This is a genomic window from Rikenella microfusus DSM 15922, assembly GCF_000427365.1.
Classification (GTDB): Bacteria; Bacteroidota; Bacteroidia; order Bacteroidales; family Rikenellaceae; genus Rikenella; species Rikenella microfusus.
In genome coordinates this window covers 1,914,596-1,972,266 of sequence record NZ_KE386488.1, presented here as the reverse complement: position 1 = coordinate 1,972,266, position 57,671 = coordinate 1,914,596, and the positions used below count along the sequence as shown (strand labels likewise).

At 53.6% G+C, this 57,671-nt stretch carries 49 protein-coding genes and 2 tRNA genes (2 of these 51 running past the window's edge); 12 read left to right on the top strand and 39 right to left on the bottom strand.

The window, feature by feature from the left end; translation table 11 throughout:
* The 6 genes from RIKMI_RS13670 to RIKMI_RS0109225 all read left to right on the top strand — a co-directional run.
* Positions 1–39, top strand: the final stretch of a protein-coding gene (locus tag RIKMI_RS13670) for a translocation/assembly module TamB domain-containing protein (RefSeq protein WP_051214467.1). It extends 4,800 nt beyond the left edge of the window; 39 of the gene's 4,839 nt are visible here — the last part of the coding sequence; its start codon lies off the left edge, out of view; its stop codon occupies positions 37–39.
* A 235-nt stretch (positions 40–274) separates the two neighbouring features.
* Positions 275–2,608, top strand: a complete 2,334-nt coding sequence (tamL, locus tag RIKMI_RS0109250; RefSeq protein WP_027291378.1) for a translocation and assembly module lipoprotein TamL — start codon at positions 275–277, stop codon at positions 2,606–2,608.
* 101 nt (positions 2,609–2,709) lie between these two features.
* On the top strand, positions 2,710–3,417 hold the full coding sequence (locus RIKMI_RS0109245; RefSeq protein WP_027291377.1) for an SIR2 family NAD-dependent protein deacylase: 708 nt from the start codon (positions 2,710–2,712) through the stop codon (positions 3,415–3,417).
* Positions 3,418–3,942: 525 nt separating this feature from the next.
* Positions 3,943–6,159 (top strand): leucine-rich repeat protein, encoded by a 2,217-nt coding sequence (locus tag RIKMI_RS14365; RefSeq protein WP_051214466.1) that lies wholly within the window; start codon positions 3,943–3,945, stop codon positions 6,157–6,159.
* Between the two features lies 1 nt (position 6,160).
* Positions 6,161–7,090, top strand: a complete 930-nt coding sequence (locus RIKMI_RS0109230) for a hypothetical protein (RefSeq protein ID WP_027291376.1) — start codon at positions 6,161–6,163, stop codon at positions 7,088–7,090.
* A gap of 4 nt (positions 7,091–7,094) precedes the next feature.
* Positions 7,095–8,798 (top strand): BACON domain-containing protein, encoded by a 1,704-nt coding sequence (locus RIKMI_RS0109225; protein ID WP_084135248.1) that lies wholly within the window; start codon positions 7,095–7,097, stop codon positions 8,796–8,798.
* 59 nt (positions 8,799–8,857) lie between these two features.
* Here RIKMI_RS0109225 and RIKMI_RS0109220 read toward each other — a convergent pair whose 3' ends face one another.
* The 8 genes from RIKMI_RS0109220 to RIKMI_RS14885 form a co-directional block, all read right to left on the bottom strand.
* Positions 8,858–9,523 (bottom strand): P-loop NTPase family protein, encoded by a 666-nt coding sequence (locus tag RIKMI_RS0109220; protein ID WP_027291374.1) that lies wholly within the window; start codon positions 9,521–9,523, stop codon positions 8,858–8,860.
* Positions 9,513–11,120, bottom strand: a complete 1,608-nt coding sequence (locus tag RIKMI_RS0109215; RefSeq protein ID WP_027291373.1) for a DUF6291 domain-containing protein — start codon at positions 11,118–11,120, stop codon at positions 9,513–9,515. Before RIKMI_RS0109215 ends, RIKMI_RS0109220 begins: the two co-directional genes overlap by 11 nt.
* A gap of 89 nt (positions 11,121–11,209) precedes the next feature.
* Entirely contained in the window at positions 11,210–11,569 is a 360-nt protein-coding gene (locus RIKMI_RS0109210; RefSeq protein ID WP_037291788.1) for a helix-turn-helix domain-containing protein, read from the bottom strand.
* A gap of 117 nt (positions 11,570–11,686) precedes the next feature.
* Positions 11,687–12,559 (bottom strand): hypothetical protein, encoded by an 873-nt coding sequence (locus RIKMI_RS0109205; RefSeq protein ID WP_147288486.1) that lies wholly within the window; start codon positions 12,557–12,559, stop codon positions 11,687–11,689.
* A gap of 125 nt (positions 12,560–12,684) precedes the next feature.
* A tRNA-Asn gene (locus RIKMI_RS0109200) sits at positions 12,685–12,758 on the bottom strand.
* 162 nt (positions 12,759–12,920) lie between these two features.
* Positions 12,921–13,943 (bottom strand): tRNA dihydrouridine synthase DusB, encoded by a 1,023-nt coding sequence (gene dusB, locus RIKMI_RS0109195; RefSeq protein WP_027291370.1) that lies wholly within the window; start codon positions 13,941–13,943, stop codon positions 12,921–12,923.
* Positions 13,944–14,072: 129 nt separating this feature from the next.
* Entirely contained in the window at positions 14,073–14,990 is a 918-nt protein-coding gene (locus RIKMI_RS0109190) for a hypothetical protein (protein WP_027291369.1), read from the bottom strand.
* Positions 14,991–15,116: 126 nt separating this feature from the next.
* Positions 15,117–15,359 (bottom strand): hypothetical protein, encoded by a 243-nt coding sequence (locus RIKMI_RS14885; RefSeq protein WP_027291368.1) that lies wholly within the window; start codon positions 15,357–15,359, stop codon positions 15,117–15,119.
* A 6-nt stretch (positions 15,360–15,365) separates the two neighbouring features.
* Here RIKMI_RS14885 and RIKMI_RS0109180 point away from each other — a divergent pair, with 6 nt between their 5' ends.
* Positions 15,366–16,598 carry an ROK family transcriptional regulator gene (locus RIKMI_RS0109180; protein WP_027291367.1) on the top strand — a complete coding sequence of 411 codons (1,233 nt, stop codon included), beginning with the start codon at positions 15,366–15,368 and terminating at the stop codon, positions 16,596–16,598.
* A gap of 100 nt (positions 16,599–16,698) precedes the next feature.
* Here the strand turns inward: RIKMI_RS0109180 and bla are convergent, their stop codons facing one another.
* Complete coding sequence (gene bla / locus RIKMI_RS0109175) at positions 16,699–17,439, bottom strand: subclass B1 metallo-beta-lactamase (RefSeq protein ID WP_027291366.1); 741 nt, start codon at positions 17,437–17,439, stop codon at positions 16,699–16,701.
* An 880-nt stretch (positions 17,440–18,319) separates the two neighbouring features.
* Between bla and RIKMI_RS0109170 the strand changes: the two genes are divergently transcribed.
* Both RIKMI_RS0109170 and RIKMI_RS13655 read left to right on the top strand, forming a co-directional pair.
* Complete coding sequence (locus RIKMI_RS0109170) at positions 18,320–19,930, top strand: AsmA family protein (protein WP_027291365.1); 1,611 nt, start codon at positions 18,320–18,322, stop codon at positions 19,928–19,930.
* Between the two features lie 309 nt (positions 19,931–20,239).
* On the top strand, positions 20,240–21,073 hold the full coding sequence (locus RIKMI_RS13655) for a helix-turn-helix domain-containing protein (protein ID WP_169715514.1): 834 nt from the start codon (positions 20,240–20,242) through the stop codon (positions 21,071–21,073).
* Positions 21,074–21,153: 80 nt separating this feature from the next.
* Here the strand turns inward: RIKMI_RS13655 and rho are convergent, their stop codons facing one another.
* The 3 genes from rho to RIKMI_RS0109150 all read right to left on the bottom strand — a co-directional run bounded on the left by rho (position 21,154) and on the right by RIKMI_RS0109150 (position 25,710).
* Entirely contained in the window at positions 21,154–22,824 is a 1,671-nt protein-coding gene (rho, locus tag RIKMI_RS0109160; protein ID WP_027291364.1) for a transcription termination factor Rho, read from the bottom strand.
* Positions 22,825–23,190: 366 nt separating this feature from the next.
* The gene (gene kdsB, locus RIKMI_RS0109155) at positions 23,191–23,949 is read right to left on the bottom strand and encodes a 3-deoxy-manno-octulosonate cytidylyltransferase (RefSeq protein WP_027291363.1); all 759 of its coding nucleotides are present in this window, start codon (positions 23,947–23,949) and stop codon (positions 23,191–23,193) included.
* A gap of 594 nt (positions 23,950–24,543) precedes the next feature.
* Positions 24,544–25,710: a sigma-54-dependent transcriptional regulator gene (locus RIKMI_RS0109150; protein ID WP_027291362.1), complete on the bottom strand. Its 1,167-nt coding sequence runs from the start codon at positions 25,708–25,710 to the stop codon at positions 24,544–24,546.
* Positions 25,711–25,833: 123 nt separating this feature from the next.
* On the opposite strand from RIKMI_RS0109150, the gene RIKMI_RS13650 reads away from it, so the two are divergent.
* On the top strand, positions 25,834–26,502 hold the full coding sequence (locus RIKMI_RS13650; protein WP_051214463.1) for a DUF4290 domain-containing protein: 669 nt from the start codon (positions 25,834–25,836) through the stop codon (positions 26,500–26,502).
* Between the two features lie 646 nt (positions 26,503–27,148).
* Entirely contained in the window at positions 27,149–28,102 is a 954-nt protein-coding gene (gene metF, locus RIKMI_RS0109140; RefSeq protein WP_027291361.1) for a methylenetetrahydrofolate reductase [NAD(P)H], read from the top strand.
* A 66-nt stretch (positions 28,103–28,168) separates the two neighbouring features.
* Here metF and RIKMI_RS0109135 read toward each other — a convergent pair.
* From RIKMI_RS0109135 to mnmH, 23 genes are all read right to left on the bottom strand, one after another.
* Positions 28,169–28,240: transfer RNA gene (locus tag RIKMI_RS0109135), tRNA-Glu, on the bottom strand.
* Positions 28,241–28,323: 83 nt separating this feature from the next.
* Positions 28,324–29,511 (bottom strand): glycosyltransferase family 4 protein, encoded by a 1,188-nt coding sequence (locus tag RIKMI_RS0109130; RefSeq protein ID WP_169715513.1) that lies wholly within the window; start codon positions 29,509–29,511, stop codon positions 28,324–28,326.
* Between the two features lie 2 nt (positions 29,512–29,513).
* Positions 29,514–30,647, bottom strand: a complete 1,134-nt coding sequence (gene wecB, locus RIKMI_RS0109125; RefSeq protein ID WP_027291359.1) for a non-hydrolyzing UDP-N-acetylglucosamine 2-epimerase — start codon at positions 30,645–30,647, stop codon at positions 29,514–29,516.
* A 7-nt stretch (positions 30,648–30,654) separates the two neighbouring features.
* On the bottom strand, positions 30,655–31,509 hold the full coding sequence (locus tag RIKMI_RS0109120) for an SDR family oxidoreductase (protein WP_027291358.1): 855 nt from the start codon (positions 31,507–31,509) through the stop codon (positions 30,655–30,657).
* Between the two features lie 11 nt (positions 31,510–31,520).
* A complete protein-coding gene (locus RIKMI_RS0109115) occupies positions 31,521–31,964 on the bottom strand; it encodes a WxcM-like domain-containing protein (protein ID WP_037291780.1) in 444 nt (147 codons plus the stop codon).
* Complete coding sequence (locus RIKMI_RS0109110) at positions 31,951–32,964, bottom strand: polysaccharide biosynthesis protein (RefSeq protein WP_027291356.1); 1,014 nt, start codon at positions 32,962–32,964, stop codon at positions 31,951–31,953. The genes RIKMI_RS0109115 and RIKMI_RS0109110 overlap by 14 nt, the downstream gene beginning before the upstream one ends.
* Before the next feature lie 5 nt (positions 32,965–32,969).
* Positions 32,970–34,040: a glycosyltransferase gene (locus RIKMI_RS0109105; protein ID WP_027291355.1), complete on the bottom strand. Its 1,071-nt coding sequence runs from the start codon at positions 34,038–34,040 to the stop codon at positions 32,970–32,972.
* Positions 34,037–34,792, bottom strand: coding sequence for a glycosyltransferase family 32 protein (locus tag RIKMI_RS13645; RefSeq protein ID WP_084135247.1), 756 nt, complete (start codon positions 34,790–34,792; stop codon positions 34,037–34,039). The genes RIKMI_RS0109105 and RIKMI_RS13645 overlap by 4 nt, the downstream gene beginning before the upstream one ends.
* Positions 34,793–34,798: 6 nt before the next feature.
* Positions 34,799–35,866, bottom strand: a complete 1,068-nt coding sequence (locus RIKMI_RS0109095) for an EpsG family protein (RefSeq protein WP_027291354.1) — start codon at positions 35,864–35,866, stop codon at positions 34,799–34,801.
* The gene (locus RIKMI_RS13640) at positions 35,866–36,723 is read right to left on the bottom strand and encodes a glycosyltransferase (RefSeq protein ID WP_051214461.1); all 858 of its coding nucleotides are present in this window, start codon (positions 36,721–36,723) and stop codon (positions 35,866–35,868) included. The genes RIKMI_RS0109095 and RIKMI_RS13640 overlap by 1 nt, the downstream gene beginning before the upstream one ends.
* On the bottom strand, positions 36,720–37,589 hold the full coding sequence (locus RIKMI_RS13635; RefSeq protein ID WP_051214460.1) for a glycosyltransferase family 2 protein: 870 nt from the start codon (positions 37,587–37,589) through the stop codon (positions 36,720–36,722). The genes RIKMI_RS13640 and RIKMI_RS13635 overlap by 4 nt, the downstream gene beginning before the upstream one ends.
* 219 nt (positions 37,590–37,808) lie before the next feature.
* On the bottom strand, positions 37,809–38,453 hold the full coding sequence (locus RIKMI_RS13630) for a glycosyltransferase (RefSeq protein WP_051214459.1): 645 nt from the start codon (positions 38,451–38,453) through the stop codon (positions 37,809–37,811).
* 43 nt (positions 38,454–38,496) lie between these two features.
* Positions 38,497–39,354: a DUF4422 domain-containing protein gene (locus RIKMI_RS0109075; protein WP_027291353.1), complete on the bottom strand. Its 858-nt coding sequence runs from the start codon at positions 39,352–39,354 to the stop codon at positions 38,497–38,499.
* 7 nt (positions 39,355–39,361) lie between these two features.
* Complete coding sequence (gene glf, locus RIKMI_RS0109070; protein WP_027291352.1) at positions 39,362–40,459, bottom strand: UDP-galactopyranose mutase; 1,098 nt, start codon at positions 40,457–40,459, stop codon at positions 39,362–39,364.
* 73 nt (positions 40,460–40,532) lie between these two features.
* Positions 40,533–41,579 carry a hypothetical protein gene (locus RIKMI_RS0109065; RefSeq protein WP_027291351.1) on the bottom strand — a complete coding sequence of 349 codons (1,047 nt, stop codon included), beginning with the start codon at positions 41,577–41,579 and terminating at the stop codon, positions 40,533–40,535.
* Positions 41,576–42,322, bottom strand: coding sequence for a radical SAM protein (locus tag RIKMI_RS13625; protein WP_051214458.1), 747 nt, complete (start codon positions 42,320–42,322; stop codon positions 41,576–41,578). Before RIKMI_RS13625 ends, RIKMI_RS0109065 begins: the two co-directional genes overlap by 4 nt.
* On the bottom strand, positions 42,312–44,354 hold the full coding sequence (locus tag RIKMI_RS13620) for a pyruvate formate lyase family protein (protein WP_051214457.1): 2,043 nt from the start codon (positions 44,352–44,354) through the stop codon (positions 42,312–42,314). The genes RIKMI_RS13625 and RIKMI_RS13620 overlap by 11 nt, the downstream gene beginning before the upstream one ends.
* Positions 44,351–45,796 carry a flippase gene (locus tag RIKMI_RS0109050; protein ID WP_027291350.1) on the bottom strand — a complete coding sequence of 482 codons (1,446 nt, stop codon included), beginning with the start codon at positions 45,794–45,796 and terminating at the stop codon, positions 44,351–44,353. The genes RIKMI_RS13620 and RIKMI_RS0109050 overlap by 4 nt, the downstream gene beginning before the upstream one ends.
* A 342-nt stretch (positions 45,797–46,138) precedes the next feature.
* A complete protein-coding gene (selD, locus tag RIKMI_RS0109045; RefSeq protein WP_051214455.1) occupies positions 46,139–47,224 on the bottom strand; it encodes a selenide, water dikinase SelD in 1,086 nt (361 codons plus the stop codon).
* Positions 47,211–47,420: a putative Se/S carrier protein gene (locus tag RIKMI_RS13615; RefSeq protein ID WP_037291778.1), complete on the bottom strand. Its 210-nt coding sequence runs from the start codon at positions 47,418–47,420 to the stop codon at positions 47,211–47,213. Before RIKMI_RS13615 ends, selD begins: the two co-directional genes overlap by 14 nt.
* A complete protein-coding gene (locus RIKMI_RS0109035; RefSeq protein WP_211224112.1) occupies positions 47,417–48,553 on the bottom strand; it encodes an aminotransferase class V-fold PLP-dependent enzyme in 1,137 nt (378 codons plus the stop codon). Before RIKMI_RS0109035 ends, RIKMI_RS13615 begins: the two co-directional genes overlap by 4 nt.
* A gap of 51 nt (positions 48,554–48,604) precedes the next feature.
* Positions 48,605–49,222 (bottom strand): sulfurtransferase-like selenium metabolism protein YedF, encoded by a 618-nt coding sequence (gene yedF, locus RIKMI_RS0109030; protein ID WP_027291347.1) that lies wholly within the window; start codon positions 49,220–49,222, stop codon positions 48,605–48,607.
* Positions 49,219–50,304 (bottom strand): tRNA 2-selenouridine(34) synthase MnmH, encoded by a 1,086-nt coding sequence (gene mnmH / locus RIKMI_RS13610; RefSeq protein WP_084135246.1) that lies wholly within the window; start codon positions 50,302–50,304, stop codon positions 49,219–49,221. The genes yedF and mnmH overlap by 4 nt, the downstream gene beginning before the upstream one ends.
* Positions 50,305–50,574: 270 nt before the next feature.
* On the opposite strand from mnmH, the gene RIKMI_RS0109020 reads away from it, so the two are divergent.
* Complete coding sequence (locus RIKMI_RS0109020; protein ID WP_027291346.1) at positions 50,575–51,873, top strand: cysteate synthase; 1,299 nt, start codon at positions 50,575–50,577, stop codon at positions 51,871–51,873.
* 271 nt (positions 51,874–52,144) lie between these two features.
* Here RIKMI_RS0109020 and RIKMI_RS13605 read toward each other — a convergent pair whose 3' ends face one another.
* From RIKMI_RS13605 to RIKMI_RS0108995, 4 genes are all read right to left on the bottom strand, one after another.
* On the bottom strand, positions 52,145–53,452 hold the full coding sequence (locus tag RIKMI_RS13605) for a competence/damage-inducible protein A (RefSeq protein ID WP_051214453.1): 1,308 nt from the start codon (positions 53,450–53,452) through the stop codon (positions 52,145–52,147).
* A gap of 110 nt (positions 53,453–53,562) precedes the next feature.
* On the bottom strand, positions 53,563–54,591 hold the full coding sequence (locus RIKMI_RS0109010; RefSeq protein WP_027291345.1) for a quinone-dependent dihydroorotate dehydrogenase: 1,029 nt from the start codon (positions 54,589–54,591) through the stop codon (positions 53,563–53,565).
* Positions 54,592–55,560: 969 nt separating this feature from the next.
* Positions 55,561–57,219: a PCMD domain-containing protein gene (locus tag RIKMI_RS0109000; protein WP_027291344.1), complete on the bottom strand. Its 1,659-nt coding sequence runs from the start codon at positions 57,217–57,219 to the stop codon at positions 55,561–55,563.
* Positions 57,220–57,239: 20 nt separating this feature from the next.
* A protein-coding gene (locus tag RIKMI_RS0108995) for a hypothetical protein (protein ID WP_027291343.1) crosses the window boundary here: on the bottom strand, positions 57,240–57,671 show its 3' portion. Its footprint extends 312 nt past the window's final position; only the last 432 of its 744 coding nucleotides appear in the window; its start codon lies beyond the right edge, outside the window; it ends in the stop codon at positions 57,240–57,242.

The following is a 57,671-nucleotide window of genomic DNA, read 5'->3' as shown; positions in this document are numbered from 1 at the left end:
GCGGTCAAGACCGAAGAGCCGGCTCGGCAAACAGAATAACCATAAAGACCGCAGAAAACTCGGAACTGGTCTATGCCGAGAGCGTTTTTCGTCCCGGAGCCAGCGGAAGCCGGGGTAATTACAGCCCGGTGGGAGTGCCCAGCGGCACCATCCCTCCGCCCGGGGTGGCTCCGGGATGACCGCTGACGCGGGAACTCGGCTATTCTGTGGCTTAAAGTTTCCGCTTTCCACCGCTCTGAACCACCACAGACAGAAATGAAGTCTGGAACCAGACATGAAAAGATATTTCCGACATACCTTATATTACACTCTGCTGCTGGCGGGCGGCGCGGCGATACTCGCCTCCTGTTCGACCACCCGGCGGTTGGCGCAGGGCGAAGTGCTCTACACGGGAGTCAAAAAAATGACCTTCACGCCCGAATCCGACACGCTGGAGATTCCGGGCGACGTCATTTCCGCCGCCCAGGAACCCCTCAGCGTCGCTCCGAACAATCCGCTGTGGTCGCCCTACTGGCGTACCGGCATCCCCGTCGGGCTGTGGGCGTGGAATCACCTCTACACCCCGAAGGAAAAAGGATTCAAATACTGGTTTTTCAAGAAGCTGGCCAAACAGCCGGTGCTGATTTCGAAAGTGAGGCCCGACCTGCGCATCAAAGTCGCCGACCAGATTTTCGAGAACTACGGTTATTTCAACGTGCAGGGCGGTTACGAACTACTGCCGCGCAAACACAAGCCCGACCGGAAAGCCAAAGTGAGTTACCGTTTCATCGTTCCCGCGCCGCACACCTACGACACCGTCGAATACCTGACCGCCCCCGGCGCGGCAGGACGGATCGTGGACAGCCTCCGGGCCGGGACCCTGCTCCGGAAAGGGGCGGTCTATAATCTCGATACGCTGGTCGCCGAGCGGAACCGTATCGCCACGGCCCTGCGCAGCCGAGGATATTACTATTTCCGCCCGGAATACATCGCCTACGATGCCGACACCACCCAGGCGCCGTACAAAGTGGCGCTGCGGATGCGGCTGGCCGAAGGCATACCGCCCGCCGCCATGCGTCCGTACCGCGTGGGAAGCGTGAGCGTCAGCCTGCGAAATCCGGTACCCGGCCCGGCCGATACGATGACCCTCGGCGCGGTGCGCGTGCGTTACCAGCGCCCGCTGAAGATACGCCCGCGTATCCTGAAAGGCGCGATCGGACTGGCGCCCGGCCAGCTTTTCAATGTCGATGCGCAGAATACCACCCAGACGAACCTCAACAAATTGGGCATATTCAGCTCGGTCAGCCTGTCGGTACCGCCGCTGGATTCGTTGGGGCCGGGACGCGATTCGCTGGACGTGCGTATCGCGGCTACCTTCGACAAGCCGATGCAGGCCGATTTCGAAGCCGACCTGACCTCCAAGTCGAACAGTTACCTGGGTCCGGGCCTTTCGTTCGGTCTGCGGCACAACAATATTTTCAAGGGCGGCGAAGTGCTGGCCCTGAACCTGACCGGCTCCTACGAATGGCAGACGGGCAATAAGAACCAGTACGAAACCCGGCCCACGGCCGTGAACTCCTATGAATTCGGGCTGAATGCCTCGCTGAGTGTCCCGCGCATCGTGGCGCCCGGATTCCGGTACAGAGGGCTGACCTATCCGGCCCGGACGACCTATAAGATCGGGGCCGACCTGATGAACCGCCCGAAGTATTTCCGGATGCTGTCGCTGAACCTTTCGGCCGGGTACGATTTCCGCACCTCGCCGTACAGTTCGCACAACCTAACCGTATTCAGGCTGACCTACAACAAGCTGCTGCACACCTCGCACGAGTTCGACTCGACGATGCAGCAGAACCCGGCGGTGGCGCTCAGTTTCAGCGACCAGTTCATCCCCTCGCTCAGCTATACCTACACGTTCGACAAGACCTACGGGCGGAGGCAGAAAAACCGGTTCATTTTCCAGAGCACGGTCACGGACGCAGGGAATATCCTGGCGGGCGTTTATGAAATATTCGGCTCGCACGGAACCAAAAGGCTGTTCGGCAGTCCGTTCTCGCAGTTCGTCAAAGGGACGGTCGAAGCCAAATGGTACCATAAGATCGGTCGTAACAACGTGCTGGCCTCGCGCCTGATGGTGGGCGCGGGCTATGCCTACGGCAACTCGAAAGTGATGCCGTATAGCGAACAGTTCTATATCGGCGGGGCCAACAGTATCCGCGCGTTCACGGTACGGTCGCTGGGCCCCGGCAGCTACCGGCCTTCGGAAGACCAGGTAAACGGCTACTGGGACCAGACCGGGGATTTCAAACTGGAGGCCAACGTGGAATTCCGGTTCAAGATGCTGGGGAACCTGGGAGGGGCGGTCTTCCTCGACGCGGGGAATATCTGGCTGCTGAAGAACGACCCGCAGCGGCCGGGAGGAGCGCTGCGGGCCAAGAATTTCTGGAACGAGATCGCGCTCGGCACCGGGGTGGGACTACGGTACGACATCAGCGTGCTGGTGCTGCGCCTCGACATGGGGATAGGCATCCATACGCCCTACTCCAATCCGGACAAGAAAGGTTATTACAATATCCAGAATTTTAAGGACGGGTTGGGTATCCACCTGGCCATCGGTTACCCGTTCTAAAAAGGGCGGTTTTCTCCGTCCCCCCCCAGGCAGGCGCAGGCCGGATACGGCAAATACCGCGTAAAAAGACATATCCTTACCCATCATAACATTCGAAAACCATGAAATCTCAGAAAAAGGTCGTCGTATTCACCGGGGCGGGCATGAGCGCCGACAGCGGCGTATCGACCTTCCGCGATGCCGACGGGCTGTGGGAAAACCATCGGATCGAAGATGTCTGCACCCCGCAGGCGTGGGCACGCAACCCGCAGGCGGTGCTGGACTTCTACAACGCGCGGCGGGCGCAACTGGACGAAGTGGAACCCAATGCCGGCCACCGGGCGGTGGCCGGGCTGGAGAAATATTTCGACCGTGTGGTGGTCGTGACCCAGAATGTGGACGACCTGCACGAACGGGCCGGCAGCACACGGATCATCCACCTGCACGGCGAACTGCGCAAGGCCCGCAGCGAACGCGACCCGACAGTGATCGTCCCGGCTCCGGGGCCGACTTATTTGGGCGACAAAGGACCGGACGGGGCGCAGCTCCGCCCCCATATCGTCTTCTTCGGCGAGGCGGTACCGGAGTACGAGCGGGCGCTGGAGGCGGTGCGCGACGCCGACCTGTTTCTGGTGATCGGCACTTCGCTGGCGGTCTATCCGGCCGCCGGACTGATCTACCAACTGCGGCCGGAAGTACCGGTATGGCTCGTCGATCCGAAGCCGGCACGGGTGACTATTCCCAACCCGCTGACGGTGATCGCCGCCGGCGCCGCCTCCGGGGTACCCCCGCTGGTAGAACGGATCGTCGCCGCCGAAACAGGGGAATAACCGTTTTCCCGCATACCGCGTACAGGCATCCATAAGTTCCGATACCCGAAGAAGGGCTGCTCCGCTCCGGGCCGGGCGGTCCGTATCGGTATGAAAGAAATCCCGTCTGCATTCGGGCGGGGGATCCCCAACCTATAAGAAAAACATTCCGAATCAACCTTGATTTTCGGCTTTGTTTGGCCGACCTTTGTCCGGACGGCCAGCCTGAAAACGAGCAACAGCCTCAAAAGGAGGAATCCGCCGTCCGTGTTTCGAACGAAATCGCTATCTTTGCGACGACATATTCGAAAACACGGAAAGTGTTTAGCTTTATTCTCAGAGATAAAATCTGGTAAATTTTATAAGGGCGAGAATAAGCGGACTCCTCTCACGTCTATACTGTTCCGGTATGGCGTGGGCTGTTGCTTATTTTAGCCCTAAGGTTTACCAGAGCCTATCTCTTGAAATAAGCTATCAGTCCCACGCTTTCTTATTTTCCACACACCGTCTTCTTTGGAACTGGGAAGAGACCAACATACGTCTGCTATGTCCGTTTCTTTACTCCACAAACTGCCGGGCATTCTATTGCTCGGCATCCTTCTGGTCGGATGCACCGAAGATCCCGGTGCAAAGCCGGATGACCCTTCAGCGCCCCAACTAACTCTCTCCGTGCCGGAGTTGAATTACGCTGACGACGGAGGAATCCGAACCGTGGTTATCCGCTCCAATACCGGCTGGACCGTCAGCGGCGCGAATGACTGGTGCACGACGGATAAGGCCGAAGGCAGTTATGACGGTGAAGTGACGGTCACGACGCAAGCCAATACCGATTACGACGACCGGAGCGTCAACCTTACCGTCAAAGCTGGGAGTGTCACCAAAATCCTGACCGTTAACCAGCGCAAGAAGGATGCCCTGACCCTGACACAGGCCCGGTATGAGATCCGACAGGAGGGCGGAGCTATTGCGGTCGAGGTGAAGCACAACGTCGATTTTACGGTGGAGATTCCGCAGGAATTTGCAGGCTGGATTACCCCGATCACGACCAAAGGGCTCTCCGCCGCCTCGCTGCAATTCGAGATAGCGGCCAATCCGGCATACGATGCGCGGGAGGGGAAGATCATCATTAGGAACAGTAACGGCACGCTGGCCGATACACTCTACGTCGTGCAGGCTCAGCTGGACAAGTTGGGGATCACGGAATCTCAACGAACGGTAGCTCCCGAGGGTGGCACTGTGGCGGTGGCGGTGAACACGAATCTGGATTACGATATTATCATCCCGGAGGAGGCAGCCTGGATCACGCTGGCCCCGCAGACCAAAGGCTTGAGAAGCGAGGAATATCAATTCATCGTTGCAGCTCACACGGACTACAACAGCCGCTCCGCCGAGGTTATCTTCAAAGACCGAAACTCCCCGGCGGCGGATACGCTGCACTTGCTGCAAACGTCGTACAAGGCGGATATCACCTTGGGTGAGTCCGAGTCGCTCGGCTCCCGGCTTTCCGACGAGGAGCTGAAAGTCATTAAAACCCTTATTCTGAGAGGCCATCTGTCGGATGCCGACTTCTCTGCCATGCGGGACCGGATGCCGTTGCTGACCGATCTGGACCTGTATGCTACGGATTGCCCTTGGATTCCGCATGAGGCTTTCTGCAAACGCAATGGTGGTCTTTATGTCGGACATCCCTCACTAACCCGTATTATCTTACCTCACGGAGCCACCCATATCGAAAGTTTAGCGTTTGGGTACTCCGGGACTTTGCAGTCGATTCGTCTGCCTAAAACATTTGCACTCATGGACGATAATACCAGTGACTGGTATAAACGATCAGGCCTTCAATCCATTACAGTCGAAGCGGGGAATCCCAACTATTCGGACATCGACGGGGTTCTCTATTCGGCAAATCGGGAGCGATTGATTTGCTATCCCATGGGGCGGACAGCCTCGAGCTATGCTGTGCCCGAAGGAACAGTGGCCCTAAATGCCTCTTTCTCATCTTCTGCCCTGACGTCGATTCATATCCCGGCCAGCGTAACGTCGATGAGTGGCGGCACATTCGGGGGCTGCCCCAACTTGGCGACTATTTCCATAGATGCATCCAATACGATGTATTGCGATGTCAATGGAGTGGTATTCTCAAAGGATAAACGAACGATCATTCGCTATCCACGAGCGAAAGGAACCGCTTATTCCATTCCGAATGGGGTAACGACAATCGGTGAATCTGCATTTGCCGGTTCCCGGTTCGTGACGATGGATATCCCTCAGGGAGTAACAACCATCGGAGAAAGTGCATTTGCCAGCTGTTCTCAGTTAACAGCGGTCAACATACCCCAGGGAGTGACGGCCATCGAGGCCAGTGCTTTTTACGGATGCAGGCAACTGACGTCCGTCACGCTGCCCAATAGCATAACCAAACTGGGAAACAGCGCGTTCATGCGGTGCGGTCTCACTCACCTGACGATCCCGGAGGGGGTAACTGAGCTCGGAGCAAATTTATGTCAAGAGAGCGCTCAACTGAAATCGGTGATCTTGCCCGGCACGTTGGTCTCATTGGGCGGTAGTTTCGGGCCGTTCGCAGTGTGTCCCCAACTGGAATCAATCACCTGTTATGCGGTCAATCCGCCAACGGGGTCATTGCGCGTGGCTACAACTACAGACTCTGATGTTCAGGTGTATGTCCCTGCCGCCAGCGTGGAGGCGTACAAGGCTGCACCCGGATGGAACAATCGAACCAACATTCAAGCAATTACCAATTAATATGATGAAGCATCTCTATTGCCTTTATTTAGGATTACTGCTCGTTCTGCCGCTCACTCCGACGGCAAAAGCTCAGGACGCTCAGGATCGAGCCGTTATTGAAAAGATTTCGGACAAAAAGCTACGGAAGACTATCGAAAAATCGCTGTCTGAGGCTCTAATTAACGGTCGGAGCATAGCCATCCTACGCGTGAAAGACCGCAAACTTAAAAGTGCAGCTGCGGATCAGATTATCTATGTACAGGCCCGATTGGATGGCTTCCTGAACGCCTCTCGCAGAGGCGAAACCATCGAAACGGGAGATGTGCCAGACCGGATTCAGGAGATTCAGACCCTTGATCCTGTGTGGCCCGTCCATTTCTATCAAAAAGAGTTGCAGGCTTATTCTAACCAGCCAACGGCTGTCGCTGCCGAGCCACAGCAACCTGTTGCCAAAACCATCGAGGAGTCCAAACCAGCGCCTGAGGCTACTCCTAAAAAAACGGCAGCGACACAGCAGCCTGTCGGGACGGTGCGGGAGCAGACTACGGCAACCAAAGAAACACCATCGTTATCAACCGTCTCCACAGATACACCCGCTAAATCCAGCGAAACGTTCTCGTTGTCGGATATTCCGGGCTGGGGGTGGATTGTGCTCGGAAGTGTACTCTTTCTATGGGTTCAGAAACGACGGCATTTCAAAAAATGTCCGCAATGCGGTAAGTGGAATGCCATGCGCCGCTCCGGATCGTGGCATGTGGTCGACACGGAGGCCAGTTACGTCACCAAGGAGCTGAAGACCAGAAATCGGCGGGGAGAAGTGGTCCGAACGGAAGAATGTACCGTTCCGGCGACTATTTACACCTACCGAATGCACCGTCTTTGCAAATATCGCAAATGCGGCTGTACGGGAGAAGATTATATTTATAAAAAGGTTAAACGGGAAAACTAAGCTCATGAGATACTTTGTTTGTTTTGTTGCACTCCTCGCTACGTGCTGGGGATGTAAAGAAGATCCTTCGGCGACACCTCCGCCTGCGCCGACATTGACTGTCTCAGCACAGTCTGTTACGTTAGAAGCCGGGAAAAACCTCCAGACATCGGTTACGATTGAAACCAATCAGGATAAATGGACCGCAAGCTGTCCGGCAATAGTGGTCTGGTGTCACCTTCAAACGCAGGGAAAGACACTGGTCATCACAGCCGATCCGAATACAGGCTCAACAGCTCGGTCAACCCTCGTCACCGTTGCTGTGGGTACGGGGTCTCAACGTCTTGAACGGACTGTTGCCATTACTCAGCAAGCCTCGGAGGAGTCCTCGGAACCGGAACCCGAAGAACCGGACGATCCGGATAAACCGGAGGCCGGAATCACCTTGACCCTGAGTAGCGAGAGCATCACGTTGCCGATTGCCGGAGGCTCCTCCGGGTTCATCACAGTGACTTCATCCACGGCTTGGTCAGCTACACTTCCGGTTCAGGATGCGTGGTGTTCGCTGACCCTTACTCAGCCTCTCGGTTTTACGTTGACTGCCCAAGAAAATACCATAGGAACAGACCGTAGCACCACGGTGACCGTCGCGGCGACCGACGGAACGGCCAGTGTGACCAAAACATTGGTTGTCACTCAGTTTAAGAATGGAGAGGTGACGACGGCGTTTACCGACCCTTATTTCAAAGCTTTCGTTTTACGGAACTACGATAAAAATAAAGACAATTTGATTCAAAGCAGCGAGCTGGAAAATATTACACATTTAAGTATTACAAATAATTACATAGTCGATCTTGCTGGAATAGAATGCTTCATTAACTTAACACAATTGACGTGCTCATACGATAGAAATTTAACCACACGCAATTCGATCAAGTATTTAGATGTCTCAAAAAATTTCAACTTAACCAGTCTATCTATTGAGGGTACTGCGATTACTTCATTGGATTTATCTAAAAATCTGCAGTTGGAGTTCTTAAGTGCTCGATATAATGACGACCTGCCTGCTATTGATATTTCACATAATACGAAGCTTATTTATGTAAGCATCCAAGGTATAAAATTTACCGGCCTAGATGTTTCACAGAATAAGGCTTTACAGCACCTATCCATTGATGATAGTCAGATATCAGCTCTGGATGTCACTCATAATCCTGAGTTGACAACTTTATACATTCAGAATCCACTTGAGGGCACTTCATTTTCAACCCTTGATATTTCTAAAAACAGTGAATTAACAGTCTTAATATGCTCTGGCACCTCTTTATCTAGTTTGGACCTTACTTATTGTCCGAAACTTACACGTATAGCTTGTAATGAAAATAATTTAACATCATTAAACGTTACAAATCTTACGGAACTGGAATATCTGAATTGTATGCAGAATAATTTGTCAACCTTAGACGTAACTTCTAACCCAAAGCTAAAGCAATTGGAATGCTCTAACAATAAATTAACGGCTTTAAATTTAGTTAATAAGCCTTTGCTGCAAGATCTGAAGTGTGCCTTCAACGATATTCAGCCCTCAATTGACATTTCAAAGACTGCTATTGAAATATTGGATTGCAGGGGCAATAAAAAGTTAACTACAATTTATGTCAAGCCGGGCTTCATTGCCCCTTCGGCATTCAGGAAAGATCCCACAGCAAATTACGTGGTCAAGAATTAGGCTAAAATGAGCACGTCCCGGGAGCGAAATTCTCCCGGGACGTGCTTCATGGGCAGATGTTATTTCGGCCTCAGGCTCTCGCCCGGACAGGCAATCAGGCGCGTGACCGAATAGAGCCGGTCTAAAGTTGCACTGCTATAACGTTCCGCCAGCTGGCTCTTAGACAAGTTGGTGGTAACCACCAACAACAATCCGTGCTCCACAGCTCGTTCCACAATCTGATCGAACAACCTTAAGGGGCGATTCCGGTTGTCAACCAGCTGCTCCACGCCCAGATCATCAAATCCATAAAGCAACTTCGGATTATTCAACCTGTAAACATCTTCCTGTTCGAAATCACCGGCATGAAACGAGATTATCCCCCAAGGCCTATTGGTATATTGAGCCCAACTCTTAATAATAAATGGGATTACACACTGAGTGATCAGCGTCTTGCCCCGGCCCGGAGCTCCGCTCAATAACAACCCTTTTCCCTCGTTATTCGTCAGCCACGCCGCAATTTTATCATACTCCGGCAACCACTGAAACTCTCTATTCTGTTGCGAAAGAAATTTGCGCCCCACCTGCGTGATCAACTCCTTACCGCCAGGAAACCTAACCTTCATAATCGGCTTGGGCAGATTCGGCCTGAGCCTGGAGGCATGAAAAGCCTCCGTGATCGTTTCTTCAAATCGCTCGTTACAAGCCTGGCTTACGACCTCGAGCATATTGATGTTATTCTTCATAATTCGTGTTTTGGTTATTATACATTCCGTTCTGATCTGGTTTCGTGAATTTCTCATCGTACCGCCCCTCCAGCACCTTGGTCCAGTTGTCCGGTTCCCGGAACAGCCAGTCGAACGAAGCCTTCCAGCCATCCTTGTTCTGTCCCCGCAAAAAATCGGAGCCCTCCAACTTTTCAAAAATGATCCGCAGGTCATCCAGCGTACCCCCTTCGCTGAAAAAGCGATCGATCCGTCCCTTACGCTGGCTCGTCATACGTTGCACCGCAGACAGCGAGGGACAAAGCTCGTGAAACAACGTCTGCACCTGGTCGTAACGAGAAGATTGCGCGTTAGCAGGGGTTGTCCCCTGCAATTTCGCCTCCGTCTTGGTGGTTGGCGAACGGGGATTGGCGGCGCACTTCTTCCGATATGAGCTCTTAGTTCGTTCCAAGTGAGTACGGAACGGCTCGAAAGCGATGGCCAACAGTCGATCTTCGATCTCAAACTCCTCGCCCAGAAAGTATTGGAAAATGTAGGTAATGAGCTTGCCGCGCTCTTCATCCGTCAGTCGCTCGAAGTGGGAATACATATCCCCGTAGAGCGGGAAATAGCTCAGGCCACTCTCTGCTTTTGTAATCATATGATTGGATTTAACGAAAGGTTTACAATAATGAAAAAAGGTCGCGATGGTAGTTCGGGAACAGCTTCGCAGACACCGGTCGTATTGCCGGTCGCACCCGGCGGCATCATACTTTCCGGACTGCCGACTGACGATATGCCAGGCCTCGCGACCTGTCTCTCCCAACTCCGCCGCCAGCGAACAGCCCACGGCAAACCAAGTGGGATAATCCTCGACGAGATTGATACCCTCCCTGTCGATCAGATCGACCAGTTCCCGGACACGCTGTGTCGTCTCCGTTGACGCCAGTGGACAGAGTATGCCCTGTCGAACGGTCGGCCCCCGTGCCCGTGGTTCAACCATGGGTGGTGGAGTATAAATCCCGGCCCGGAGGTTGAGACAGGGTTCCTCGTCGTAACTGACGCACCGCAGGCGGCAAATGTCCTTACAAGCCTTGTCGGCCACCAGTCCGAACTGTTCTCGCAGCTGCTGCGTAATGGACCGGAAGGCAGCCGGGTATATTGCCGGATCGACCACCCGAAATAACAGGAACAACCCGCGACCACTGACGGACAGACCGGCATAAAGAAGCGTTTCAAGGGTGCCTAATTGCCGTTTAACGAGCCCCCAATCGCGAATGTCGGGATTATCTTTGCCGTCGATGTCGATGCAGAGCAAGCCGGAATAGGTATGCAGGCTGTGGCGATTCCGGCGGGTGAAGATCCCGGCGGGGGTCACAACGGGAAGCCCGGCTTTTAACATACGGCGCATTTTCGGATCGCTGCACGCCCGGACACGATCGATCTGCGCTCGCCACGCGTGGCCGGACAACCACTCCCGGAGGCTGATGCTCCGGATCGGTTCAGGATGGCTCCAGTCGGCAAACAGCGAAACGCTTATCGCGCAATCATCCATCCCTCCAACTTCAACACCCGTGTTGTTCTTCACCTTCGGCTTGGGTTCGGTTTCGGCCTTGGGTTTGATCTTCGTGTTCTTCATTATCTTGTATTGTCTTATTCTTATTTTTCGACTTGAGAGACGGTCCGGCAAGGGATAGAGTTATCCCTCGCCTATACAACCGGCGGGCTTTATCGGGTCGACTGATTGCGTGCACTGCGGGCGACAGCTGCCCGCGCTGCCTGATCGGCTTCCCGACGGCTGTGGGTCTGGCTGTCGAGCCATTGGAGCAGTTCGGCACGGCTGAAGATGAGCCGGGCGCCGTATTTGGAGTACGGGATTCGGTTGGCGGATGTCAGCTTGTAGATGCGGGATGTCGAAATGGAGTATCCCCGTTCACGGAAAAGTTGAACGGCTGACTGGAGATTGAGTGTGTCGGGAGGTGCGGGCTGCTCGGTGGGGAGTACCTCTTTGCGGAGGACTTTGCGAACGGCTTCCTGTACGATTTCCTCCAGCTGGGCCGGAGTGGTAAGAATAATGTTGTCAGGCATATCTTTGTGGGTTAATATTTACCAATAGGGCCCGCGTGAACCCTTCGGAAAATTCCGTGCACAAAGATTCCTGAAAAACAAAGTTGGAAGCGGTCGTTGACAACCACGTCCAACCAATTATTTGAATTTCTGAATCTTCTTTATCATATCAGAAATGTCCTTTTTATCTAATATATACTGAGAGTTAGACTTTGAATTATATGTAGGAGCTAAATATTTCTGAATAGCTTGCTCGGAGGCAATCTTATCGGGAAACCGACTACACAAGACCCGTTGTAACCCCGCAAGGGTTTTTCTTCGATCTGTGTTTTGCCAGGCTGTCTCCATCTTCTTTGTTTGTTCGAGCGAATAAAGAAGCAATGCGACGAATTGCCCCTGTTTTCTAGTATGCAGTTTTAGCTGTTCTTCGATAAACCGAATCCACTTCTCGGCATCTTTCGGAAACCACTCTTCCAATTTTGCGTCCGATGACGCTTTTACCGGCTTGGCCGGTTCCTTGATGGGACTCAAACGGTGCATCGTCTCAAGTAATGTTACAGCCTCTTCTATCGCATTATAGACCAGATACCCCAAGTTGTACACTCCCCGATAATCATATTTTAGACTCAACTCAGTAAAAACTTCTCGCAGTCTATTCTCTCCAACCGAGGCCAGGCGCTCCAGCGTGGAAGTGAGACCTTCTAAGCGAAGATTTACTTCTTGAACGAATATTTTTCGTAAAGTCGGGTCCGAAATCTGCATGTATATATTTTCCACACTGTTCTTTTCATGATTCAGAAACCAGAATTCCGAAGGAGCGTCGACAAATGTATGGTTGCATAAGACGAGGTTGATTTCATGAAAGATCGTATGTTGAGATGGCTCACTCTCATCCGTTGACTCGACAAGTTCACTTTTCGGAAAAAGGAGCATTTCCGCCAACTGACAAACGTATCGTAAGTCGGAAATCACCTCATAATAGGCGATATAGTCTGTCGGATCAGCCTTCATGTTGTGCTTTTTATGTTTCAGAAGTGAAAGATACAAATTCTCCGATAACAACACGTTGCATGCAAATTGCATGTACATAAAAGAAAAAGAGTTACAACAATCGTCGTAACCCTTTGTAACTGAAGCTCCTCGACTAGGACTTGAACCTAGGACCCCCTGATTAACAGTCAGGTGCTCTAACCAACTGAGCTATCGAGGAATATTTCCGTCATCCGCGATCGGGAACTCTCTTCCCTCTCCCCCCGCCGCATGGCCTCCTCCCCCGGTTTGACGATGCAAAAGTAATCAAAAATCTTTTACCTCCAAAAAAAACGGTAAAAAAATCCCGAAAAATTCACTCCGCATCGTCTTTCGACAACCCTTATTCCCGATCGTATATGAAAGGCGGTACCGTCGAAGTGGCATCCCAATCTCCCCAACGTACTGAGATATAATCGAGTATCCGGGCGACGCCTTCCGCAGTCGGCTCCGTCACCAACCGGGCACGCGTCTCGCGGAAATCGGGCAACCCTTTGAAATAGCTGCTCAGGTGGCGGCGCAGTTCCAGCACGCCGGTTCGTTCGCCTTTCAGCTCCACCGATTTGGCCAGATGCTCTCGGGCCAATGAGACCCGTTCCGATACGGTAGGCTGCGGAAGCGTTTCGCCCGTATCCAGATAATGCCGCACCTCCCGGAAGATCCACGGCCGTCCGAAAGTCGCCCGGCCGATCATCAACCCGTCCACCCCGTAACGGTCGAGCATCGAGGCGGCTTTTTCGCCCGACGTAATATCCCCGTTCCCGATGATAGGTATATGTATCGCCGGATTGTTCTTCACGGCGCCGATCAGCGTCCAGTCGGCCTCGCCGCGATACATCTGCGCCCGTGTCCGGCCGTGGATGGTGAGCGCCTCGATGCCGACATCCTGAAGACGGAGGGCGATCTCTTCGATATTTTTCGATTCGTCGTCCCAGCCCAGCCGGGTTTTGACCGTTACGGGCACTTTCACGGCCTGCACGATCTGCCGGGTCATCTCGACCATTTTAGGCACGTCCCGCATCATGCCCGACCCGGCTCCCCGGCCTGCTATTTTTTTGACGGGGCAGCCGAAATTGATATCGATCACCTCCGGCCCCGCCTCTTCGGCCATACGGGCGGCTTCGACCATCGGCCCGATTTCGCTGCCGTAAATCTGGATGCCGATGGGACGCTCGGCATCGGCGATTCTCAGCTTTTCGAGCGACTTGCGGGCATCGCGGATCAACCCGTCGGCCGAAACGAATTCCGTGTACATCATATCGGCTCCGAACCGTTTGCATATATAGCGGAACGAAGGGTCGGTCACATCCTCCATCGGCGCCAGAAAAAGGGGCGTCGCGCCCAAATCCAAATCCCTGATCTTCATACTCGGTCGCAAAATATCCGTCGCAAAAATAGTCCCGATTCGCGGAGCTTCCAAAAAAGATGCGGGGCGCTGTCGCTGCGCCCCGCATGTACTCCGACGGGTAACGGTCTGCCGCCCCCGGTCTGCGGTTTATTTCAGGATCACGTCGCTCTGGCCGATCATCTGGCCGTCCACATAGACCATGACAGTGTACTGTCCCGCATAAAGTCCGGTGGCATCGTAATAAACGCTCATGGGCAGGTCCTCGCCCTGGTAGTCCACGGCGCGTTTGGCCGAGTAAGGGATGGATTCGCCCGCGAAAGTAAACCGTCCGCCGTCCGGCGATCCGAGGATGTCGGCGTCCGGCGTGATGATCCGTACATAGACGGTCCGTTCGCCCGGAATGGCCAGATCGTTGGCGGCCAGTACGAATTCGGTCACCAGTTTTTCGGTCTGTTTGGCCTTGCTGACGAGCTTGTTCCGTTTATTATAAGCCAGCAGCACCACTTCACGCGCCCTGAGTTGCGAACCGCGCTTCACTTTGTTGTTCAGTTCCTGGGTCATCTCTTCGGCCGCTTCGGTACGCAGGCGCAGCGACGACATCTCTTTCTTGTAACGCAGGTTTTCGCCTACGAGCTGCTGATTGAGCCGGTTGAGAGAGTCGATCTGCCGCACGAAACCCTGCATGGCCGTGCGCAGCGTCCCCAGTTCCCGTTCGTATTTCTTGATTTTGGAATAGTTCCAGCTGCGCTCTTTTTTGAGCCGGTCGAGCAGCGAATCGGCCACATGCCGCTGCTGCATCAGGGCCACGTTCATGGTGTCGTTGTCCACTTTCAGATCGCCCATCTCGCCCAACAGCACCGTCAGTCGGTTGGTCAGGGTATCCTTATCGACCATCAGCTCCGCATTCTGGGCTTTCTGAGCCTGAACCTGCCGCCAGAACAGGAACGTGACGGCCGCCAAAATAACCAGCAGGATGATGATGGCGATTTTCAGCCCTTTGATCGAACTGCCGCTTTCCTGCTGCGGGTAGTCGTTGTAATCGTAATCGTTTTCGTTATATTCCATAACCTCTGTTTTTGATAAAGCAGTAGTTCTGTTCAATCGACCGGCAAATCGCATGCCTGAAACGGGAAATGGCCGAACGGAGGGCATTTCCGTTCCCGCCGGCGCCGTTCCGGCCTGCGTTTCCGGTTATGCCGGAGCGCCCGTAAACCGCACCGCCGCGGCTTTTCGACTATCCATGCAATTTTGGTGCAAGGTAGGGAAAAAATCGCATACAAAAAACTTTTTTTTCGGCATCCGTATATTTTTCCCTAAGATATTTCCTATTGATTGAATTATTTTCGATTCCATTTCGGTTTGAAAATAATTTTCATTAACTTGCGCCGCCGAATCGACAAAAGGCGCTTTGCAAACCAATTGAAATTCACGCATACGAATATGACTGCCAACACTTCCATTCTGGGTTCCGTATCCGACGAAAACATGAGCGTCGTAGCCTACAAGGCTTTCATGCTCAAACGGCGCATCATCCTGGCCCTGGCCACCGAAGGCGACTGCACGATCGCCGACCTGTCGCGTATCCTGAGCGTCAGCAATCCCACCATCACCAAACTGGTGGGCGAACTGATCCAGGAGGGTTACGTGCGCGATCTGGGCAAAATCGAAACGGGCGGCGGACGCAGGCCCTGCGCTTTCGGGCTGGTGTCCGATTCCGGCTATTTTCTCGGCGTTACCATCCTGGACGACACGCTTTGTTTCGGAGTGATCGACCTCAATAAAAATACCGTCACGGTACAGAAAGACGTTCCGTTCGCATACGGTACCAACGCCCAGTTCGTCGATAATCTGGTCGAACGTATCGGCGAGTTCATCGCTGCGCTGGGCGGCGCCAGGGACAAAATCCTCGGTATGGGAATCACGGTCAAAGGGCGTGTGGATGCCGCTTCGGGCGTGATATACAACACGATGAACGCCGACGGATTCCCGCTGGCGCGTATCGTCACGGAGAAAACGGGCCTCGAAACCATCGTCGAAAACGACACGCGGGCCATGACCTACGCCGAGTACCTGAGCGGCGGCAGCGGCGGGGTACAGAATGCCCTGTTCATCAACGTGGGGCGGGGGATCGGCGTCGGGATTATCGTGCGCGGCAAACTTTACTACGGGAAATCGGGTTTCTCGGGCGAGTTCGGCCATATCCCGTTTTTCGACAACGAAAAGATATGCCAATGCGGTAAAAAAGGCTGCCTGGAGACCGAAGCGTCGGGCATGGCCCTCGAAACGATCTTCGCCGAACGGATGCGCGAAGGGGCATCGTCGATCCTCTCGGATAAGTTCCTAAGGGGCGAAACGGTCACGATGCACGACATCATCGAAGCGGCGAAAAACGACGACGTGCTTTCGATCGACCTGATTACGGGCATCGGCGAGAAACTGGGCCGGGGAATCAGCGTGCTCATCAACCTGTTCAATCCGGAACTGGTGGTGATCGGCGGTCCGCTTTCCGAGGTGGGCGATTACCTGATGCTGCCGATCCGCACGGCATTGAATAAATATTCGCTGCGGCTGGTGACGCGGGACACCACCCTGCGTCTTTCGTCGCTGGGCGATACGGCGGGCGTGCTGGGCGCCGCTCTGCTCACCCGCAACCGAATGCTGGGCATTCTCTGATCCGAAACTCCCCTGCATATGCGAACGGCCCGGAGCTTTTGAAAGCTCCGGGCCGTTCCGTTCGACGGCGGCTCCCAACCGTTCCCCTATCGGAGGCAATTTACCTGTCGGACGAGCCGCGAACCAATTCCAGGGTATGGTCCAGCAACTCCGTTCCGCCCCACTGCCCGTGGCCCGGAACGATCACTTCGGCATTCTCGTATCGGCGCTTCACTCGTTCGATCGTACCGGGCCACGCGTCCATGTCGGCATCGGCCGTATTGCCGATCGAGACCGCGGCCGTGTCCTTGACCAGACACCCGCCGAAAAGCACCCGTTCGGAAGGTATCCACGCCACCGTATTGTCCGGCGTATGTCCTCCGCCCTCGTAGCGGCAGACAACCGGCACTTCGCCGACTCGCAGGATCTGCGATTCCGTAAAACCGTGATTGGGCACCGGTTTCCCATGCTTGCGGGCCTCTTCGACCGTCATCCGGTTGGCATAGGAAACCACCCCTTGGGACTGCAACCATCCCAACCCGCCCATGCAGTCGGCGTGCCAATGATTCGGTACGAACATCGTCACGCGGGCATGGAGCGAATCGGCGAGGAAACGGACCAGCCGTTCGGTCTGGTCGTCGTTCGCGGGCGTATCCAACAGCAGTGCCTCGCCTTGCGAAACGACCACCGCCCCGTTGCTCGACACGCCCGGAAAACCGTCCAAATCGGCGACAGACGTATGTACCCATACGTGCGGGGATATTTGTGTGAGGACGATATCGTCCGAGACTTGCAGGCGGGTTTGTGCCGTAACGGGCACGGCGGCGAGAAGAAGCATGGGGAAAAGAAAAAAACGTTTCATTGAGGTATTTGGAAATTAGAGGAAACAAAGGTAAATTTATTTCGTGTAGGGTCCATAAGGGGAATGGTATGATTTTGGTTGTTATGAACCGACGGACGGGTCGATCGTCCGCGTAGCGGCCGGGCCGGAGCCTCCCGCAGCGAAGGCCCGCAAAATCAATCGCTCACGCGATTGTCGCGTTCCCCGCAGGCTGCGGTTCTTAGAAAACAACCGTAGGTTTAATCGTGTGTCTTTCGCCGACGGGCGTTTGTTTTTCTTCGCCCGCTCGTGCCGCGGGGGCACCGGCTTTCCCGGATGCCTCATGCCGGCGGGGCACTTACTTTTTTGCGCGACCAAAAAAGTAAGCAAAAAAAGTCGCCGGGAATGCGATTCCCCGCTCCCGACTCCCGTCGGAACGGAAAATCGCACATTCCCGGGTCAGCAGCCTCTACCTGCACTTTGATGCCAATGTAAGAAACCGGAAGTACTTTTTAAACCTACAATTTTACGAAAGGCCGCAGCCTGCGGGGCACGTGAACGAGCTTTGCGAGTAAGCGGGCCTCCGCTGCGGGAGGCTGCGGCCCGCCCGCTATCGCGGGAACTTAGTTTAATCGTACAATTTTATGTAAAGTTCTCCCTTTGTCAGGCCGGAGCCACCCCCGGCGAAGGCCTGCAACTACGCGGTGCTTGTTGCGGCCTCGCTGGCTCCGGCCATAAAATTAACTGTACGGTTTCTTGCACAGGGCTGCAGTCTGCGGGAAATGGGGCACTTACACCCCGACTGGAGCGCCGAGCCTCCCCGCCGGTCGGAAATTGTCCGGCGCGGAACCGGCCGGGGAATATTCGGCATTATATCGGGTACAAATCATCTTGTGATGAATCGCATAGAAAACCGACCGTTATGAAAATCGCAATCTATATCCTGCTGGGCACGGTTATCCTGTTGTTTTTCGCCGTATTCGGCGTCGAACGGTGGCTGGAAGCGAAAATCCGCCGTGCCGCCGTCAGAGAGACGGCCGGACTTACAGGCGGGACGCTCCGGCTGGAAATCGGACGCGTGCGGGTCAGTCTGTTGCACCGGGCCGTGACATTGTACGATATGACCATCGGCGCCGATACCTCGAAAACCGGCAGATGCCTGCCGGGTGTCGATTCGCTCGGAGCCGAAATAGACAAAATCGCTTTACGGAGCGTCCGTTTCCGTTTTGGCGGAACCTCCCCATACATCGACGTCGGTTCGCTGGAAATCAACGGCCTGCGCGTTACGCTGGCGACGGACGGCCAAAACCCGGCCGGAACGACGAAAATGCCTGCCGCACAGGAAATATGCGACCGGATCACGCAACGGACAGGGGATCTTACGATCGGCCGGATACGTTTGCGGAATGCGGATGTCCGCATATCGGACGGCATACGGAACAGCTACGCAGCCAAAGGATTGTCGGCAGAGGCCGACAGGTTCCGGATGGCGGGCGGACAAACGGTACAGCCCTATTTCTGCGACGACATTCGTTTGTCGGCGGACAAAGTGTCTGCCCGTTTCCCGACTACGGCCCAGCTGTTCGAGGCCGATACGTTCCGGGCCGGATTGCGGGACGGGGGACTATCGATGAGACACGCCCGGTTGATCCCGCAATACGGCAAAGCCGAATACGCATGGAAAACGATCCGCCATACCGATTGGACACAGGCCCTTGCAGGGAGTATCGAAGCCGGCGGAATCGACTTCGGCCTCCTGTGGAACGATACGCTGTTGAGTATCGACCGGGTGGAGGTAAAGGATGTGGAGATCGCGAGCTACAAGAATCGCCGCATCGTGAGGCAGGAACGGTTCAAACCGATGCTGCATGAAATGGTACGGAACGCGCCTTTCGGTCTGTCGGTCGGCCGGATCGGGATCGCGAACGGCCATGCGGTGTACGAGGAGCTTTCGGCCGCGGGCGAAAAGCCCGGCCGGATCGTTTTCGACAATCTGAACGGTGTGTTCCGGGGAATCACGAACCGGCCGGGAACAGCCGATGCCGTCTATACGCTGACCGCTACGGGCAGAGTGATGGATGCCGCATTGCTGCGGGTCGCCTGCCGTTTCCCGGCCCATCCGTCGAACGACCGCTTCGAGGCGGAAGGCACGCTGGGGCCGGCGAATCTCCGGATTTTCAATCGTATTCTGGAACCGCTGGCCGAAGCCGGCGTCCGTTCGGGGCATCTGGACGGACTGTCGTTCGCCATAACGGGCGACGGCAGAGAAGCCGAAGTGGAGATGAAAATGCGTTACACCGATCTCTCGGTAACGATGCTGCGGGAAGATGCCGGAGGACGCAAACGGGAACGCAGGCTGATGTCCGGCCTCGTGAACCTGATGCTGATCAAGTCTTCGAATCCGGACCGCAAGGGATTGAGGATCGTGCGCAGCACGGCGGTACGAGACACGTCGCGTTCGCAATTCAATTACCTTTGGAAAACGTTGCTGACCGGTATCAAAGGCTCGGTCGGTTTTCCCGGAGCGAAATAGAAAGACGGACATTTCTCCGAATAAGAAGAGAGGCGGACGACGGAAATTGTCGGGACGCGCGCGAGCCGAAAAAACACCGGTGCAAACGATCGATATATCAAAGTGTATAACCAGCGATAAGTGATATAAAACCGAAAGGCAATACCAGAACCGATTCGGGAGTTGGCGCGTAACGGCTTCGGGTGGCTATCCTGCCAGTATGCCCGGAAAGTGTTTCCCCGCCCGGTACGTTTGCCGAGTCGTAAAATGGACGAATCGGGAAAAAGCAGCGGGATCGGTGGAGCGAAACGGATTATCTTCGGTGGCGTTATGAATAACGATAGTCAGACCGGATTTTATATTCCGGAACCGGGCGTGTTCCCTCCGGAGCTGTTGGTTCCGGACGGAACCGTGCGGCACGACCGTAACGGCGTCTGGGTGCTGATGGTATGCGGAGGCTGTGCCCGCATGGAGATCGACGGCATCCCCCATGATCTGGCACGGGGCAGCATAGTGGCTCTTTTTCCGTTCCATGCGATCGCCTCCGGACCGCTGCCGGATGCGTTCCGGTGCGAATGCCTCTATTTCGATTTCGATTTCATGTCCGATTTCCCGTTGCTGTTTCCGCCGGAAATATCGGAACGCTTCGGGTCGAATCCGTGTTACCGGATCGACGAGCAAGGGTTCGCCCGGTTGGAACGTTGTTTCGGGATGATGCGCGTTTACGACCGCATGGCGGAACACCCTTCGCGCACGGGGATAACGAAAGCGTTGCTTTTCACGTTCGCTTCCGAATTGCTTTACTGTTGTGCCGACCGGGCCAAAAGCGTGCGGACCGGACGCAGCGAAATGCTGACGGACGATTTCTTTCGGTTGCTGCACCGCAACTATTCGGTCGAACGCACGCCGGATTTTTATGCCGGCCGGCTCTGCGTCACCGCCAAATACCTGTCGAAAGTCCTGCGCCGGACCACCGGGCATACGGCCTGTTTCTGGATCGGGGAGTTCCGGATCAAGGAGGCCAGGCAGCTGTTGCGTTCCACGCAGGCTTCCGTGGCCGAGATCGCCGAACGGCTCGGATTTCCTGATTCGTCGTTTTTCGCCAAGTTTTTCCGTCGGCATACGGGATGTTCGCCGGTCGAATTCCGCCGCGGCAATCGGTAACTCTTTCCGAGAGGGGGCAGTACACGAAAACGGCGTCCGGCCTGCGGGTCGGACGCCGTTGTACGGTGCGGGAAACGGTGTTATTTGTTCATCGTGGCGAGAAACTCTTCGTTCGAGACGGTGCCTTCCATCTGTTTCTTGACCAGTTCCATCGCCTCCACCGAGTTCATATCGGTCAGGTGCCGCCGCAGGATCCAGATCTTCTGCAGCGTATCGCGGTCGAGCAGCAGATCGTCGCGACGGGTCGAAGAGGCCGTAATGTCCACCGACGGGTAGATCCGCTTGTTGGAGAGTTTGCGGTCGAGCTGCAATTCCATGTTGCCCGTGCCTTTGAACTCTTCGAAAATCACTTCGTCCATCTTCGAACCGGTGTCGATCAGCGCGGTGGCGATAATCGTCAGCGAACCGCGTTCTTCCGTGTTGCGGGCCGCGCCGAAAAACCGTTTGGGCTTGTGGAGCGCGTTGGCGTCCACGCCCCCGGAAAGCACCTTCCCCGAAGCGGGCTGGACGGTGTTGTAGGCCCGTGCCAGACGGGTGATGGAGTCGAGGAAAATCACTACGTCATGGCCGCATTCGACCATCCGTTTCGCCTTTTCGAGCACCATTTCGGCCACTTTCACGTGCCGCGAAGCCTGCTCGTCGAAGGTCGAAGCGATTACCTCGGCTTTGACGCTGCGGGCCATGTCGGTCACCTCTTCCGGACGTTCGTCGATCAGCAGCATAATCATGTATGCCTCCGGATGATTGTCGGCGATGGCATTGGCGATCGCCTTGAGCAGCATCGTCTTCCCCGTTTTCGGCTGGGCCACGATCAGCGCGCGCTGGCCTTTGCCGATAGGGGCGAAAAGATCGACCACGCGGGTGGAAAGGTTGTTATGCCCTTGGGAGGTGATGTTGAATTTGGTCTCCGGGAACAGCGGGGTCAGGAATTCGAACTGGATGCGGTCGCGCACCATTTCGGGCGGCAGTCCGTTCACTTCGACCACTTTGACCAGCGGGAAATATTTTTCGCCTTCGCGCGGCGGCTTGATGATCCCTTTGACGGTGTCGCCCTGTTTGAGTCCGTAGCTTTTGATCTGGGCCGGCGAGACATAGACGTCGTCCGGCGAATTGAGGTAGTTGTAATCAGCCGAACGCAGGAACCCGTAACCGTCCGGCATGACCTCCAGCGCCCCTTCGCAGTTGATGACGCCGAGGAAATCGTTCTGGTGGTCGATTTTCCGGGGTTGGGGAGCGACGGTTTGTTGCAGACGCGGCGCGGGGCCGCCGGTTTCGTCCGACGGGGCGGCATTGGAGTTGGCCGGATGCCGGAGCCGGTTCCCATACCGGTTTTGCCCCGGCTGATACCGTTCCTGGTTTTTCTCGGGGCTGGCGCTGTAATTCGGGGCCGCCGGCTGCGGAACGGCGGTTTCGGCTACCGTTTCGGGTTTGGCGGTTACGGGCATGTTTCCTGCCGGGAAGATTTCGTTTTCGCTTGTCGTCCTGCGGCGTCTTCTCCGGATGCCCGGCGCCTGTTGCTGGGATTGCGGGGCGCGTCCGTTTTCGTCCGTGCGGACATAGGGCTGCATCGCTTCCGGTACGGCGGCGGTTTCGATGTCCGGGCGTGCGGAAGATGTTTCGCCGGCGGCCAGCAGACGGGAGATCAGGTCTTGTTTTTTGACGTATCGGCTGCCGCTGATCAGGCCGGCCGCTTCGGCCATCGAACGCAGCTGACCGAGGGGCAGGCGTTCCAGAGTCTCTTTATCTTGCATGTAGAAACGAAGAGTATAAGTGTGATCCGGACGCGAATCGCACGCTGTGCGGGATGTTTTCCCGCTGAAAGGGCGCGTGGTCCGTAAAATGATAAGAATTAATGTTTTCGGCTGGATTCCGCAGTCGTACTGCGCGGGAAAACTGCGTTCCAAAGATAAACATTTTTTCTTTATGCAAATCCGGTGCCGTAAAAATCTCCGGGGCGATTACCGTCCGCAAAGATGCGTGCGCGGCGAGGACGTTTCCATTATCCGTTTACCATCCGGTTCGGTCCCGGTGCCGGGAGGTATGGGGCTGGAAACAAAGAGGGCGGGTTGCCTGTTTCCGGAAGAGGCGCGGCGGATTCGCGATTACGGTCTGAGGCGTTATTTCGCATCGGGAAATAGCCTGAGGACGTTTTGCAGGTCTTCGGGGGTGTCGATGGCGTGGCTTTCGAGGTCGGTAACGGCGGTACGGATGCGGTAACCGTTTTCTATCCAGCGCAGCTGTTCGAGCGATTCGGCTTTTTCGAGGGGCGAGGGAGAAAGTGCGGTGACGGCCCGCAGAATGTCGCTGCGGTAGGCGTAGAGGCCGATGTGTTTGTAATAGATGTGCCGTCCCTGCCACTCTTCCCGGGGCACGCCGCGCAGGAAGGGAATGGGGCTGCGGCTGAAATAGAGGGCGTCGCCTGCGGCGGAGAGCACTACTTTGGGGGAGTTTTCGTTGAAGATGTTTTCGGCGGGGGCGAAGGGTTTGACGAGGGTGGCGATCTGGGTGTCGGGATCGTCGAAACAGCTCCGGATCTGTTCGAGTTGCCGGATGGCGATAAAGGGTTCGTCGCCCTGGATGTTTACGACGATGTCGAAGGTTTGTCCGGTGATGCGTTCTGCGGTGTCGAGGGCTTCGGCGCAACGGTCGGTGCCGGATCGATGAGCGGCGGAGGTCATGATGACGCGCCCGCCGAAGGCATGTACGGCGTCTTCGATACGGTTGTCGTCGGTGGCGACGTAACACGCTTGGCCGAATACGGCGGCGCTGCGCTCGTAAACGCGGCGGATCATGGATTTGCCGTGTATGTCGGCCAAAGGCTTGCCGGGAAAACGGCTCGATGCGTACCGGGCCGGAATCAATGCTAAAAATCTCATCGCTTTTCTCTATTTTTAACCGTTCGGTTGTTTTCTAAGAGCCGCAGCCTGCGGGGAACGCGACAATCGCGTGAGCGATTGATTTTGCGGGCCTCCGCTGCGGGAGGCTGCGGCCCGTCCGCTGGCGCGGGAATATTATTTAAATCGTACGGTTTAATTGTGTGTCTTTCGCCGACAGGCGTATGTTCTTTCTTTCCCGCTCATGCCGCGGGGCACCGGTAATGGAAACATAAGACTTTCAGAGGAAAGGGTATCCGGCAGGCTCAGGAGATGCGTGAGGCATCTCAAAAAGTTTGGCTTCGCCTTCCTCCTGGCGCCTCGGTCATTCGAACGAGTTCGACGGCGTTCGGCTGCTGTGTCGGCTTTCCGGTTCTCGCTAACTGCGCTGCGCTTGTTTTGCCTGCGGCTTCCTCGTGCTACCTTGCCAAAGACCGTTCACGGGCTTTGGGCTCGGAACGCTACTCGGTTCCTCCTCGCCGCTTACCATAGTTCGCAAGCGGTCTCTGGATGCGCTGGCAGTGTCGGTTGTTCACGAAAGGAACAGTACCCTCAAACCTGAACAGTACGGATAAACGAACGGATAATCGGGCCGAGTTAGCCGTTGGCCTGCATGACATTGAGCTTGACATCGTCCAGCGTGATTTCCCGGCCGCTCAGGATCAGCAATCGTTCCACCGCATTATGCAGTTCGCGGATATTCCCCGTCCACGGCATCGCGCACAGCGCCTCCACCGCCTCCGGCGTGATCGTGCTCAGCGGCTTGCCCTTGTCCGCGCAAATCGCCCGGATGAAATGGTCCACCAGCAGCGGAATATCCTCGCGCCGATCCGACAGATTCGGCACATGGATAATTATGACGCTCAGCCGGTGGTACAAGTCCTCGCGGAAATTCCCTTTCGCGATCTCCTCCTGCAAGTTCTTGTTCGTCGCCGCCAACACCCGCGCATCCACATTGATATCCTTGTCGCTCCCCACCCGCGTGATTTTACGCTCCTGCAAGGCACGCAGCACTTTCGCCTGTGCCGCCAGACTCATATCCCCGATTTCGTCCAGAAAAATCGTCCCGCCGTCCGCCTGCTCGAACTTCCCCTTGCGCTGTTTGATCGCCGAAGTGAACGCCCCCTTTTCATGACCGAACAACTCGCTTTCTATCAATTCCGAAGGAATCGCCGCGCAGTTCACCTCCACGAACGGCATCGAAGACCGGTCGCTCTTCTCGTGCAACCAACGCGCCACCAGCTCCTTGCCCGTCCCGTTCGAACCCGTGATCAACACCCGCGCGTCGGTCGAAGCCACCTTGTCGATCAACATCTTGACCCGCCCGATCGCCGGCGATTCGCCCACGATTTCCGCCACCTTGTGCACCTTGCGGCGCAGCGTCTTGGTCTCTTTCACCAGCGATCCCCGCTCCAGTGCATTCTTGACCGTCACCAAAATACGGTTCATGTCGATCGGTTTCTCGATATAATCGAAAGCTCCCTTCTTGATGCATTCCACCGCCGTATCGATGCTCCCGTGCCCCGATATCATCACCACCGTCGTGTCCGGATGCGTTTCGATCAATTTGTCCAGCAACTCGATACCGTCCATCTCCGGCATCTTGATATCCGAAATCACCAGATCGAACGGTTCGACACCGATCATTTCGTATCCCTGCAACCCGTTTTCGGCGGTCTTCACCGTATGCCCCTCCATCTCCAACAATTCCCCGATAATGTTGCGGATGCTCCGTTCGTCGTCGATCACAAGTATTTTGGCCATATTCCGTCGATATTTTTTTCCGATTCCAAAGTTAGCATTATATTTGCTCAATTTCCATTTTGCGGGCGGTTTTTATTTCGCAAAAAATCCCGCAAATCCGGTGCCAGAATCTAACATTCCATTATGAACCGAGACAAATCGAGGCTCCTGCTCTCCGAGTACGGGCGCAACGTGCAGACCATGGTGGCCTATCTCAAAACCATCGAAGACCGCGAACTGCGCAACCGCCAGGCCGAAGTGGTCGTGGCCGTGATGGGCAACGTGAACCCGGCCCAGAAAGACAGCGAAGGTTTCCAGCACATGCTGTGGGACCACTTGTTCATGATCGCCGATTTCGACCTCGACGTGGACGCCCCTTATCCGAAACCGACTCCCGACATGTTCGCCCCGCATCCCCGTCGGGTAGCCTATTCGCAAAGCTATATCGCCCAGAAACAATACGGAGCCAACGTAAAGCGGATGGTCGAGGCGCTGGGAACCGAGCCTGCGGGCGAAGAGCGCGACGCGGCGGCGGCCAACGTGGCGAAATATATGAAACAGAAATCGTTCGAATACAACAAGGAGTTTCCGTCGAACGAGGTGGTGATCGCCGACATCCGGCGGATGTCGCACGGTGCCATCGTCCTGGATGCCGATACGCTGGACAACACCCGCATAGACACTTCGTCCGTGCCTAACCGTCAGAGCGGCAGAAACGGCAAGAACAACCGCAGCAGCAGTGCGGGAAGCGTCGGCGGCAACAGCGTCCACCAGCCCAAAAAATACACCAAACGCAATACGGCCAAAGCATAACGGGTGCCGGGCCGGTAAGGCGGTCCGCCCGTGCGAATCGCCGGACTACGCTCCGGACCTGTTCGGCGCAGAACGGCGCCAGACCTCAATAGCAGCTATCCTACGGTTCGGGTCGGGCTTAGGTCAGGCCCGGCTCGTGTACCGGGCGGCGCCGAGCCGCCGTGGGGTGCGCTGTGCATGCAATCCGATGGGTGCAAAATAGTTCCCTGTCATTTAATCGTACGATTTAAATAATATTCCCGCGCCAGCGGACGGGCCGCAGCCTCCCGCAGCGGAGGCCCGCAAAATCAATCGCTCACGCGATTGTCGCGTTCCCCGCAGGCTGCGGTTCTTAAGAAAACAACCGTACTTTTAATTTGCAGGTTAAAGCCCGGAGCCAGCGAGGGCAAAACCGCAGGTTGCAGCCCTGCGCCGGGGATGGCTCCGGGCTGACATCGGGAGAACTTTACATAAAATCGTACGTTATTTGCAAAAGACCGCAAACAGTGGGAAGTAGGATGATTATAGCCCGGTTCGAGTGCCGAGCGACACCGGGCTTTCCGTAGGAAAGCGTCCGCCCCGCCCATGTGTTAAAAACCTCAGGATCACAAAACCCGTTAATTTCCACCTTTCATTTGAAATCGGCCGTACACGAATTACAGAAACGATGAAAATTACCGATAAATTCAAGCCAGGGAAAACCCTTTTCGCATTCGAACTCCTGCCGCCGCTCAAGGGCGACAATATCGATACCATATTCGACACGATCGGGCGGCTGGCCCCGTACAACCCCTCCTACATCAACGTTACCTACCACCGCGAAGAGGTGAAACTCATCGAACGGCCGGACGGCCTCCTGGAACGCCGCGTCGTACGCAAGCGCCCCGGAACGGTGGGTATCGCCGCCGCCATCACGGCCCGGTACGGCATCGACGTAGCCCCGCACCTGATCTGCGGCGGGTTCTCGAAATTCGATATCGAAGACGCGCTGATCGACCTCAGTTTTCTGGGAATCGACAATGTACTGGCCCTGCGCGGAGATAACATCCGCGGCGAACGCACCTTCCGCCCTGCACCGGGCGGCCACCCGCACGCTTGCGACCTCGTAAGCCAGATCATGAACATGAACCGGGGCGAATACCTCGACTCGGAATTGGAACATGCCAAACCGACCTCGTTTTGTATCGGGGTGGCCGGTTATCCCGAAAAACACGCCGAAGCCCCCAACCTGGCGGCGGACATCGCTCATCTGAAAACGAAAATCGACGCCGGAGCCTCGTATGTCGTAACCCAGATGTTCTTCGATAACGCCAAATATTTCGCTTATGTAGACGCCTGCCGCGCGGCGGGCATCACCGTCCCCATCGTTGCCGGACTCAAACCGTTCACCACTAAAACGCAGCTCTCGCTGCTCCCGCAGACTTTCGGTGTGGAGCTGCCGGACGATCTGGTACGCGCGGTGGAAAACTGTAAAGACAATGCGGCTGTACGGGAAGTGGGAATCGAATGGGCGATACGGCAGGGCCGCGAACTGATTGCGGCCGGAGTCCCGGCGCTCCATTTCTACACGATGGGCAAGGCGGACAACGTGGAACGCATCGCCAAAGAGCTGTTCGGTTAAACCGGACCGCTCTTTTTCATGAGACACGATAAAAAAGAGGTTCGCTTTCGGCGAACCTCTTTTTCGTAGCCCCTAGGGGAATCGAACCCCTCTTCCAAGAATGAAAATCTTGTGTCCTAACCGATAGACGAAAGGGCCATCGTTTCAATTGCAGTGCAAAGGTAATACTATTTTCGGAAATTCCAAATACCCCCTCTATTTTTTTAGAGCAATACGATTACTTACTTAGACATAATAGACAAAATACGACTGATAATCTGCTCCTTATCAAAGCGCGACAAAAGCAGCATACGTGATCTTTCAGCCACTTCTTTATGACATTTCTCGGCAAAAGGAACCATCTCCTGAAATTTAGCCGCTATCTCATCCGGATGATTCGGTGTTGCACATATCCCCAGTCCGTTCATCTCGACAATATCCTGAATACTCCCGTACGCAATTCCGAATATCGGTTTTCCAACATGCAAATACGTCTGCAACTTAAAAGGTTCGGTCTTCTGTATTCCGGGATCGGCTATCAAAGGCAACACCAAAACATCGCTCTGCCTCAATATATCCTCAACCTGATCCGAAGGATAACGGCCCCAAAAATAAACGTTCGGAATAGAACGACGCTCGACCAACTCCCGTAAAGATTTCAATGACGATCCTTCGCCAATGATATTCAACGCAACAGGAATCACGAAACGAGTTTTTGCCCACCCCAACAATACGTTTTCTAAATTCTGGGCTTTAGAAATATTGCCTGCAAACGTAAAATTAAATCTGGAAGTATCTAAACGTACTCCGGAAACCTTATGGGTCTCCTCTACCAACCAATTCGGAGCATACGTAACGGGACGATCCGGTACATAAACCCGGATGGATTCTATAAACTTCCGGCTCGAAACAAGAATATGATCGCTATTCCGATAAACTTTACGAATCAAATGATTCAGGAAAAGAGTCAATGGAGCTATACGAGGGAATCCATAAGCATAAACCGCATCCGGCCAAATATCGAATGTCCATACGAACAAAGGTTTCTTAAATTTCTTCTTAATATATACCCCGGGCAATGCCACCGTAAGCGGTCCCGTCTGATAGACAAAAACACAATCGTACGACTCGCCTATACGTTTTGCAATATGTTTTCCGCGTCGTACGAACGCCCGGTAATTTAAGATTTTTTTCAACTTGCTGCTGCCATACCCCTCAACCACGGCTATGCGATGGATAACTATCCCATTCCAATGCTCAACCGAATATTTGTCATTGTGATACCCCGGATAAACATGGCCTCCCGGATATGATGGCTGGTGGGTTAAAACCTCTACCTCATAACCACGACGGACTAACTCAATCGCGAAATCATTAACCAACCCGGATTCCGGATGAAAAATTTCGGATATAATCAGAATGCGCTTCATCTTCATTTTCCCCAAACCACCCGCCGGACATAATCAGTATATGACACGATAATCCGCAATATTTTATCACTGACATTAGGCTGCGAATAATCAGCCACCATCCGCAGTGTCCGGTTTTCCCCTCTCCCCTGCCCTTCCAGTACCGCCAAACCCTGCATGATACGGTCCGGGTTTGTTCCGACCATCATAACGGCCATCTCTTCTACCGCTTCGTGCCGCTCATGGGCATCCCGGATATTGAGAGCGGGAAAGTTCAGGATAGAACTTTCCTCACTGATAGTCCCGCTATCGCTCAACACGGCTTTGGCATGTATCTGCAAGGATATATAATCACTCAGACCGAACGGTTTTTTCAGCTGCACCAAAGGATCGAAGCTGATACCATAGCGTTCGATCATCTTCTTCGTTCGGGGATGAGTCGTTACGATGACCGGCAAACCATATGTCCGAGCGATCAAATTCAGTGTTTCACAGAGATTTAAGAAATTCCGCTCATTAGCGATATTTTCTTCGCGATGGGCCGATACGACAAAATAACACCCGGGATCCAGAAACAATTTTTGTAATATATCCGACCGTTCTATTTTAGGTTTATACGCTGTCAGGACTTCCAGCATCGGGCTCCCCGTCTTGATGGACGTAGCGGCAGGCAGACCCTCGGCTAACAGACATTCCCGAGAGATATCACTGTATGTCAAATTAACATCGCTGATATGATCCACCATGCGCCGATTCACCTCCTCCGGAACACGTTGGTCAAAACAACGATTCCCCGCCTCCATGTGAAAAATCGGGATCTGACGCTTTTTCGCGGCAACAGCACATAATGCGCTATTGGTATCGCCCAACACCAAAAAAGCGTCGGGTTTTTCCCGCTCCAGGATCGGATCTATATTGATCAAGCACTGGCCGATGGTTTCGGTCGCATTTTTTCCGGCTGCATTCAGAAAGAAATCCGGCTTACGCAACTCCAGATCTTCGAAAAACACCTCGTTCAATTCATAATCAAAATTTTGGCCCGTATGTACCAAAACATGATCGATAATCGGAGAAGAATCGAGCTTCTTAATAATCATCGACAGCCGGATAATCTCCGGCCGCGTACCCACAACGGTCAGTACTTTTAGTTTCTTCATCGATCAACTAACAATAAAAAGGATACAATTCGCCGTGCCGGTCCACCCACTCTTTCATCTCAGCAACCATCTGTTCATACGAAGGAACTTTAAACGAAAAATCCGCACTCCGCGTACAACGCAGGCTCTTGTCCAGCTGCAGTTCTTCACTCGGCAATATTTCGATCCGGTTATCCCGAAAATATTTATTGAACAACTGCAACAAATCGTATTTAGATATACTTTCGTTATTGACCAGATTAAACAAGCCGCTCAACCCCTCTTCGGAGGCTCGTTCCATAGCCTTGGCCAGCGTTAATGTCGTAACACCGGTCCACATCGCATGTTTATAGCCATAAATAGGCCCTTCCTGCTTCATGAACCAGTTAAACAACCCGATCCCTCCCTGATTGATATCCGGTCCCACAATAGAATTTCTAAAAGTCAGATTCCTGGAATCGACTACTTCTCCCAAAGCTTTTGTGCGATCGTAAAACGTGGCTCCATCACGCAAAGACGTCTCGATGTACGGTCCGGTATTCCCCGCGAACACGCAATCGGTACTCATCTGAATAAGCCTGGCTTTCGTAGGCATTAAGGTATCTGCAATCAGGTGCGGCAAGTAACTGTTTAAATAGACTGCCTTCGACGGATTATTGTCCGCAACCTGATTGAGCAATCCGATGCAATTAATCACCAAATCGTATTCCCCGTCACGAAGCATCGCCGTAAACGCGCCGGTATCGAAGGCATCTCCAACTATATTTCGACACCAAGGGAATGGTCTCATCGAATAAGCTGTCACATCATGCCCCTGTTCTTTGAAATATAACGCGATAGTATGCCCCGCCATACCGACCGCTCCCAAAACCAGTACTTTCATCTTCCCTGTTTTTATTTATCCCAATCCATCCACATGGCTTTGTCGTACCGCCATGAATCTTTCACTGCTTCTTCAAGTATTTTACTCGAGAAGACCAACAATACGGAATCCGGCTCTTTTGCTTTGATACCGTTTGCATAGCCTTCCGGAACGCAAACGATCTTGCTCTCCGTGTCTGTCAATTCATATACCTGGGGCTGAAGATCCGGAGAGGGACGATCCCAATCGTCGATTTCCACAAAAGCTAACGTAAACGCTCCTTTGACACAATAGAACCACTTCTTTTCATGTTGATGAGCATGCCACGCCCGAACAGTATCCACATCGGGATGATGAATAAAATAGACACGCTCGACGCCGTCAAAACGGAACTGATTGAGCGAACTGATCTGCCCCCGATAATCCCGATTGATTTCTCCGTCAATGACGGTAATTTTATTTTTAGGACAATTCATCACGGACAATCTGAAGTTTAAGCAACAATTCTTTCATTCCGTCCACATCCAGCCGACGGGTATTGTGCGAATGATAATCTTCGAAACGTGCGACCTTTTCCTCGCCTTCAACAAAATACTTATCATAATTCAGGTCGCGACTATCGCACGGTATCCGATAATAATCGCCCATATCTTCCGCCTTGGACATTTCTTCACGGGTGACCAGAGTTTCATACAACTTCTCGCCATGCCGCGTCCCGATAATTTTAACCTGCGATTTCGAATCGAACAAATCGATCAGCGCATGCGCCAATGTTTCAATCGTAGCAGCAGGAGCTTTCTGAACGAAAAGATCGCCATTCTCGCCGTGCTGCCATGCGAAAATGACCAAATCCACAGCATCCTCAAGGGTCATCATGAACCGGGTCATATTCGGATCTGTGACCGTAAGGTCCTGCCCGTTCTTTATCTGGCTAATAAATAACGGGATAACGGACCCACGCGAAGCCATCACATTACCATAACGTGTACAACAAATCGTTGTCTTGCCGTTATTCATAGCCAATGCACGCCCTTTCGCTATCGCGACTTTTTCCATCATGGCCTTACTGATTCCCATCGCATTAATCGGATAGGCGGCTTTATCCGTAGAAAGCACCACTACGTTCTTCACGCCGTATTGAATCGCGCTGTCAAGCACGTTTTCGGTCCCCAATACATTGGTCCGGACCGCCTGAACCGGGAAAAACTCACAAGAGGGCACCTGTTTGAGCGCTGCGGCATGAAAAACATAATCGACGCCTTCCATCGCATAGTCTACGGACCGTTTGTCCCGCACATCCCCGATGTAAAACTTGACTTTCGGGTTTTGCAGCTGATGACGCATATCATCTTGTTTTTTTTCATCACGTGAAAAAATACGAATTTCCCGAACATCGCTGTTCAGAAAACGCTTCAGAACAGCATTGCCAAATGATCCGGTACCTCCCGTAATGAGCAAAACTTTGTCTTTGAACATATCCCCTAACATTTATGAGTTATTATTGCAAACAATCGATCCCACGACGCTTTTCTTTCCGGTTCAAACGGAGGAAAGCGACGTTTTTTCGATATTTTCCCGATAGCTGCCGCCCACTCGTCCGCGTTGGAATATTCAACGAAAGTACCTCCCGCATATCCATCGAGCACCTCACGGGCATACGGCAGATCCGCAGCGATAACGGGTACCCCCAATGCGGCTGCTTCAAGCAAGGGCAGGCCGTATGTCTCGATATAACTCGGAAACACTACTGCATCGACCGCAGCATACATAGATACCATCTTATCGAAAGACAATACGCCTACCTCACGGACACGCTCTCCTGCAAAAGCAAACGTTCCTTCAGGCACTGTCAGCCATAATACAAATTTACGACTTTTAATTCTATTTAACGCATCTATGACGACCGAATGATTCTTATACGAAAATGCCGTAGCCGGATAAAACAGATTGATGGTATCTTGCGGCAAATCCATCGGCGGTATATCGTTCGCTACGGGTAGATGGATCAATGGGGAAATCACATAAATCCGGTTGGAGGATATCCTGAATTTACGAGCAAATCTTTCCTTTATATATTCCAATTGCACAAAGATTCGCGTTCTACGGTTCAAAAACAGCCGGATAACGATCGGATATACATTTTTATAAAACCAAAGTTTACGTTCCGACTTCTTAAACAGGCTCCAGCGATATGGAGTTAGCGTAATCGACTGGTGATAATAAATATAATTGGGAATATTGTACCCTGTCCTGAATCCGGTATTCTGCAATGAGATGGCAGCCGCCGGCTTTATTCCTTCACGACGCAGCCACCTCCGGACGCCGAACATATCCCACTTCAGGCGCTGAATCATCGGCTTAACACCCTTGACCGGGACCAAACGCACCGTCGCACGCGGGCTCTCGATCTCGATGTCGGGACTGATAAAAACAATCCACTCAATCCTGTCGTTTTCAGGAACAGCGGCCAAAAACTGACGCAGAACCGTCAAGGCACCACTGCCGTCCAGTGCAGTCGCATTGACAACGATCGTTCCGGGTTCTTCGATCATCTCAAAATTCGATTGACCAGTTTACGATACAAGCTACCTGCCGCTTTATGCGGTTGCTTATAGTATCTTCGGACGAAATTCAGCATACGCTTACGCAACGACGGACGCTCATCAATCCAGCTGCCGTTGCATAAATGTAACGCATAAGTTTTGGTTACCGAGAATTCGCCCGACGGATTGGTAAATATTACAGGCGCATATATAACCACTCCTTCTTTCAGATGTTGTTCCGCCGGCCTGTACTCAAATCCCCAATCACGGGCCGCAACGGCAGCCATGCGTTGGGTTATGGTCGTTTGATCCACGGTTCCGTCCGAAAGTACAAACGGGATATCGTCATACAGACTCAGACATTGTTTCACAAACGGATGCCCCGGCTCGGCCCCCATAACCGCAGCTTCGATGGCAATGTAATTGGTAGGTTTAAAATATTCCACGCAGGAAAAAAAACCGTTCGCCAGCAAATCATCGAATTTTTTATAAACCCGCACATCCGAATCCAGATAGATTCCGCCATATTTCGCCAATGCAAAAAGCCGGACATAATCGGCTACGAAAGCCCATTTGCGCAATTCCAGCGCTTCGCGGGCGAAACGGTTATCGATCTCCGCATCAAAACGGGCCCGATCCCAAAGTATAATCTCGTAATCAGGCATAATCGTTTTCCACGACTCCACGCATTTGGCGATTGCCACCGGATACGGATCGCCACTCAGCCAGCAAAAGTGTATCTTTTTAGGAACTCTATTCATAACAAATCACGTGAAAAGAACATTTTTATACGGCATATAGGCTTCGGCATATACCGTAACCATCTCGATATGCCTCCACAACGCAAACAAAGCATACAGCGTAAATATCCAGGCCCTGTTGACTCCGGATGCGACATATAGAATCATCGGAACTACCAACAATTCCATGTAATGGAAATATACGGCTCCGCGCGCGGCAACTTGAGGCAAGAATCCGAATCCCGTATAAATCACAATGGCTAAAAAATAAATATTCACAAAAAGCGCACCGTATCTCGGAAAACATGCAGCGATTTGTTCCCTATACGTATAAGCAAGCACGAATGTAAAAAGACGTATGGCGACCGCGGCATTGAACCCGAATTGCATTCCCGCTTCCGCTCCCAGATAAATTTCCAATTTCCAGGCGATTACCGCCGGCAAAAAGCCGACGGCGAGTTTAAACGCTTCGTACATCAATAAATTCGACGCAATAGCGATTCCTCCAATGGTCAGATAAGTTTTAAGGGTATAATAACGATCTTTGAGAATACGGACCAGCAATACAAAGACTGCCGAATAATGAAACATTACGGCTACACCCACCAGCCACCAGAATCTCGGACGCCGGGGTTCGGCCATCGCCCACATGCATATCGCAATAGCCAAATGCTGACGGATCAACCCCATAACTCCCGTATACAAAAACATCCCTGCGAAAAATAGCAGAGAGACATACGGGTAAGGAGAATATTTCCGGAAAAACGTAAAAAGTATCGTTATATTCGCCGCGGCCATAACGACCAGAATGGTTTGATACGGACAGCTGCTCAGTAAAATATTGAGCGTCGCAAAACCCGGCTCGACATAGACTTGTCGGGGATCGAATATATCATTGATCGAAAGGGTACTCAAGGTCTCGAAAATCTCTTTGTACCCGTCATAATCATTCCCCATACCGCGAAACGCGGCCAAAAAGAACACGAACAAAGCGAAACCGGCAAACAGGCAATTATAGACTTTGTCTTTTTTTACGACAAAGTCCAGCATGGCCATGGCCAGCAGGAACAGATATATGATAAAATATATCGCCATTATCTATATCGCCCCATACGTATCTTTACGATCGTCATAAACTTGTACCAATAATACTTTATTTTCGGACCATAGCCGAAGTCTTTATGATGTTGTGCTTCCCAACGATACTGACGAACCAGCGCTCCGATCCTTTTCAGCTTATGGCTCAGCGTATTCTGCGCTCCGTAGCTGATTCCGTAAGTCTGCGCGCCATGCTGGCGATATTTCAGCAAAGGTTTATGCACTGCTTTAAGCTTGCCACGTTTGGCTACATTGATCGCTATCCAGAAATCGTAAATCAAATAGTCGTTAGTTAAAGGAAAAATCATATCCTTCACTTTACGATTATATATAGAACATGCTCCTCCCGCAGTACAACACACAGCCATATAGTTATAAGAAAGAAACCTATCCGGATTTATGCCGGCTCCGCGCCAATGCGAAGCCTCCAGCACATTCAAATGCTCGTCGCACACGATCGTATCGGCAAACGCCTGACAGGGAAGTGCCGGATACTGCCGTTCCAGCTCACGAATCGCATCGAACAAGATCTGCACTTTTTCCGGCAGCCAGACGTCGTCGGCATCCGAAAACATGTAATAATCCGCTTCGACCGTCTCCAGCAAACGGAAAAAATTACCCCGGCAACCCAGATTCGCACCTCCGCGGTCGATCTGCACGATACGGTCCGGAAAACGGCGAAGATAACTGTCGATGATGCGCTGAGTACCATCCGAGGAACCGTCGTTACGGATATAAAGAGTCCAAGAAGTATTCGTCTGATCCAAAATCGAATCGATCTGCTCAGACAAATACTTCTCACCGTTATAAACGGCCAGCAAGATGGCGATCGGACGAGAGCAAATCATATTCATTTATACGTTATCTTACTCCACTGCAATTTAATCAATACTTCAAAACGCGTGAAAAAATATTTCAGCCGGCTTCCATATCCCAACCTACGGTAATATCCGGCCAGGTTCCAATCTCGCTGCACAATCCGTTTTATCCGTCCTATTTTCCCCCACCGGAAACGATACGGCTCCGTAGGCGCTCCCACCGCATTATTACCGTGTTGACGATACAGAATCAAAGGATCGTGCAAGGCGAAAATTTTACCGTATTTGGCCGCTTGCAAAGGTATCCAACAATCATGTTGCGGCGGATCTTCAGGAATGGGCAGACATAAATCCCGCAAAAATCTATTAAAAACCGTGGTAGCGCCCCCGACTACGGGAGACAACGGAATGCAACGCAAGCTATGGAACAAATCCGGATTCAGTCTTACCGCTTTCCACCAGGAAGGAACGATGATATTCATCTTGTCATCGCAAACCACTTTATCCGTATGAACCAATATAGCGGTACCCGGATATAATTGTTCCTTTTGTTTCAGTAGCGAAAAGCTCCGTTGTATCTTTTCCGGCAGCCAGACGTCATCGGCATCCGAAAACATGTAATAATCCGCTTCGACCGTCTCCAGCAAACGGAAAAAATTACCCCGGCAACCCAGATTCGCACCTCCGCGGTCGATCTGCACGATACGGTCCGGAAAACGGCGAAGATAACTGTCGATGATGCGCTGAGTACCATCCGAGGAACCGTCGTTACGGATATAAAGAGTCCAAGAAGTATTCGTCTGATCCAAAATCGAATCGATCTGCTCAGACAAATACTTCTCACCGTTATAAACGGCCAGCAAGATGGCGATCGGACGAGCATCCCCGCTCTTGATTTCCATGGTTATCGTATTCTTTTAGATTTCCGGTACGCAACTATTCTGTAATACACATATTTTCCGAATGATCCGTATCCCAACACACTATTTACCATCTTGTATTTCTTATAATGTTCCCCGAGGGTTCCACAAAGATGCGCTAGCCGATAGGATACCGAACGTTTTGCTTGATTAATCCGCACAGTCGTATTTGAACCGTGATACCGATATATCAACAAAGGATCACGCAGAGCAAAAATTTTCCCGAATTTGGCGGCAATCAATGCCGCCCATCCATCGTGGGAAACTGGCATAATATTTGGGGGGGGGGGGGGATTCCAGCGACAAATCACGAACGCGGCGATTAAATATAGAACATGCCCCTCCTACGATATGCATAGGCAACAGCTCAAATTTAGTCCAACTATCTGGATCCATGGCGGAATCCGACCAAACGCTCTTATGAATGATATTCAACTCTGCATCGGCATGGGACTTGTCGCAATGGACTAAAAGCGGAGTGTGCGGATATGCCCCCTCTTGTTTATGCAGAAAATCAAAACTGGCCTGTATCTTTTCCGGCAGCCAGACGTCGTCGGCATCCGAAAACATATAATAGTCGGCCTCGACCGATCGAAGCAACTCACGAAAATTTTCATAACAGCCCAGATTACCCCGATCATCGCCGATCTTCACGATATTGTCATATTTTTGGCAATAATCGGCGATAATCTCAGGCGTAGAGTCCGTAGAAGCATCGTCGCGGATATACAGCACCCAATCGTGATTCGTTTGTGCTAAAATCGAGTCGATCTGCTCCCGCAAATACTTCTCCCCATTATAAACAGCCAGTAGGACAGCTATAGGTTCGGGACTGATATACCTCATCTCAACAACCGTTTAATTTTCTATTTCAACAACCGCTCCGACATCAAACGCCATAAGTCACGACAGTCAATTCTTTCACCGATTCGTTACTACGTTTCAGATGTTCCAGAAAAGTAGCCGTAAGCAACTCCGCCATATAACCGGGTAATCGTGAAAAGCAACGATCAACGTACAAATCACTGCACCATCGATCCTGCAATACACGTGATTCATAAGCTCCCAAGACATCGAACACCATGGAACAATAACGATCAAAAACATCTCGTCTCATGATCGACATATTCGCATAGGACATCCTGTCGGACAACATTACCTTTTTATAGTCATCCAACATTTGCGGATATTTTTGTTCCAGAATATCTTCGATAACTTGTGTATGATATTCACCTAAAATATCAAACCTCATCTTGACAGACCGGGACGCAAAACAAACCGGCTTCACTCCGAAAGCGGCCACCCGTCCCGAAGCGGTCCATTTCTCTATTTTCCGTTCAAAATCTTTACGTAACTCTTCAAACCGTTCTGCCGACGGGTTACTCACCAAATCGCAGATCGAATTGCCGCTGCCCGGCCGAATAAATCCACGGAGTTTCTCTTTCAGACAATTCAGCCGCAGTTTCAGTTTCCTGAAAATATTCGGTTTACGGGCACAGAAAAGCCGACGATAATGACACAAACCGATATATCGGGAATCCTTGTCGTTCTTCCACGCCCAATATGCCGCCGTCATTTCACAGTACAACGGGTTTTTCGTACTGATATTCTCGCCGGTATTATCTCCTATCGTTCCCTCAATATCACTCACGGACAACGCTTTACCTACATGGATAGGCCGATAGATACTGCTATGGACAATCGGGGCATTTTTATGGTATGCCACATATACCGTCACGTCGGACATTGCCAAATCAGATTTGATCTTTTATCGTTAATACCTGATGGATGACATGATGCATGTCAAAATATTTGTACTGTGCAAGACGTCCTCCAAAAATAACATTAGTCTGACGCTCCGCCAGTTCACGGTACATCCCGAACAATCGTTCATTCCGCGTATCATTGACCGGATAATACGGTTCCGCTCCGGTTTGCCATTCGCTGGGATATTCACGGGTAACGACCGTATGCTCCTGATTCCCGAACTCGAAATGCTTATGCTCGATAATTCGAGTGTACGGTATTTCGCGTTCTGTATAATTGATCACAGCATTACCCTGAAAATTAGGAATATCGAGCCGTTCCTCTTCGAACCTTAACGTACGGTATTCCAACTTCCCGTAGCAATAACCGAAGTATTCATCGATCATACCGGTAAAAACGACCTTATCAGCCAAAGCGTCCAGTTCTTCTTTACAAAGGAAATAGTCCGTATCCAACCTGACATCGGCTCCAACAAGCATCTTGGAGATCAATCGATTATAGCCTCCGATAGGAATTCCCTGATACTTATCGTTAAAATAATTATTATCAAACGTAAAACGCACCGGCAAGCGCCGAATGATAAAAGCCGGCAACTCCGTACACGGCCGGCCCCATTGTTTCTCCGTATATCCTTTAATCAATTTTTCGTATATATCCCTGCCGACCAGCGAGATGGCTTGTTCCTCCAGATTTCCGGGTTCCCGTCCTTCCATCTCGGTGCGCTGCCTTTCAATGATTACGGAAGCCTCGGCCGGAGTCCTCGCCCCCCATAACTGATAGAAGGTGTTCATATTGAATGGCAGATTATACAACTCGCCACGATAGTTAGCAAGCGGAGAGTTCGTATAACGATTAAATTCCACCAATGAATTAACATATTCCCAGACATCCTTGTCCGATGTATGAAAAATATGTGCTCCATATTTGTGTACGTTAATTCCTCCGACCTCCTCACAATACAAATTACCCCCCATATGGGATCGTTTATCGACCACCAGACAGCGCTTCCCTTTCAAAAACGCCTGATGCGCAAAACAGGCCCCGTAAAGGCCCGCTCCTACGATCAGATAATCATATTTCTCCATACCAAAAATTTTCGTCCCCGCCTGTTATTTTTCAATGCCCTGCGGCAAATCTTTCTATTAATCGATCGAACGGTTATTTGATGATATATCTGACTTTTTTCTTATCTGCACACGCTTGCTTGATTTCGCCTAAGCTACGCAAACCGACAACCGGTACGCATATCCGCCCCAACCTCGATTTAGTAAATTTAACTGGGGGGGGGGGGTAAATACTAGCCTGGGATAATATTATTTCTTTCTGTTCCTCCACTCGCTGCATTGCTGCAAATACCGTTTGCATAATTGCGGCCATTGCAGGATCGTTCTTCCACTGCTGACGTAAATACACTCCATATTGTTCCAGTATCGTACGCTTATCAAGTGTCTCCCGTTGCGAATAGAAAGCAAAATGGGACACTATGGCATCGCAATTGAAACAATTGGCCATCCCCAATTCCGCAGGTTTGATACACGACAACCACTCTTCGTCGTCTCCCGGCACAATACCTCCGAATTTTTTCATTTCCCGGCCGAACCATAAAACGGCATTGATCGAAAACCGATTCATCGCAACGGGTTTAACGCCGCAATAGAGTCGGTCGTATTTACCTGTTTTCAGATAATCGTTCAGAAACCATTCATGCAATTGAGCCGCAAATTCCCCGTTACCCCAAAGAAGAGGATCCGAAGACCGTGCCGGGCAATACCGGATCAACTCTATTTTTTTCTCCAGGCTCAAGATGTACGTTGAAAGAGCATTATTGATCACTAAGGGCGATACAAGAAAGTATTCAGGATGATCGATCCGAAAACGCACCATCTTTTCGAACATTCCCGGCTCTATCCAGATTATATCGTCGTCGAGTTTAAAATATATAGTATCTTCCTCGACGCACTCCCGATAAAACGCATTGATCGAAGATATTCCATTGACCACTCCGTCCGGTTGATAAACCAGATTTATTTTGGGAAACGCCTCTGCCAAGAGTCTAAAGAATTCGATATCCTGCTTATCGGTCGTATTGATCCAAATATCGTAACGATCTACCACATCGGATGCTACAACCTGAGGTACCAGATATTGCATGTACCGCCTTCTGCCGGCGGCCGTATTGCAGACAACTTTGTAATTATCGATCATATCTTCGCGTATTGACTGTTCGGAAACAGTTTTAGTATCTCTTCAATCCTTTCGTGCGACGGTTGTTTGAACAGCGGCTGTTCAACTCCCAACCTATCGGCTTTCCCCTTTCCTAATGAATGGTATTGCAAAAATTCGGGCGCGGGCAACCGGTATTTGCGATACAGCTCCTGCAACCCGGCTATATTCGCCTCCGTATCGGTCAGGCCGGCAATCAATACCATCCTGACACGTTCAACTTTAGGCAGGATGTACTTCAAATTTCGCTCATAGGGAAACAACTCTTTTTTATAACGCCGGGATAAAAACGGATATCGCAACACTTTAAAATCTACGATATAACCATCGATGCAACCGTCGAGCAGCTGAAAATTTACATGCGGGGCAAAAAGTGATGTTTCTACAAAGATAGATATATTTTCCTTTTTCAACCTTTCGGCCAAAGGTTGCAAAGCCTCGGCCTGCAGGAGAGGTTCCCCCCCCGAAAACGTAACCCCGCCATCCGGACCGAAGTATTCTTTATCCTTGATGATTCTCGCATAGAGCTGCTCCTGATCCCAGGATCTGACGACGACCTCTCCGTTTTCATAACGATACGGAGCATCGGTCTTGGTTTCAGGATTACAGCACCATGGACAATTCAATGAACAACCTTTCAAAAAAACCGTCGTACGGACGCCAGGCCCATCGTGAAGACACAACCTCTGAATGGCCGTCGTATCAATCAAAAGGTCAGCTTGCATAATTAAGAGCGCGTTCGATCAGAAGATCTTTATATGCCTCAGGCAGATCATTGAAATAAGCACTGAATCCCCATACTCTCACCACCAGTCCCGGATAAAGATTCGGATCGGCCTTGGCAGCGATCAATTGTTCGGCGTTCAATACGTTAAGCTGCATCTCATACACTCCCTTTCGGAAAGCTACCTGAAGAATTTTTATAAATTTTTCTTTTTGAGCCACAAACTGTTCCGACAAAATAAAATCGACGACATTACCGTTGATTTTGTTTCCGTCATAATGCAATTGCGCCGCAAAATCGACAATCTCTGCCAGATCTATGTCTTTAGACACCGGAGAGATATGCGTGGCGAAAGGCATATAAGCTTCGCGCCCGTCCGGAGTCGCGCCCGTCCGCCGACCTTCTTCTAAATATGCCGGCGAGCTGAACCCGACTTTGACTTTTCCGCCGTTGATCGTCGTTTGGCCGAAAACTTCGGAAACGGTTCGCATAATCTTATCCGACAGACTCAATACAGTATCCGAACCCAGACCGAACTTCTCAGGATTGCCATCCAACAATTTCTGCCGCAGATCCTCGTTTCCGGCATAATTGTCCTGCAGAACCTTTCTCAATTCATCATACGTAATCAGGGCATCCTCGTACACATATTTACGTATATTCAACAACGAATTTACCGCATTAGGAAGTCCCACGCACAAAAAGCCGTGGTAATTATACTTGGCTCCACCCTGACCGATATCCCGTAGGTTTTCGACGCACCCATCCATCCAGATAGACTGCATAGGCGCGTAATCAAACCGGATATGCCGGGCATTCCCGGCAATACGCATGGCTTCACTCCGGAGTTTTAACAAATACGTCTTTTCAAAATCTTCATATGTGTCGAAAGCTCCGTCATTCAACATACCGACAATAATATCCGGCATGTTCAGGTTTTCCGTACAATTATTCTGATCAAAAGATTTGCCGATAATCAACGGTTCCCAGCAAGCCGACGTACCGAAATCGATTACATCCTCCGCCTGATACCCGAATTGCCGCATCAAAGTCTCAATCTTCGGTTCGTTGGCCAACAGCGGAGAGCCATTCCCTTTCGCCAAACAATCTACGGCCTTGCTCCATAACTCCGGAGAAGTCCGATCACAGACCCGCATAATCAGCTTGGGGTCCGGAATATTCAGCTCAGTTATAACGGAAAGGAACATTCCCGTCAGCTCATTTTCTATATATTCCCCGTTTCGATCCGTCCCCGAAAGTAAAATTACCTGCCCGGTATCGCCGGCCAAACCGACACTTTTATAACGTGTATGGCTTCCCAACGCGACAATGAAATCTTTTACCATATCCCTCGCTTCCGCCAATGTCACACGCCCCGCATCCAAATCTCTCTTTAAATAAGGCCACAAAACCATATCCAGACGCCCTAATCCGATGTGTCGCTGACGATTCATCCATAACAGAGCATTAAAAAACAATATTTTCTGAAGGGCTTCGTGAAAAGAAGCCGGAGTGGTATCCATCAAGCGATCTAAATACCCGGCGAGCACTTCATTACGTTTCCGGTAATATCGCATCCCTCGTTTCCGTACGACATCAATCGCATCAATCGTCTCAACGACGGACAAACTGAAGTCATCGTCATTGTTGCGTAGTTTTCCGCATAAAGCATTCAAATCCAAGGTCAATACTTTGGCGTAATCGAGCGTCAAACTGGCTATCCCTTGAACTCCGGCGGGTATAATCCGCAATAATTTAGGATCGAGCGGGTAAAAATATGGAGCAGTAAGGACGCGGGAAAAACTAAGACGCAGCGCCATCGATTTAAACTGGCGGGCGGCAGCCAAACCGGTCACCTGTACGGAAGGATAGAAAAAACGACGACCGAATGAATATCGTATCAGATCGGCAATCGTATTCAGCCGCCCCGCCCCGCGACGCTGAAATGTATAGTCACTCCCCATCAAAACATACGCCGTCCGAATCCGGCGGGGAAGAAAAAATTTAACCGTTTTTTTAAGTATTCGTTTCACTGCAACCGAAGTTTTGAAAAAATTCTATTCCGTATATCCAAAGCCGTCGAGTCTCGGAACACGAATAGTTCTAATATCCCAAACGTGAGGACAGAAAAAATTGTTATACAACCCACGGACCAAAACAACGAATCGATATACCTGGAAAAAACATAACCGTATAACAACATAGGCAAAGACGCAGCTATCGAATGAATCAATGGCCGATAATCCGGTTTGATTTCGGGAACCAATCTGCTCGCCAATATAATCACCGTAGCCGTAACGATCGACTCTGCAACAACAGATGCCCATGAAGCCCCTAAGGCCCCCCAGCAAGGAATAAAAAATAGATTCAACATAAAATTACTTATCGTCCCTAATATAACCGCCCCCATAAAAGCCTTATCATTGCCCGTTGTCAGCAACACCTGCGGACCATAAAAATTATTCACCCCGATAAGCAATACGATGATCGACACAACCATCATGGACGGGACCGCCCCCATAAAGGCCTCGCCGAAAAACCACGGAACAAACGGTTTCGAAATCGCAATCAACCCAATCGTTATCGGAGGAGCCAACAACGCCATAAACGAAAACGCTTTGTTGGTAACGCGGTTTAATTCAGAACGATTATTCTCCTTATACAAATAGGCGATACGCGGAATAGAAGCCGCAGCGGCAGCTGTTACAAGCGGAAGCAACAGTCTGCTTATTTTAATGGCAGAAGAATAATAACCGACCTGGGTATAATCGGAAAGAAAACCGAGCATCAATGTATCCAACATCGTGTAGATACTGATAGCCAGGGATGAAAGGAACAGGATGAGCACCGGCTTTATATGCCGCTTCAGATTTAACTTCCGATACTGTAAGACGATTTCATGCCGCAGCATATACACGAAAGTCCATACCTGCGCACCTACGTTGGCTATCGTATTCAATATCAAGTATAGAATAATATCCCGACTGCTACGGACAAAAATAAAAAGGATCGCTACGCCGAGGATTTTGACCGCCATATTCCTCAATGCAACAATCTTGAGATTCTCACGTCCGGTATAATACCAATCTACGTTAAACGGCGAAAAAATCAACCCGGCCCCTGCCGCCAGCAAGAACACCCGCTCGGCATATAAAGTAGGAATAACAAATATGGAAATGACATACAGCGAAGTAAAGAAAAGCGTACTAATCAACATGATTCTGAACAGTTCAGAAACAATATAATTACGCTGTACGGGATCATCTTTGCATTTCCCGATTTCCCGGACTCCGTATACAGGAATCCCTAAACATACGAATAAAGAAAAATATGCCGCATATGTAAGAGCAAAATTTACGACTCCGACATTCTCAACCCCGAATACACGAGAAACATATGGTACTGTGATTATAGGTATTGCAACGTTCAATACGTTGATCAATATATTATAAACGACATTATGGGTAAGAGACATAAAAAAGCTGAGGAATCATCGGTTTCGCAAAGGTACGAATAAGATACCAATTCAAAAGACAAGCAAGAATACATTTACAGAATTAAACCTCGGACAAAGATCAGCCTCGACTATTCGGGCATGCCGCCCAATAATCATCCACGGCCTAACTTTCGAGCTATGTCCGCCAACCAACAGGATTTAAATCACAAGCATGGAGAAACGACAGGCAATAGCCCCAGGCAGCCCTATCGTTCCTTTTTCGATTCACTCCGCCTCTTTTAGCCAGAAAATCCCCGGCCGAAGTACCCGACGGCACCGCCGGGCCGATTGCCTGATCGTGGGTAAAATCATATATATCCTTTATATAACCTCCCCCGACAAATAAACCGACTCACTCTTTCGGGACACCGCCTCGCCGACGACGGCCGCCTGCGGATGCAAGCCCGAAGCCTTCAGATCGGCCAAAGCGTTCTCGGCCTTGTCCGCATCCACCGCCATCAGCAGACCGCCCGAAGTCTGCGCGTCGAGGGCCAGCATCCGGAGGTCGGCATCGCAACCGAACTCCACCCGCTCGCGCACATGCTCCAGATTGCGGAACACCGCGCCCGGCACACACCCGTCGGCGATCAGTTCCATCGCTCCGGCCAGGGCCGGCAACGCTCCGGCCGCCAGCCGTATCGAAACGCCGCTCGCATCGGCCATCGACGCCGCATGGCCCAGCAAACCGAACCCCGTAACGTCCGTCGCTCCCGTGACACCGTAACGACGCATCACCTCCATCCCCGTCCTGTTCAGCAACTTCATCTGCTCCAACGCTCCCCGGTAATCCGCCTGAGAAACCATCCCCAACCTGCGGCCCGCGACGATCACTCCCGTTCCCAGCGGCTTGGTCAGGATCAGCTTCTGCCCCGCCCTCACGCCGCCGTTGGTCACCAGCCTCTCCGGTTCGACCATCCCGACCACCGCCAGACCGTACTTCGGCGGCCAATCGTCGATCGTATGGCCTCCCATCGTGAACGCCCCCGCCTCGTCGATCTTGCTCTGACCGCCCAGCAGAATATCGCGCAGTACGCCGAGCGGTATCTTTTCCGCCGGAAACATATTGAGGTTCAGCGCCAGCAGCGGCCGTCCCCCCATCGCATAAACATCGCTCAGCGAATTGGCCGCCGCGATCTCGCCGAATTCGAACGGATCGGAACATACCGGCGGGAAAAAATCGGTCGTCACGATCAACGCCGTCCCGTCGTTCAGCCGATAAACCCCCGCATCGTCGTGCGTCGAGATATCGACCAATACGCGATCGTCTTTCAATATCGGGATGCCGCCCAACAATTCTGCCAGCTTCGATGCCGGCAGTTTGGCCGAGCACCCGCCGTATTCCACCGTGGTCAGCAAATCGAACGGTTCGCCGCCCGGCACAGGGGCGGCAGATTCATTTTTCGTCATGGTAAGTCGCTTCGATTCGGTTCCGTAACATCAGCTCCCGGAATACGCCGGAATGCGCGTCGGCCACAAAAAGACACATGCCGCACTCCGCGGAATACTCCTCCGGCACCGGCCTGACCCGGCAATCCAGCCCGGCTTCCCGCGCCGCCGCATCCGCCCGGATCACTTCGCGGGCATTTCTGAAAAGTACGATCATCGTTTTCTGGATATATCCGTCAATGCCGCCAGCAACGCTTCGAAATCGGCCGGCGCATGATAGGGCGAAACCGCCAGGCGCACGGTACCCGCCGGGAAAGTCCCCAGTGTCCGGTGCGCGGCGGGAGCGCAGTGCAATCCCGCACGGGTCTCGATCCCGTAAGATTCCCACAACAGCCCAGCCAACCGGGACGGCGACAGCCGTTCATGGACGACCGAGACCAACCCTCCCTGCCGTTCGGGTTCCGCAGCCCGGCATACCCGGAAGCCGGGCAACGCTTCGATTCCGGAGATCATATCCAGAAAATCCTGCCGCGAATGGGCCGCCTGCGGCCGGTTCGCCAGCGCTGCGGCCAACCCCGCCAACCCGACCAGATTGGGCGTCCCGGCCTCGAAACGGTCGGGCCACCCGTCCGGCATCCCGAAACTGTCCGACCGACTGCCGGTACCGCCGTAAACGAGCGGTTCGACCGCCTGCGGAGTCCGTGCGAAAAAACCGCCCGTCCCCGTCGGCCCCAGCAACCCTTTGTGTCCGGTAAAGACGACAAAATCCAGCCCCCACCCGTCGGCATCGACGGACGCGCCGGGCAACGCCTGCGAACCGTCCGCCAATACCGGTACGCCGCGTTCCCGGGCCCAGCGACAAATCTCCCTCAACGGCTGTATCGCACCGTTCACATTGCTCTGGTGATTGACAACGACCAGAGAGACATCCCCGGTATCCGTTTGCGCCAGCCTGTCCGGATCGACAGTCCCATCCTCCCGGGCCGGCAAAACGCCGATCCGGATTCGGCCGCAACGTTCCAGCATGGAAAGCGGACGCATCACGGCGTTATGCTCCAACGGCGAGACCAGCACCCGTCCCCGCAAAGGCAAACCGCGCAGAAGCGTATTCACGGCCATCGTCGCCCCGGAAGTAAAGGCGATCTTCGACGCGTCGCCGACTCCCAGCAGCACGGCCACGGCGTCGCGGGCATTTTCGACGATTCGGGTCGAACGCAACACCCGGTCATAAGCGGCACGCCCGTAGGTCCCGCCGTCTTGGGTCAGGAAACGGGCCATCGCCGCGACCGCCTCCGGCGGTTTCGGGAAACTGGTGCTCGCGTTGTCGAAATAAAGGTTCAAATCCGTCACGGGTCGTTCGTTTTCGGTCCGTTTTCCGGGCCGTACCATTCTTTCCTGCGGCTACGGATACACCACGTGGCCCGCCCCTGCAAGGACTTCGGTAATCTTGAACATATTGCTGACCGTACCGACGGCCAGCCGCTCTTTCGCATCGTAAAAATCGAGGCATGTCCCGCATACCAGAATCTTCACGCCGCGCCGCTCCAGCTCCTTCAGCGCCGCCACGGTATCGCTCCCTTCCAGAGCCAGGTGAATCCCGCCGTTGTAAAACAGCAGGTATGCGGGCAGCCGCCCGGCGTCGCCCAGCGCGTTGATAAACGCCCGAAGCAGAATCCGCCCCAGTTCGTCGTTCCCGCTCCCCATCCGGTCGCTGCTCACCGCCACGCAATAGTCGCCGTGCCCGGAGACCGGCACCGATCGGGAGGGCGTTCCGCACACCGGGTCGGGCGTTCCCGCCGCAGCACCGGACGGCACCCCGGCAAGGACGAAACGAACCGTGTCGCCCTCCGTCCGGAAAACGATGCCCAACTCCGTCAGATAACTTTTCAAATTGGACAACGCCGTCGGATTGTCCGTCAGCACTTCGAATTCATCGCCGGGGCCGGCTCCGGAAATGGCCCGTTTGGTCATAATCAGCGGTTCGGGGCACAGCCGACCCCGCGTATCGATGGTTTTCATCCTCTGTTGATTGTCTTTCGTTCATCCTTTCCCGGCCGAGCCGCGTCCGGCGACGGGCGCACCCCGTCAGCGAACCGTTCGATCAACAACTCCGCTGCCCGCGCCGGATCGTCCTCCGGCATGAAGAACTCCGTAAACGACCGGTTCTCCCTGCCGATCGACCGCGTGTAACATTTATCGTAATAGTTCATCGCGACCGTGGCGGCCTCTTCGATCCGCCCGGCCCGAAGACATTGCAACGCCCGCGGATAGCCGTCTCCCAACCGCTTGGCGATTTTGCCGAACGCTCCGGCCAGCTCGTCCGCCGGGAAACCGCCGTATTCGGCCACCAGCCGCCGCAGACGCGCGGCACGGTCCAACGAAAAAAGTACCAGCGGCGCCGCCTGCATCATCCGGAATAGCTCGACCGGCACCGTTACGTGGCCGATCGTCTGGCTCTCACCTTCGACCCAGACCGTCCGCGAAGGGTCCAAACTCCGGAAAACATGGTGTATCCGGTTAATGAACTCCTCGGTAGTGGGTTGTTCCTGCTGCCCCAGCGCCCCGAAAACGGAACCTTTGTGGTTCGCCAACGCCTCCAGGTCGAGTACCTGTTCCCCCCTTTCGGCCATCGCCCGGAGCACGTCGCTCTTTCCGCAGCCGGTAAAGCCTCCGACCACGATCATCCGCCACGGCTTCGAGGCCAGCAATCCGGCGAACGACCGCCGGTAAGCCCGGTACCCGCCTTCGAGCACGACGGCAGGCATACCCGCCGTACGCAGCAGCCACGCCATGCTGCCGCTACGCATCCCCCCGCGCCAGCAATAGACATACAATGTCTTTCCGGCCGCCAGCGTACGCGCCGTACGCACGAACCCGGCCATCTTCGGCCCCACGATCTCCAATCCGCGTTCCACGGCCTCGTTCCGCCCCACGCGGGTATAAATCGTCCCCACTTCGGCCCGTTCGGCGTCCGAAAACAGGGGCAGGCTCTCCGCGCCGGGAATATGCCCCGCACGGTATTCGCCGGGACTGCGCACGTCGATCAGCACGCCGTGCCTGCTTTCGTCCAGGAACTCATCTGCCGCGAGCGTCTGTTTCATGGATTCGGACAATTACCCGTCCCCCGGCCGCCGTATCAGCGGGGCAGAGGACGATTTCCCGGTAAAGTTACAGAAAATTTCCCTCGGCGGTACCGTTTCCGTCTCTCCCGCCACCCTTCGCACCATGCTCCCGTATCCCGGATATGGGTATTTATACCCATTCCCGTGGCGAAGTGTTTTTCGTACCTTTGTCCCTGCGATATTTCCGCACAGGAACGAAAACGGCACTCCCGGAAACGGTTGCTGACGCGAAACAACAAAACCTACGGAATGGAGAATTTCAAACCCACCCGCTACACCCTGACCAACGTGGCCACCGGCCGCGAATTCGAAGACGAAGGCTGGATGCTCGACGATCCGCAGACCCCCGAACCCTCGCTCATACGTACCAACTACGCCAGCAAACGGCTCAACGTCCGGAGCGAAGACTACGGCATCTACCGTTTCTGCGACTGGCTGCCTGTCCGCCGGATGCTCCGGGGAAGCCATGCGCCCGTCACCTACAAAAGCGTCAGGCTGGCCGCCCATCTGGGGTTGAAAAACCTCTATATCACTTTCAGCGGCTATTTTCCCCAAGTGGGGGCGCGGATGACCACCTGTTCGTTCAAAGAGACCGAAGCCTACAATGTCTGCGCCCGCCGGGCCGAAAACGAAAAACGGATTCTGGTGGTCGCGTCGGCCGGAAACACGGCGCGGGCGTTCGCCAAGGTATGTTCCGACAACAAGATTCCGCTGCTGCTTTCGGTACCGGAAGAGAATATAAACGCGCTCTGGTTCGACGCTCCGCTCGACCCGTGCGTCAAACTGATCGCGCCGCAGACGGGCGGCGACTATTTCGACGCCATCCACCTGAGCAACCTCGCCCTGCAATCGTCCCTGTTCTATGCCGAGGGGGGCGCGAAGAACGTCGCCCGGCGCGACGGCATGGCCACGACGGTGCTGTCGGCCGCCACGACCATCGGCGAAATACCGGATTACTATTTCCAGGCCGTGGGCAGCGGCACGGGGGCGATCGCGGCCTGGGAAGCCAACCTGCGCCTCAACGAAGACGGCCGCTTCGGAAACAAGACGATGCGGCTGATGGTATCCCAGAACATCCCCTTCGTGCCGATGTACGATGCCTGGCGGGCCGGCAGCCGCGAGATGCTCGCCTACGATGCCGACCAGGCCCGGGCCGACGCCGAAGCGATCGACGCGAAAGTACTCTCGAACCGCAAACCGCCGTACAGCGTGCGCGGCGGGCTTTACGACGCGCTGAAAGCGACCGACGGCGATATCCTGGTTGCCACGAACGAAGAGGCCCGCGCGGCGCGGCACCTGTTCGAAGAACTGGAAGGGGTGGACATCTATTCGGCGGCCGGGGTCGCGCTGGCGACGCTGATCCAGGCTGTCCGCGACGGCAAGGTCGATCCGGAAAAAATCGTGATGCTGAACGTTACGGGCGGCGGAGAACGCCATTTCCAACGGAACAAGGAGCTGTGGTACCTCAAACCGCACCACGTTTTCCCGCTCGACCCGAAACCGGATTACGTGATACGCACGGTCGAAAAACTTTTCGCCAAAGCATAAAACGTCCGAGGCGGCGGTCGTCCGTTTCGGCACGGAAGAGGGGAGAACGGACTGTCCGATGTCGGGAGCAGGTTCCGCTCCGACTATAAAAACCGCCGTGGCCGGATATGCATATATCCGGCCACGGCGGTTTTTTATATATCGGGAAATATCTGATACGCTGCGAGAAACGGTCCGGGAAATCAGTATGAGGTCACGGGGATCAATCGCCCCATGCCTACCGAAACCGGAGTTCAACCGCCCCCTGCCGGTTTTGGCAACCTACAGGCATTCAGAGCATGCCCGTCTGTTGGAACGCTGCGGACATCCCGAGCAGATGCAGGCGCAACATATTGAGGGCGTGCGTCGCCGCCCGTTCGATATTCTGTTCGCGCAGTTCGCTGAAACGCATCAGTCGGGCCGAGGTTTTCGTTTCCCCCTTCTCCGTCCGCCAGGCAATCGCCATCCAGACCGTCCCGACCGGCTTTTCGGGCGTCCCGCCGCCCGGTCCCGCCACGCCGGTGGTCGAGACCGCGTAGTCGGCTCCGAACCGTTCCATAGCACCGGCCGCCATCTGCCGCGCTACCGTCTCACTTACCGCCCCGAATCGTTCGATATCCGGCACGGAGACTCCCAGCAGCCGCGCTTTCGCCTCGTTGCTGTACGATGTCACCCCGCCCAGATAATATTCCGAAGCCCCCGCCAAAGCCGTGATACGGGCCGAAATCGAACCACCCGTACAGGATTCCGCCACGGCCAGCGTGCGTCCCCTCTCCCGCAGCAGCGCGGCCACGGCCGACTCCACGCTGGAGGGTTCGTATCCCAGCATATAAGGGGCAATGTATTCCCTGAGTGCGGCGAACCGGGCTTCGATCTCGGCCGTCGCGGAGGTCTCGTCCACGTCGTAAGCCGAAAGGCGCAGCCGGATTCCGCGGGCGTTGGGCAGATAAGCCAGGTGCAGCCATCCGGGCAGCGCCTCTTCCCACGGCGCGATGGCCAGCGCCATCGCCGATTCGGCCAGCCCGAACGTAATCATCGTCCGGTGCACCACAGACCGCAATGAGAAATGCCGTTTGACGATCGGGACGACCTGTTCCGACACCAGTTCTTTCATTTCGAACGGCACGCCGGGCAGCGAAAAAAGCAGTTTTTCCCGGCCTCCGGCACCGTCCGGACGGGAAAACATCATTCCCGGAGCCGTCCCCACCCGGTTCGGCAATACCGTACAGCCCTCCGGTACGGATGCCTGGGCCTGGTTCAGCTCGTTGAATTCCAACCCGCGTTCGGCCGTCATCCGACGGACGTGTTCGAACACGTCCGGGTTGCGTACGAGCCGCATGCCGAACAGGTCGGCCAACGTTTTCTTCGTGATGTCGTCTTTGGTCGGCCCCAGCCCGCCGGTCATGATGACCACGTCGGCCCGCTCCAACGCCGCTCCGACGGCATCCCCGATGTCCGCCGCCGTGTCGTGCACCGACACGATACGGTCCACCTGTGCCCCGATCCGGCCCAACTCCCGGCCGATCCAGGCCGAATTGGTGTCGATCACCTGCCCGATCAGCAGTTCGTCGCCCACCGTAATCAATTCGACGCTTACCATGTGTTTCCGGTCTTGATGTAACGCTAACGTTTCTGCAAACGGAGACTACCGGTCCGGAATATCCCGCGGCAGGACGATTCGGCGGCCTGACAGGGGAGTATCCGAACCTCTTATTTTTCCATCAGCCGTTTGCAAATCCTTTTCATGAATCCCGGCCCTTCGTAAATCAGGCCCGAATAGACTTGTACGAGCGAGGCTCCGGCTTCGAGCATCGCTTCGGCATCCCCGACGCTCATCACGCCGCCCACGCCGATGATCGGCAGCCGGCCTTCCGTTTTTTCGTGGATATAACGGACCATTTCGCACGACCGCCGGGTGAGCGGACCGCCGCTCAGCCCGCCTTTGCCGATCTCCATGACCCGCGTCGGATCGCTTTTCAGCCCCTCGCGCGAGGTGGTGGTATTGGTCGCCACGATTCCGTCGATTTTACACTCTTCGACCACTTCGATCATCTGGTCTACCTGTTCGAAGGTCAGGTCGGGCGAAATCTTGAGCAGAATGGGCCGGTAATCGCTCTGCCCCTGACGGAACTCCTTGAGCGGTTCGAGTATGGCGACGGTCGAGGCTTTGCTTTGCAGGGCCGTCAGACAGGCGACGTTCGGGCAGCTGATATTCACTACGAAATAATCCACATAATCGTACAATGCCCGAAAGGCTTTCAGATAGTCGCAGGGGGCCTGTTCATTCGGCGTCAGGGTATTTTTCCCGATATTGCCTCCCACGATCAGCCCGGGTTTGCGGTGTCTGAGGTTCCGCACCGCGTTCTGCACCCCGCGGTTGTTGAATCCCATCCGGTTGATGATAGCCTGATCCGCAGGCAGGCGGAAACAGCGCGGTTTGGGATTTCCGTTCTGCGGTTTGGGGGTTACCGTGCCGATTTCGACGAAACCGAAACCCAGCGCCCCGAGCATATCGTAAACCTCGGCGTCCTTGTCGAATCCGGCCGCCATACCGACGGGGTTCGGAAATTTCAGCCCCAACACTTCGCGTTCCAGTACGGGCGAACGACGTACATAGACTGCCCGCAGGATCGCCCGTGCGAAAGGGACGAAGTGCAGGATGCGCAACGTCCGGACGGTCAGGTGGTGTATGGTTTCGGGCTGCAACCGGAAAAGAAGGGGACGGAAAAATTTATACATCTCGTATCTGCTATAACTGTCGCAAAGGTACTATAAAATTCAGGTTTTTGTTCGGGTCGCGGCGGTGCGGGGGCATTGCCGTTACCTGTTCCGTCCCTGCCGGTGCTCGCTGGTCGTATTTTTCGGAATTTACGGAACCGGGCGGCCGACAGTCCGGTTCTGTCCGACAACCGATTTGTAAAGAGAATCGGATACGATGGGCAACGCTGAAAACCGTGCGGTTAATTTTATGGCCGGAGCCAGCGGAGCCAAAACAAGCGCAGCGCAGTTGCAGGCTTTCGCCGGGGATGACTCCGGTCCGCGCGACCTAAAGGTCGCAAAGTAAGTTCCTGCCATTTAACCGTACTTCTAATTTGCAGGTTAAAGCCCGGAGCCAGCGAGGGCAAAACGAGCTTTGCGAGTTGCAGCCCTGCGCCGGGGGTGGCTCCGGGCTGACATCGGGAGAACTTTACATAAAATCGTACGATTTTACGAAAAGCCGCAGTCTGCGGGGAATAGGTACTTACAGCCCGGCTCGAGTGCCGAGCGGCACCGGGCTCCGCTGCGGGAAGCTGCGGCCCGCCCGCTGGCACGGAACCATATATTCGAAACCGTCGGGTTAATTACACGTCTGTCGGCGACAGACGTTTGTTCTTTCTTCGCCCGCTTATGCCGCGGGCCCGGTTTTCCGGATGTCTCATGCCGACGGGGTACTTGCTTTCTTGGGCGGGCAAGAAAGCAAGCAAAGAACCCGCCGGGAATGTGCGATTCCCTCCTGACCGCAGGACGTCCGATCCGAATACCGTCCCTTGGAGAACTCTGAAACCATTCGAGTCCTGCTCCCCCTCTTTCGACGAACAACCCGCCCCTCCGGGGCGCCCAAACCCCGCACCGTCCCGACACAACAAGCGGCCCGGGCGGAACCTCTATTCCGCCCGGGCCGCGTACCGTCGTCTGCCGACCGATCACCGTCCCTTCCGGCTACGGCACTCAATCGTAATCGAAGCCCAGCGCGAACTGGTCCACATAAAGCACGCTGCCGGGACCCCCGCAGAAATCCTCGCCGTAACGGCTGGACGAAGCGACGATCACCACATGAGTAGGTTTGGTCTCCAGATCGTAATATTCCAGTTTCAGATCGAACTGCTTGTAGTCCGAAACGACCTGATCGTCCTCCAGCCCCGCATAAGCGATCACCTTCGGATCGGCAGGCCGTTCGGTCGCGCCGCCCCAATCCTCCAGACGGATGTAGATCGTGCAATAGTCCATCTTGCCCACCGCATCCGGATGCTTCTCCCGACTGTATTTGTTACCCGCGGTAGTCACCTCCGCCGGCGTATATTTGTACCAGCCCGTCATGTGCGTCGGCCGGCCCGTATAAGGCCGTCCCATCGTCGCGCTGGAAGCCGGATCCGACATCTTGGTTTCGTAAGTCCCCGTAAACAGATTGCCAGCGGCAATATCTACAATAAGGATATTCCCCAATGTTTCCAAACGGGCCGCCTTCCCCGTTCCATCCACCGTATTGCCCGCACCTTCAACAGGAATACTATTGGAATCCTTATATATAGTGACGCCTTGATTTCCGGTAGCCCAATAAGAATTAGCAGCATCGGCGTTAGGGAACCAGGTCTTGCCCTTTTGCGTCCAATTATCGAAACTGAGGTTCGGCACTTCCACCTCGGCCTCGGTCGTGAAAGCGGTCGCATCGCCGTAATTGTCGCTGATCACCCCACGCACCTCATAGTCCGTGGCCGGCTCCAGCCCCTTGGCGACCGCCGTGAAAGTCACGCCTTCCACCGCCACGTCCGGAACATTCTGCCAGGCGTCGTCGCCCGCGCCGGCCTTACGGATCTGAAAAGCGCAATCCCCTGCCGAGGTCAGCCCCTGCGCCGACAAATAGGCAAATCTGGCCCACGGGTTCACGGTAAACTCGGTAATATACTGTGCCGACTGCTCGACCGAAACGGTCCACAGCTGCTCGATGTCGAAAAACCGGACGATAAAATGCTGCGGCAGCGTAAAGTCGCGGATCGTCGCAGGGTCCACGTTTTCCACCACCGTCCCGTCCGCCTGCACCCATGCCATCGTAGCGTTCGACGGCCCCAACTTCAGCTCTTCGATATGAATGTCCGTCAGCGGCACGCTTTCCGGTACATAGGCAACCACGCTGTACCCCGTGGCGCTGAACTTGGCTTCGCCGATCTGCTGCCCGTCGGCCAACGCGAACGTCCGCACGATATTCTGGCTGGCCTTGAGCGTCCAGAGATAATCCTGATAGGTAACGACCGTAAACGTATAGGGTTTGTCGGCCGGTATCGCATATTCGGCGCCGCCCTGCGTCAGATCGAGGTAATAGGAATCGAGGGTGTCCAGCTCCTGTCCGGTCACATTGTCGATAATACGGGCGTCGGGCGTGATCCTGAAATCGTTCAGGAACACGCGGCGCAAGTCCACCGTATCGGCCAGCACGAGGTCGATCGTCCGGTCGGAACTGTTCAGCGCGAGCGATTCGGCTCCGCGAATGTCCATCTCGGTAATATCGCCGAGCACGGTTTCGTAGGGTATGTCGTTCTTTATACAGCCCGTCGCCAGCAAGACGAGCGCCAACGCTCCGCCCGCGACGGCTCTTCCGCATCCGTTTTTCATATCCGTCTTCCGCATCGTCCCTATAAATAGAATGTCATCCCCAACGAGATGGAGAATATGTCGATTTTGAAATTGGCGCTGCTGGTCTCCCGCGAGCTGTGGTGTATCTGGTTGGTGGTCTGTTCGGTCCGTTTATACTGGTAGCCGAGCACGCCGATGGTCGCTTCGACGGCCGCGAAATCGTTGACGAACACGGCCACGCCCGGCGAGCACACCAAGCCGAGTTTGTAAATTTTGGTATAAGTTCCGCTCAGGTCGTCGCCCGAACCGGAGATCATTTTGCCCTGCCCGCCGCCGAGCTGGAGCTTCAGGTCGTTGATCAGGGCGAACCGCCGGCTGTTGCCCAGGTTGATGTAGTTGCGCAGGAATATCGTTCCGGTATAAACGTGTTCGATGTTATAGTAATCGGAAATACCGAAGCTCAGGTCTCCCAGCGACAGGCTGACGTTGTC

Excerpts from the sequence above, each read along its gene's own strand:
- RIKMI_RS13605 (WP_051214453.1), bottom strand. The coding sequence starts at position 53,452 with ATGGTAAGCGTCGAATTGATTACGGTGGGCGACGAACTGCTGATCGGG.
- RIKMI_RS14885 (WP_027291368.1), bottom strand. The coding sequence starts at position 15,359 with ATGCGTGAATTTCAATTGGTTTGCAAAGCGCCTTTTGTCGATTCGGCG.
- RIKMI_RS0109110 (WP_027291356.1), bottom strand. The coding sequence starts at position 32,964 with ATGTTCAAAGACAAAGTTTTGCTCATTACGGGAGGTACCGGATCATTT.
- RIKMI_RS0109010 (WP_027291345.1), bottom strand. The coding sequence starts at position 54,591 with ATGTATAAATTTTTCCGTCCCCTTCTTTTCCGGTTGCAGCCCGAAACC.
- RIKMI_RS0109245 (WP_027291377.1), top strand. The coding sequence starts at position 2,710 with ATGAAATCTCAGAAAAAGGTCGTCGTATTCACCGGGGCGGGCATGAGC.
- RIKMI_RS0109130 (WP_169715513.1), bottom strand. The coding sequence starts at position 29,511 with ATGAAGCGCATTCTGATTATATCCGAAATTTTTCATCCGGAATCCGGG.
- RIKMI_RS13640 (WP_051214461.1), bottom strand. The coding sequence starts at position 36,723 with ATGAATATGATTTGCTCTCGTCCGATCGCCATCTTGCTGGCCGTTTAT.
- RIKMI_RS0109120 (WP_027291358.1), bottom strand. The coding sequence starts at position 31,509 with ATGAAAGTACTGGTTTTGGGAGCGGTCGGTATGGCGGGGCATACTATC.
- RIKMI_RS13655 (WP_169715514.1), top strand. The coding sequence starts at position 20,240 with ATGAATAACGATAGTCAGACCGGATTTTATATTCCGGAACCGGGCGTG.
- RIKMI_RS0109020 (WP_027291346.1), top strand. The coding sequence starts at position 50,575 with ATGGAGAATTTCAAACCCACCCGCTACACCCTGACCAACGTGGCCACC.
- RIKMI_RS13650 (WP_051214463.1), top strand. The coding sequence starts at position 25,834 with ATGAACCGAGACAAATCGAGGCTCCTGCTCTCCGAGTACGGGCGCAAC.
- metF (WP_027291361.1), top strand. The coding sequence starts at position 27,149 with ATGAAAATTACCGATAAATTCAAGCCAGGGAAAACCCTTTTCGCATTC.
- RIKMI_RS13615 (WP_037291778.1), bottom strand. The coding sequence starts at position 47,420 with ATGATCGTACTTTTCAGAAATGCCCGCGAAGTGATCCGGGCGGATGCG.
- RIKMI_RS13630 (WP_051214459.1), bottom strand. The coding sequence starts at position 38,453 with ATGAGGTATATCAGTCCCGAACCTATAGCTGTCCTACTGGCTGTTTAT.
- rho (WP_027291364.1), bottom strand. The coding sequence starts at position 22,824 with ATGCAAGATAAAGAGACTCTGGAACGCCTGCCCCTCGGTCAGCTGCGT.
- RIKMI_RS0109210 (WP_037291788.1), bottom strand. The coding sequence starts at position 11,569 with ATGCCTGACAACATTATTCTTACCACTCCGGCCCAGCTGGAGGAAATC.
- RIKMI_RS0109225 (WP_084135248.1), top strand. The coding sequence starts at position 7,095 with ATGAGATACTTTGTTTGTTTTGTTGCACTCCTCGCTACGTGCTGGGGA.
- selD (WP_051214455.1), bottom strand. The coding sequence starts at position 47,224 with ATGACGAAAAATGAATCTGCCGCCCCTGTGCCGGGCGGCGAACCGTTC.
- RIKMI_RS0109205 (WP_147288486.1), bottom strand. The coding sequence starts at position 12,559 with ATGAAGGCTGATCCGACAGACTATATCGCCTATTATGAGGTGATTTCC.
- RIKMI_RS13635 (WP_051214460.1), bottom strand. The coding sequence starts at position 37,589 with ATGGAAATCAAGAGCGGGGATGCTCGTCCGATCGCCATCTTGCTGGCC.
- RIKMI_RS0109065 (WP_027291351.1), bottom strand. The coding sequence starts at position 41,579 with ATGATCGATAATTACAAAGTTGTCTGCAATACGGCCGCCGGCAGAAGG.
- RIKMI_RS0109180 (WP_027291367.1), top strand. The coding sequence starts at position 15,366 with ATGACTGCCAACACTTCCATTCTGGGTTCCGTATCCGACGAAAACATG.
- RIKMI_RS0109095 (WP_027291354.1), bottom strand. The coding sequence starts at position 35,866 with ATGGCGATATATTTTATCATATATCTGTTCCTGCTGGCCATGGCCATG.
- RIKMI_RS0109115 (WP_037291780.1), bottom strand. The coding sequence starts at position 31,964 with ATGAATTGTCCTAAAAATAAAATTACCGTCATTGACGGAGAAATCAAT.
- RIKMI_RS0109170 (WP_027291365.1), top strand. The coding sequence starts at position 18,320 with ATGAAAATCGCAATCTATATCCTGCTGGGCACGGTTATCCTGTTGTTT.
- mnmH (WP_084135246.1), bottom strand. The coding sequence starts at position 50,304 with ATGAAACAGACGCTCGCGGCAGATGAGTTCCTGGACGAAAGCAGGCAC.
- RIKMI_RS0109075 (WP_027291353.1), bottom strand. The coding sequence starts at position 39,354 with ATGTCCGACGTGACGGTATATGTGGCATACCATAAAAATGCCCCGATT.
- yedF (WP_027291347.1), bottom strand. The coding sequence starts at position 49,222 with ATGAAAACCATCGATACGCGGGGTCGGCTGTGCCCCGAACCGCTGATT.
- RIKMI_RS0109050 (WP_027291350.1), bottom strand. The coding sequence starts at position 45,796 with ATGTCTCTTACCCATAATGTCGTTTATAATATATTGATCAACGTATTG.
- RIKMI_RS0109230 (WP_027291376.1), top strand. The coding sequence starts at position 6,161 with ATGATGAAGCATCTCTATTGCCTTTATTTAGGATTACTGCTCGTTCTG.
- RIKMI_RS13625 (WP_051214458.1), bottom strand. The coding sequence starts at position 42,322 with ATGCAAGCTGACCTTTTGATTGATACGACGGCCATTCAGAGGTTGTGT.
- glf (WP_027291352.1), bottom strand. The coding sequence starts at position 40,459 with ATGGAGAAATATGATTATCTGATCGTAGGAGCGGGCCTTTACGGGGCC.
- kdsB (WP_027291363.1), bottom strand. The coding sequence starts at position 23,949 with ATGAGATTTTTAGCATTGATTCCGGCCCGGTACGCATCGAGCCGTTTT.
- RIKMI_RS0109105 (WP_027291355.1), bottom strand. The coding sequence starts at position 34,040 with ATGATCGAAGAACCCGGAACGATCGTTGTCAATGCGACTGCACTGGAC.
- RIKMI_RS0109215 (WP_027291373.1), bottom strand. The coding sequence starts at position 11,120 with ATGAAGAACACGAAGATCAAACCCAAGGCCGAAACCGAACCCAAGCCG.
- RIKMI_RS0109220 (WP_027291374.1), bottom strand. The coding sequence starts at position 9,523 with ATGAAGAATAACATCAATATGCTCGAGGTCGTAAGCCAGGCTTGTAAC.
- tamL (WP_027291378.1), top strand. The coding sequence starts at position 275 with ATGAAAAGATATTTCCGACATACCTTATATTACACTCTGCTGCTGGCG.
- bla (WP_027291366.1), bottom strand. The coding sequence starts at position 17,439 with ATGAAACGTTTTTTTCTTTTCCCCATGCTTCTTCTCGCCGCCGTGCCC.
- RIKMI_RS0109190 (WP_027291369.1), bottom strand. The coding sequence starts at position 14,990 with ATGGAATATAACGAAAACGATTACGATTACAACGACTACCCGCAGCAG.
- RIKMI_RS0109150 (WP_027291362.1), bottom strand. The coding sequence starts at position 25,710 with ATGGCCAAAATACTTGTGATCGACGACGAACGGAGCATCCGCAACATT.
- RIKMI_RS13645 (WP_084135247.1), bottom strand. The coding sequence starts at position 34,792 with ATGAATAGAGTTCCTAAAAAGATACACTTTTGCTGGCTGAGTGGCGAT.
- RIKMI_RS0109000 (WP_027291344.1), bottom strand. The coding sequence starts at position 57,219 with ATGAAAAACGGATGCGGAAGAGCCGTCGCGGGCGGAGCGTTGGCGCTC.
- dusB (WP_027291370.1), bottom strand. The coding sequence starts at position 13,943 with ATGAAGATCAGGGATTTGGATTTGGGCGCGACGCCCCTTTTTCTGGCG.
- RIKMI_RS14365 (WP_051214466.1), top strand. The coding sequence starts at position 3,943 with ATGTCCGTTTCTTTACTCCACAAACTGCCGGGCATTCTATTGCTCGGC.
- wecB (WP_027291359.1), bottom strand. The coding sequence starts at position 30,647 with ATGAAGAAACTAAAAGTACTGACCGTTGTGGGTACGCGGCCGGAGATT.